General features: G+C 65.6%; 51 protein-coding genes and 3 pseudogenes (1 of these 54 only partly in view). 20 read left to right on the forward strand and 34 right to left on the reverse strand.

Going from position 1 to position 55,938, the window contains the following annotated elements:
• Positions 1 to 365: 365 nt before the first annotated feature.
• The 5 genes from AC3FOF_RS37440 to argS form a co-directional block, all read right to left on the reverse strand.
• On the reverse strand, positions 366 to 1,217 hold the full coding sequence (locus tag AC3FOF_RS37440; protein WP_488729486.1) for a helical backbone metal receptor: 852 nt from the start codon (positions 1,215 to 1,217) through the stop codon (positions 366 to 368).
• Positions 1,214 to 2,014, reverse strand: coding sequence for an SDR family oxidoreductase (locus AC3FOF_RS37445; RefSeq protein WP_276264832.1), 801 nt, complete (start codon positions 2,012 to 2,014; stop codon positions 1,214 to 1,216). Before AC3FOF_RS37445 ends, AC3FOF_RS37440 begins: the two co-directional genes overlap by 4 nt.
• A 161-nt stretch (positions 2,015 to 2,175) precedes the next feature.
• Positions 2,176 to 2,814: a thiol:disulfide interchange protein DsbA/DsbL gene (locus AC3FOF_RS37450; protein ID WP_017227269.1), complete on the reverse strand. Its 639-nt coding sequence runs from the start codon at positions 2,812 to 2,814 to the stop codon at positions 2,176 to 2,178.
• Between the two features lie 79 nt (positions 2,815 to 2,893).
• A complete protein-coding gene (locus tag AC3FOF_RS37455; RefSeq protein ID WP_488729487.1) occupies positions 2,894 to 3,721 on the reverse strand; it encodes an SPOR domain-containing protein in 828 nt (275 codons plus the stop codon).
• 125 nt (positions 3,722 to 3,846) lie between these two features.
• Positions 3,847 to 5,640, reverse strand: a complete 1,794-nt coding sequence (argS, locus tag AC3FOF_RS37460) for an arginine--tRNA ligase (protein WP_017227271.1) — start codon at positions 5,638 to 5,640, stop codon at positions 3,847 to 3,849.
• Between the two features lie 246 nt (positions 5,641 to 5,886).
• Between argS and AC3FOF_RS37465 the strand changes: the two genes are divergently transcribed.
• On the forward strand, positions 5,887 to 6,210 hold the full coding sequence (locus AC3FOF_RS37465; RefSeq protein WP_017227272.1) for a DUF1840 domain-containing protein: 324 nt from the start codon (positions 5,887 to 5,889) through the stop codon (positions 6,208 to 6,210).
• Between the two features lie 413 nt (positions 6,211 to 6,623).
• On the opposite strand, the gene AC3FOF_RS37470 is transcribed toward AC3FOF_RS37465, so the two are convergent.
• The gene (locus AC3FOF_RS37470) at positions 6,624 to 6,785 is read right to left on the reverse strand and encodes a DUF1328 domain-containing protein (RefSeq protein ID WP_035812171.1); all 162 of its coding nucleotides are present in this window, start codon (positions 6,783 to 6,785) and stop codon (positions 6,624 to 6,626) included.
• Positions 6,786 to 7,139: 354 nt separating this feature from the next.
• On the opposite strand from AC3FOF_RS37470, the gene AC3FOF_RS37475 reads away from it, so the two are divergent.
• A complete protein-coding gene (locus AC3FOF_RS37475; RefSeq protein ID WP_276268007.1) occupies positions 7,140 to 8,609 on the forward strand; it encodes a sensor histidine kinase in 1,470 nt (489 codons plus the stop codon).
• Positions 8,610 to 8,619: 10 nt separating this feature from the next.
• Here the strand turns inward: AC3FOF_RS37475 and AC3FOF_RS37480 are convergent, their stop codons facing one another.
• The 6 genes from AC3FOF_RS37480 to AC3FOF_RS37505 form a co-directional block, all read right to left on the reverse strand.
• Positions 8,620 to 8,763 (reverse strand): entericidin A/B family lipoprotein, encoded by a 144-nt coding sequence (locus AC3FOF_RS37480; protein WP_017227275.1) that lies wholly within the window; start codon positions 8,761 to 8,763, stop codon positions 8,620 to 8,622.
• 80 nt (positions 8,764 to 8,843) lie between these two features.
• Entirely contained in the window at positions 8,844 to 9,275 is a 432-nt protein-coding gene (locus AC3FOF_RS37485; protein WP_488729488.1) for a response regulator, read from the reverse strand.
• A gap of 89 nt (positions 9,276 to 9,364) precedes the next feature.
• A complete protein-coding gene (locus AC3FOF_RS37490; protein ID WP_017227277.1) occupies positions 9,365 to 9,997 on the reverse strand; it encodes a response regulator in 633 nt (210 codons plus the stop codon).
• A 220-nt stretch (positions 9,998 to 10,217) separates the two neighbouring features.
• Positions 10,218 to 10,541 (reverse strand): hypothetical protein, encoded by a 324-nt coding sequence (locus AC3FOF_RS37495; protein WP_276268009.1) that lies wholly within the window; start codon positions 10,539 to 10,541, stop codon positions 10,218 to 10,220.
• Positions 10,542 to 10,778: 237 nt separating this feature from the next.
• The gene (metH, locus tag AC3FOF_RS37500; protein WP_488729489.1) at positions 10,779 to 13,526 is read right to left on the reverse strand and encodes a methionine synthase; all 2,748 of its coding nucleotides are present in this window, start codon (positions 13,524 to 13,526) and stop codon (positions 10,779 to 10,781) included.
• A 35-nt stretch (positions 13,527 to 13,561) separates the two neighbouring features.
• On the reverse strand, positions 13,562 to 14,644 hold the full coding sequence (locus AC3FOF_RS37505; protein ID WP_488729490.1) for a homocysteine S-methyltransferase family protein: 1,083 nt from the start codon (positions 14,642 to 14,644) through the stop codon (positions 13,562 to 13,564).
• Between the two features lie 176 nt (positions 14,645 to 14,820).
• On the opposite strand from AC3FOF_RS37505, the gene AC3FOF_RS37510 reads away from it, so the two are divergent.
• The gene (locus tag AC3FOF_RS37510) at positions 14,821 to 15,213 is read left to right on the forward strand and encodes a rhodanese-like domain-containing protein (RefSeq protein WP_017227281.1); all 393 of its coding nucleotides are present in this window, start codon (positions 14,821 to 14,823) and stop codon (positions 15,211 to 15,213) included.
• A 151-nt stretch (positions 15,214 to 15,364) separates the two neighbouring features.
• Here the strand turns inward: AC3FOF_RS37510 and AC3FOF_RS37515 are convergent, their stop codons facing one another.
• The 4 genes from AC3FOF_RS37515 to AC3FOF_RS37530 all read right to left on the reverse strand — a co-directional run bounded on the left by AC3FOF_RS37515 (position 15,365) and on the right by AC3FOF_RS37530 (position 18,651).
• Positions 15,365 to 15,622: a BTH_I0359 family protein gene (locus AC3FOF_RS37515; RefSeq protein ID WP_017227282.1), complete on the reverse strand. Its 258-nt coding sequence runs from the start codon at positions 15,620 to 15,622 to the stop codon at positions 15,365 to 15,367.
• 243 nt (positions 15,623 to 15,865) lie between these two features.
• Entirely contained in the window at positions 15,866 to 16,708 is an 843-nt protein-coding gene (locus AC3FOF_RS37520) for an alpha/beta fold hydrolase (protein ID WP_488729491.1), read from the reverse strand.
• 70 nt (positions 16,709 to 16,778) lie between these two features.
• Positions 16,779 to 17,855 (reverse strand): DUF3108 domain-containing protein, encoded by a 1,077-nt coding sequence (locus tag AC3FOF_RS37525; RefSeq protein WP_346430289.1) that lies wholly within the window; start codon positions 17,853 to 17,855, stop codon positions 16,779 to 16,781.
• Complete coding sequence (locus tag AC3FOF_RS37530; protein WP_276266739.1) at positions 17,815 to 18,651, reverse strand: IclR family transcriptional regulator; 837 nt, start codon at positions 18,649 to 18,651, stop codon at positions 17,815 to 17,817. Before AC3FOF_RS37530 ends, AC3FOF_RS37525 begins: the two co-directional genes overlap by 41 nt.
• Before the next feature lie 271 nt (positions 18,652 to 18,922).
• Here AC3FOF_RS37530 and AC3FOF_RS37535 point away from each other — a divergent pair, with 271 nt between their 5' ends.
• From AC3FOF_RS37535 to rfaE2, 7 genes are all read left to right on the forward strand, one after another.
• The gene (locus tag AC3FOF_RS37535; RefSeq protein ID WP_488729492.1) at positions 18,923 to 19,936 is read left to right on the forward strand and encodes a Bug family tripartite tricarboxylate transporter substrate binding protein; all 1,014 of its coding nucleotides are present in this window, start codon (positions 18,923 to 18,925) and stop codon (positions 19,934 to 19,936) included.
• A gap of 107 nt (positions 19,937 to 20,043) precedes the next feature.
• A complete protein-coding gene (locus tag AC3FOF_RS37540; protein WP_488729493.1) occupies positions 20,044 to 21,027 on the forward strand; it encodes a fumarylacetoacetate hydrolase family protein in 984 nt (327 codons plus the stop codon).
• A gap of 204 nt (positions 21,028 to 21,231) precedes the next feature.
• Positions 21,232 to 22,101, forward strand: a complete 870-nt coding sequence (locus AC3FOF_RS37545; protein ID WP_017225980.1) for an enoyl-CoA hydratase/isomerase family protein — start codon at positions 21,232 to 21,234, stop codon at positions 22,099 to 22,101.
• Between the two features lie 199 nt (positions 22,102 to 22,300).
• A complete protein-coding gene (locus AC3FOF_RS37550) occupies positions 22,301 to 23,188 on the forward strand; it encodes a PhaM family polyhydroxyalkanoate granule multifunctional regulatory protein (RefSeq protein WP_276266736.1) in 888 nt (295 codons plus the stop codon).
• 45 nt (positions 23,189 to 23,233) lie between these two features.
• Complete coding sequence (locus tag AC3FOF_RS37555; RefSeq protein WP_488729494.1) at positions 23,234 to 24,478, forward strand: patatin-like phospholipase family protein; 1,245 nt, start codon at positions 23,234 to 23,236, stop codon at positions 24,476 to 24,478.
• A 220-nt stretch (positions 24,479 to 24,698) separates the two neighbouring features.
• The gene (locus AC3FOF_RS37560) at positions 24,699 to 25,562 is read left to right on the forward strand and encodes a ferritin family protein (RefSeq protein WP_017224020.1); all 864 of its coding nucleotides are present in this window, start codon (positions 24,699 to 24,701) and stop codon (positions 25,560 to 25,562) included.
• A 216-nt stretch (positions 25,563 to 25,778) separates the two neighbouring features.
• Entirely contained in the window at positions 25,779 to 26,273 is a 495-nt protein-coding gene (gene rfaE2, locus AC3FOF_RS37565) for a D-glycero-beta-D-manno-heptose 1-phosphate adenylyltransferase (RefSeq protein ID WP_017224021.1), read from the forward strand.
• Positions 26,274 to 26,348: 75 nt separating this feature from the next.
• Here rfaE2 and AC3FOF_RS37570 read toward each other — a convergent pair whose 3' ends face one another.
• The 3 genes from AC3FOF_RS37570 to AC3FOF_RS37580 are packed head-to-tail and all read right to left on the reverse strand — an operon-like array spanning position 26,349 to position 28,885.
• Positions 26,349 to 27,104 carry an SPOR domain-containing protein gene (locus AC3FOF_RS37570; RefSeq protein ID WP_488729495.1) on the reverse strand — a complete coding sequence of 252 codons (756 nt, stop codon included), beginning with the start codon at positions 27,102 to 27,104 and terminating at the stop codon, positions 26,349 to 26,351.
• Between the two features lie 60 nt (positions 27,105 to 27,164).
• Entirely contained in the window at positions 27,165 to 28,016 is an 852-nt protein-coding gene (locus tag AC3FOF_RS37575) for a type III pantothenate kinase (RefSeq protein ID WP_488729496.1), read from the reverse strand.
• Positions 28,013 to 28,885 carry a biotin--[acetyl-CoA-carboxylase] ligase gene (locus AC3FOF_RS37580; protein WP_488729497.1) on the reverse strand — a complete coding sequence of 291 codons (873 nt, stop codon included), beginning with the start codon at positions 28,883 to 28,885 and terminating at the stop codon, positions 28,013 to 28,015. Before AC3FOF_RS37580 ends, AC3FOF_RS37575 begins: the two co-directional genes overlap by 4 nt.
• Positions 28,886 to 29,181: 296 nt before the next feature.
• On the opposite strand from AC3FOF_RS37580, the gene AC3FOF_RS37585 reads away from it, so the two are divergent.
• The 5 genes from AC3FOF_RS37585 to AC3FOF_RS37605 all read left to right on the forward strand — a co-directional run bounded on the left by AC3FOF_RS37585 (position 29,182) and on the right by AC3FOF_RS37605 (position 34,125).
• Positions 29,182 to 30,303: an MlaE family ABC transporter permease gene (locus AC3FOF_RS37585; RefSeq protein ID WP_035809700.1), complete on the forward strand. Its 1,122-nt coding sequence runs from the start codon at positions 29,182 to 29,184 to the stop codon at positions 30,301 to 30,303.
• Positions 30,300 to 31,166, forward strand: a complete 867-nt coding sequence (locus AC3FOF_RS37590) for an ABC transporter ATP-binding protein (protein ID WP_488729498.1) — start codon at positions 30,300 to 30,302, stop codon at positions 31,164 to 31,166. The genes AC3FOF_RS37585 and AC3FOF_RS37590 overlap by 4 nt, the downstream gene beginning before the upstream one ends.
• Positions 31,163 to 32,107: an MlaD family protein gene (locus tag AC3FOF_RS37595; RefSeq protein ID WP_488729499.1), complete on the forward strand. Its 945-nt coding sequence runs from the start codon at positions 31,163 to 31,165 to the stop codon at positions 32,105 to 32,107. The genes AC3FOF_RS37590 and AC3FOF_RS37595 overlap by 4 nt, the downstream gene beginning before the upstream one ends.
• A 189-nt stretch (positions 32,108 to 32,296) precedes the next feature.
• The gene (locus AC3FOF_RS37600) at positions 32,297 to 32,857 is read left to right on the forward strand and encodes an ABC-type transport auxiliary lipoprotein family protein (RefSeq protein ID WP_276266115.1); all 561 of its coding nucleotides are present in this window, start codon (positions 32,297 to 32,299) and stop codon (positions 32,855 to 32,857) included.
• Between the two features lie 11 nt (positions 32,858 to 32,868).
• On the forward strand, positions 32,869 to 34,125 hold the full coding sequence (locus AC3FOF_RS37605) for a VanZ family protein (protein WP_488729500.1): 1,257 nt from the start codon (positions 32,869 to 32,871) through the stop codon (positions 34,123 to 34,125).
• A 5-nt stretch (positions 34,126 to 34,130) separates the two neighbouring features.
• On the opposite strand, the gene pcp is transcribed toward AC3FOF_RS37605, so the two are convergent.
• From pcp to pxpB, 6 genes are all read right to left on the reverse strand, one after another.
• Entirely contained in the window at positions 34,131 to 34,805 is a 675-nt protein-coding gene (pcp, locus tag AC3FOF_RS37610; protein WP_488729501.1) for a pyroglutamyl-peptidase I, read from the reverse strand.
• Between the two features lie 70 nt (positions 34,806 to 34,875).
• A complete protein-coding gene (locus AC3FOF_RS37615) occupies positions 34,876 to 35,826 on the reverse strand; it encodes a DUF979 domain-containing protein (RefSeq protein ID WP_017230202.1) in 951 nt (316 codons plus the stop codon).
• A 3-nt stretch (positions 35,827 to 35,829) separates the two neighbouring features.
• Positions 35,830 to 36,570: a DUF969 domain-containing protein gene (locus AC3FOF_RS37620; RefSeq protein WP_017230201.1), complete on the reverse strand. Its 741-nt coding sequence runs from the start codon at positions 36,568 to 36,570 to the stop codon at positions 35,830 to 35,832.
• A gap of 131 nt (positions 36,571 to 36,701) precedes the next feature.
• Positions 36,702 to 37,442: a 5-oxoprolinase subunit PxpA gene (pxpA, locus tag AC3FOF_RS37625; protein WP_276268388.1), complete on the reverse strand. Its 741-nt coding sequence runs from the start codon at positions 37,440 to 37,442 to the stop codon at positions 36,702 to 36,704.
• Between the two features lie 70 nt (positions 37,443 to 37,512).
• Entirely contained in the window at positions 37,513 to 38,535 is a 1,023-nt protein-coding gene (locus AC3FOF_RS37630) for a 5-oxoprolinase subunit C family protein (RefSeq protein ID WP_488729502.1), read from the reverse strand.
• 103 nt (positions 38,536 to 38,638) lie between these two features.
• Positions 38,639 to 39,289 (reverse strand): 5-oxoprolinase subunit PxpB, encoded by a 651-nt coding sequence (gene pxpB / locus AC3FOF_RS37635; protein WP_488729503.1) that lies wholly within the window; start codon positions 39,287 to 39,289, stop codon positions 38,639 to 38,641.
• A gap of 747 nt (positions 39,290 to 40,036) precedes the next feature.
• Between pxpB and AC3FOF_RS37640 the strand changes: the two genes are divergently transcribed.
• The gene (locus tag AC3FOF_RS37640) at positions 40,037 to 40,570 is read left to right on the forward strand and encodes a Tn7 transposase TnsA N-terminal domain-containing protein (RefSeq protein ID WP_488729504.1); all 534 of its coding nucleotides are present in this window, start codon (positions 40,037 to 40,039) and stop codon (positions 40,568 to 40,570) included.
• Between the two features lie 478 nt (positions 40,571 to 41,048).
• On the opposite strand, the pseudogene AC3FOF_RS37645 reads toward AC3FOF_RS37640, so the two are convergent.
• The 6 genes and pseudogenes from AC3FOF_RS37645 to AC3FOF_RS37670 all read right to left on the reverse strand — a co-directional run.
• A pseudogene (locus tag AC3FOF_RS37645) lies at positions 41,049 to 41,342 on the reverse strand (reverse transcriptase domain-containing protein); the annotation flags it as partial.
• A 742-nt stretch (positions 41,343 to 42,084) separates the two neighbouring features.
• Positions 42,085 to 42,272 (reverse strand): annotated as a pseudogene (locus tag AC3FOF_RS37650) (IS3 family transposase); the annotation flags it as partial.
• Entirely contained in the window at positions 42,269 to 43,450 is a 1,182-nt protein-coding gene (locus AC3FOF_RS37655; protein ID WP_488729505.1) for a hypothetical protein, read from the reverse strand. The pseudogene AC3FOF_RS37650 and the gene AC3FOF_RS37655, both read right to left, overlap by 4 nt.
• Before the next feature lies 1 nt (position 43,451).
• On the reverse strand, positions 43,452 to 44,144 hold the full coding sequence (locus AC3FOF_RS37660; protein ID WP_488729506.1) for a hypothetical protein: 693 nt from the start codon (positions 44,142 to 44,144) through the stop codon (positions 43,452 to 43,454).
• The gene (locus AC3FOF_RS37665) at positions 44,137 to 46,167 is read right to left on the reverse strand and encodes an AAA family ATPase (protein WP_488729507.1); all 2,031 of its coding nucleotides are present in this window, start codon (positions 46,165 to 46,167) and stop codon (positions 44,137 to 44,139) included. Before AC3FOF_RS37665 ends, AC3FOF_RS37660 begins: the two co-directional genes overlap by 8 nt.
• Before the next feature lie 338 nt (positions 46,168 to 46,505).
• Positions 46,506 to 47,840, reverse strand: coding sequence for an SAM-dependent methyltransferase (locus tag AC3FOF_RS37670; RefSeq protein WP_488729508.1), 1,335 nt, complete (start codon positions 47,838 to 47,840; stop codon positions 46,506 to 46,508).
• Positions 47,841 to 48,542: 702 nt separating this feature from the next.
• Between AC3FOF_RS37670 and AC3FOF_RS37675 the strand changes: the two genes are divergently transcribed.
• The 4 genes and pseudogenes from AC3FOF_RS37675 to AC3FOF_RS37690 form a co-directional block, all read left to right on the forward strand.
• Complete coding sequence (locus AC3FOF_RS37675; RefSeq protein ID WP_488729509.1) at positions 48,543 to 50,573, forward strand: AAA family ATPase; 2,031 nt, start codon at positions 48,543 to 48,545, stop codon at positions 50,571 to 50,573.
• 13 nt (positions 50,574 to 50,586) lie between these two features.
• Positions 50,587 to 51,222: a hypothetical protein gene (locus AC3FOF_RS37680; RefSeq protein WP_488729510.1), complete on the forward strand. Its 636-nt coding sequence runs from the start codon at positions 50,587 to 50,589 to the stop codon at positions 51,220 to 51,222.
• Positions 51,212 to 52,375, forward strand: coding sequence for a hypothetical protein (locus AC3FOF_RS37685; RefSeq protein WP_488729511.1), 1,164 nt, complete (start codon positions 51,212 to 51,214; stop codon positions 52,373 to 52,375). Before AC3FOF_RS37680 ends, AC3FOF_RS37685 begins: the two co-directional genes overlap by 11 nt.
• Before the next feature lie 4 nt (positions 52,376 to 52,379).
• Positions 52,380 to 52,514: pseudogene (locus AC3FOF_RS37690) on the forward strand (transposase); the annotation flags it as partial.
• Here the strand turns inward: AC3FOF_RS37690 and AC3FOF_RS37695 are convergent.
• The 3 genes from AC3FOF_RS37695 to lipB form a co-directional block, all read right to left on the reverse strand.
• Positions 52,505 to 54,253, reverse strand: a complete 1,749-nt coding sequence (locus tag AC3FOF_RS37695) for a hypothetical protein (protein ID WP_488729512.1) — start codon at positions 54,251 to 54,253, stop codon at positions 52,505 to 52,507. The pseudogene AC3FOF_RS37690 and the gene AC3FOF_RS37695 sit on opposite strands and share 10 nt — an antisense overlap.
• A 67-nt stretch (positions 54,254 to 54,320) precedes the next feature.
• Positions 54,321 to 55,316, reverse strand: a complete 996-nt coding sequence (gene lipA / locus AC3FOF_RS37700) for a lipoyl synthase (protein ID WP_017226381.1) — start codon at positions 55,314 to 55,316, stop codon at positions 54,321 to 54,323.
• A 43-nt stretch (positions 55,317 to 55,359) separates the two neighbouring features.
• Positions 55,360 to 55,938 carry the 3' portion of a lipoyl(octanoyl) transferase LipB gene (gene lipB, locus AC3FOF_RS37705; protein ID WP_276268393.1) on the reverse strand. Its footprint extends 153 nt past the window's final position, so only the last 579 of its 732 coding nucleotides appear in the window; its start codon lies off the right edge, out of view; it ends in the stop codon at positions 55,360 to 55,362.

Raw genomic sequence — 55,938 nt, forward strand, 5'->3', positions numbered from 1 at the left:
CGCCCACGACGAAACCAGTAAGGATCGGGAGACAGTGGCCATTCGTGCCGGTAACGGCAGATGCGTGAACTACCACGGATCATTGCCATCAGGGGCGCTACAATAAAACCAATGCCATCCGCAGCGGCAATGCCGTCCGTGCCGGTAGCGCCAGCAGTTTATTAGAACCGCCGCGACCACCACGAATCCGCAATGCAACCAAGCCCGACACGCCAGCCTCCTGCAAGGATCGCTTTCTTTTGGTTACTTTTCTTTACGAGTAAAGAAAAGTGACACCTACATGTGCCCATGAGCCCGACGCCACTCCGCCTTTAGGCCCTGCAGACCTGTCCCAACCCACCCAAGCCCAAGACCCCGACACCCCCCTATCCTCTATAACCCTCCCCAACAAACCCACCCAGATACCGAACCCCCTCAATCGCCCGACTCCCATACCAGGAAACCATCTCCCCATCGATCAGCAACACTTCCTTCCCGATCTGCCGCTCCAGCGCATCCACATGCGCCTCGGTGAACCGATACGGTTCACTGGACAGCAGCACCAGATCGATCTCCCGCACCAGCGCCTCGCTCCACCGGAAACTCGGATACCGGGTCCCAGCCGTATTGGGCCGGCTGCAATCCCCATCGACGCAGGCCTCGGGCATGGCGTCCGCCGACGGCCAGGTCTGCCAGTTGACCAGCGCCAGCATCCGGCTGATATAGGTATCCCGCGACACCGTCATCCACGGATCCTGCCAGATCGCGTACAGCACCTTGCGCGCCGGCCACTGCCTGGCACGTATCCGGGCCAGTTCGGACGCCAGCGCCGCGCACAGCGATTCCGCCTCGGTGGCGCGGCCAAAGATGCCGCCAAGCAGACGGTAGAGCGCCAGGTTGTCCTCCACAGCGCACGGGTGGGTGACGATCACATGCGGAGCGGGAACGAAGGCGTGAATCTGGTCGACCGTCTCGCGGCGGTTTTCGTCGATATTGACCACCACATGCGTGGGCGCCAGGGCGCGCAGGCGCTCGAGATTGACGTCCTTGGTGCCGCCCACCTTGGCAACGGCACGCACGGCAGGCTCCGGATGGATGCAGAACCCTGTGCGCGCCACCATCTGCGGCCCCAGCCCCAGCGCAAACAGCAGCTCGGTCACGGACGGCACCAGCGAGGCGATGCGGACCTCGCCCGCGGCGGGGTGATGGCGCACGCCGGCAGCGTCCTGCCAGGTCATGGCTGGCGCCCCGGGCTGCGCGGCTTGCGCGGGGCGCGCGAGAAGATCGCATCGTAGAGCCAGCGCGGCATCAGGTGCAGGATCGATGCCACCACCCCCATCTGCCACGGCACCACGGCAAAGCGCCGGCCAGCGGCGATGGCACGCACCGCCTTGCGGGCGAATACGTCGGCGTCCATCAGGAAGGGCATGCGGTAGGGATTGTGCTCGGTCATCGGGGTGCGGATGTAGCCGGGCGCGATGGTCACCACGCGGATCCGCTGGCTGCGCTCCTCCAGCCGCAGGCTTTCGAGCAGCTTGATCACGGCGGACTTGGAAGCGCTGTAGGCGCCACCGCCCGGCAGGCCGCGCACGCCGGCCACGCTGGCGATGCCGACCAGCGTGCCGCGCCAGCCGCCGGCGCCGGGTTCGCGCTCGCGCATGGGCTGCATGAAGGGCTGGAAGGTGGTGAGCACGCCGAACCAGTTGGTGTCCATCACCGTGCGGAATGCCTCGAGATCCTCGCGTTCGCTGGCAACGGTGCCGACCGACACGCCGGCATTGGCGATCACCACATCGGGGCAGCCGAAATGATCGAGGAAATCCTGGGCGGCAGCCCGCATGGCGGCAGCATCGCGCACGTCCGCGGCATAGACGCGCACCGCATTGGGGTTCGGCAGGCTTTGGGCAAACTGGCGCAGCGCCTCTTCACGCCTGCCAACCAGTCCCAGGATGGCGCCTTGCGCGGCATATTCGCGCGCCAGGGCGTGGCCGAGTCCGCTCGACGCGCCGGTAAGAAAGACTATCTGTGCTCGCATCGGGAGAGTCCGGGAGAAATCGCAACATGGTTCATGCCGACAGACTCGCCCTGGCGCGCGCCGGACGCCGCTGCGCCACGCCGGCGCCGGTGGCGCCGGTCGATCGCGGACAACCGCCTGCCTGGCATTGCACCAGAGGCCGGCGGCTGCCGCCTTGGGATTTACATCTTCTTGTCGCGCACCTGGCCGACCAGGTAATCCATGGCCTGGATGGCCGCACCCTTGGTGCCGGCGATGGACGGCGAGGTCTCATACTTGCCCTGCACCACGATGGTCGGGACGCCATCGATCTTGTAGGCGTCGGCAATCTTGTTGGCGCGCTGCGAGCTGGTGGTCACGGAGAACGAGTTGTAGGCATCGAGGAAGGCCTTGCGGTCGATGCCGTTCCTGGCCATGAAATCGGCGATCTCGTTCGGGTCCAGCATGCGCTTGCGGTCAACGTGGATGGCATTGAAGACCTTGGCGTGCATGGCGTCGAGCTTGCCGACGGCCTCCAGCGCATAGAAGATCTTGGTGTGCGGCAGCAGGTCGTCGCGGAAGGCGACCGGCACGCGCTTGAACACGACATCCTTGCCCTGCTTGCTCACCCAGGCTTCCAGCTCGGGCTCGAAGTCGAAGCAGTGCGGGCAGCCGTACCAGAAGAACTCGGTGACTTCGATCTTGCCCGGCGTGACGGGCTGCGGTGCTCTCAGCACCTGGTATTCCTTGCCGGCGGTGGGCGCGGCGGCCTGGGCAGGCGCGGTCATCAGGAAACCGGTCACGGCGACCAGCGTGGCGAACAAGGTGGCGAGTTTCTTCATGAGGCGCGGCTTTCGAGAATGGACGATGAGCGTATGACTGCGGCGGGGCGTTCGGGTTCAGCGAACGCCCCCGGGGTTGTTACTGCTTGGTAAAACGGATGACCGAGGCGTCGAAACCCGACGACTGCAGCCGGTCGCGCGCACGGTTCATGTCGTCGATCTTGTTGAACGGCCCCAGGCGCACGCGATAGAGCTTGACGCCGTTGACGTCGCGCTCGGTCACCTTGGCCTCGAAACCCTGCATGGCCAGGTTGGCCTTCTGCCGGTCGGCATCGTCCTGCGAGCGGAACGCGCCTACCTGCAGCAGATAACCCACCTTGTTGGCATCGGCCTGGGCGATCTCGGCGATCGGGTCGGAGACGGGTTTTTCGGGCGGCTTCTCCGCCGGCTTCTGCGCGGGTTTCTCGGCAGGCTTCTCGGCAGGCTTCTCGGCGGGTTTCTCTGTGGGCCGGTTGGCCGCCACCGGAGGCTGGCGTTCCGGCTGCTGGGGCTGCTGGGGCTGCTGGCGCTCTGGCTGCTGGCGCTCTGGCTGCTGGCGTTCCGGCTGATGGCGCTCCGGCGCCTTCACGGTCGGCGCCGGTCCGGCCGGCTGCTCCTGGCCGCCCGGCTGCTCCGGCTCGGCGGCAGGCCCGACGGGCTTGGCCGGCGTCTTGCTCCACAGCGGCTTGTTGGGATCGGTCGGGGCTTCCTGCGCCGGAGCGGGCAGGGTGCTGACGACATTGCCGGGCTCGCTCGGCTTCTGTCCGTTCTTTTGCTGGAATGGGGCCGGCGACTTGGTGATGTACAGGGCGACCACCACGGCGATGGCCAGGCCGACGATCAGGCCCAGCACCAGTCCCAGGAACGTACCTCCGCGCTGCGGGGCGCGGCTGGCATTGCGCGGGGCGCGCTTGCGTTGCTGTTGCATGAATTCCTCTAGCGTGATGGCGCGATTATAGAGCCTGCGCCGCTCCCGGCATCACTGTCTGTGGTCAATGCGACACGCCTCGCGCCGGGAACCTGTCCCCGGCACGGGGCCATGCCATATACCCGTTACATGCGCTGCGGCGCCGAGACGCCGATCACCGCCAGGCCGTTGCGCAGGACCTGCCGCGTCGCCGCCAGCATTGCCAGGCGGGCCAGCTTGACAGCTTCGTCATCCACCAGTACGCGGTCGGAGTTGTAGAAGGCATGGAAATCGCCCGCCAGGTCGCGCAGATAGAACGCAACCGCGTGCGGGGCCAGCTCCGCCGCCGCGGCCGCCAGCATATCCGGGAATTCGGCCAGGCGCTGGCCCAGCGCGAGCGCCTGCGGGGTAGCGCCGGGGCCGGTCACGGGCGCCAGGTCGGTGCCGGCCAGCGCGGGCAGCTTGGCTTCCCAGTCCGCGCCGCCCCAGGATTCGAAGATCGAGCAGATGCGGGCATGGGCGTATTGCACGTAATACACCGGGTTCTCGTCATTTTGCTTGAGCGCGAGGTCGATATCGAACACGAACTCCGTATCCGCCTTGCGCGAGAGCAGGAAGAAACGCACTGCATCGCGCCCGCGCGTGAAGTGCGCCGGCCAGTCGGCCACGCCCGCGTCCAGGCAGCCGCGGATGGTCTCGCCGCCTTCCGCGCCGTTGCTCCACTCGATCAGGTCGCGCACGGTCACGTAGGAGCCGGCGCGCTTGGATATCTTGACCTCCTCGCCGTTGCGCATCACGGTGACCATCTTGTGCAGCACGTAGTCGGGGTAGCCGACGGGAATGCCGATGTCCAGCCCTTGCAGGCCCGCGCGCACGCGCGCGATGGTGCCGTGATGGTCGCTGCCCTGCACGTTGATGACCTTGGCGAAGCCGCGCTCCCACTTGCTGGTGTGGTAGGCCACGTCCGGCACGAAGTAGGTATAGGTGCCATCGCCCTTGCGCATGACGCGGTCCTTGTCGTCGCCGTCGTCGGTGGTGCGCAGCCACAGCGCGCCCTCGGCCTCGTAGGTCTTGCCCTTGGCCACCAGCGATTGCACCGTGGACTCGACCTTGCCGTCGCTGTACAGGGACGACTCCAGGTAGTAGCGGTCGAACTTGACGCCGAAGGCCCGCAGGTCGATGTCCTGCTCGTTGCGCAGGTAGGCCACGGCAAACCTGCGGATCGAGTCGAGGTCGTCGACATTGCCGGACGCCGTTACGGCGTCGCCGTCGGACGCCCGCACGGTCTTGCCAGCCAGGAAATCGGCCGCAATGTCGGCGATATAGTCGCCGTTGTAGGCAGATTCCGGCCAGCCGGCATCGCCTGGCTTGACGCCGCGGGCACGCGCCTGCACCGACACCGCCAGGGTCTGGATCTGCACGCCGGCGTCGTTGTAGTAGAACTCGCGGTGCACCGCGAAGCCCTGCCAGTCCAGCAGGTTGGCAAGCGCATCGCCCAGCGCCGCCTGGCGGCCATGGCCAACGTGCAGGGGGCCGGTCGGGTTGGCCGAGACGAATTCGACCAGCACCTGGCCGTGCACGCCCTGCTCCTGGGCGCCGTAGCGGTTGCCCTGCGCCAGCACCGCGCGCAGCACGTCGGCCTTGGCCTCGGGCGTCAGGCGCAGGTTGATAAAGCCGGGACCCGCGATTTCCAGGCCCGCCACCAGCCCGGCGGTACGGGCGTCGGCCTTGACCGCGTCGACGATCTGCTGGGCCAGCTCGCGCGGGTTGCGCTTGAGCGCACGGGCCACCTGCATGGCAAGGTTGCAGGCCAGGTCGCCATGAGCGGCGACCTTCGGACGCTCGAAGGTGGCGGCAGGCAGGGCGGCGTCGGCGGGAGCGAGTGCGCGCACCGCGTCATTGAACGCAGCGGCAAGATTGGTGGTCTGAACTGGCAGCATGGATGTCGTGGCCCTGAGGCGGTTGTCCGGTGCCGTCGCGGCGGTCCTCCAGCGGCGGCACCGTCACGGGCGGCATGTGGAGACCGCGCCGCGTGGCAGGCAATGAATTGCAGAACGCGGAATTTTATCAGGTGCTATGCTGACATCATGCAGCGGGCCTGAAAGCGGCCGTTGCAGGGCCCCGCCCGATCTCCGGGCAAGCTCCGCGGCCTTGTACTTCGCTGTACGCCAAGGAAAGGAAATATCATGCTGATCACCTTCAAATCCCACGCGGCGCAGGACCTCATCATGATGAGGGATCTTGCTGTCACGCTCCTGGGGATTATTGGCAAACACCTGGGAGAGCGCGGGGTGATCACCACGGAAGAACTCCCGCGCGCCATCCATAGGCTGGAAGCCGCGGTGACGGACGCCAAGCGGGTTCACCCGGCCGAGTCGTCAGTGTCGCCCGGCAAGGACGACGATGACCATGAGGAAGAGCCGCTGCACCTGGGCCAGCGCGCCTACCCCTTCCTCGACATGCTGCGCGCTTCCCAGCGCGAGAACACCGAGGTCATGTGGGGTGTATGACGGGACGTATGGCGGCAAGGCCGCCGTCCTGCCCTCTGCCTTGCATGGATAGCAGATAGCGGTCGCCGGCGCCAGCCGGCGCTTTCCCCCTGCCCGGCCGCGAGACCGGATCGCCTGGTTGCGCACAAAAAATACCCGGCCGATATGGCTGGCCGTGCATGCCGGACCGTGCAGCCATGTCTAAAACGGCGCATAGAGCACCAATCAGCACTTTCCCACCCAGGGCCAGTCCACGCCCGCCCCTTGGCCTCCTTCAGCGCGCCGGCCTCCATGTATCCGGCGTGGCTACACGCCGACAGCCCGTCCGGCGAGGCATCCGGCGCGCGGGCGTCAGCCGTCGCGTCTGCGTCCGTTGAGCGCCCGCAGCAAGCCGATGCACGCCCCCCGTCCGGCCGTCCTGCCCCCCGCGGCGGCTATCGCCTGACCAGGCCGATCACGAAGGTCACCAGGGCAACCACCAGGAAGACAAAGAACAGGATCTTGGCGATCTCGACCGCGCCCGCGGCGATCCCCCCGAAGCCGAACACGGCGGCGATCAGGGCGATGACGAAGAAGACGACTGCGTAGTGCAACATGGCGATGGCTCCCTGAGTGGATTGGGCTGTGGCGCAGGCAAGCCTTCGCGCATCGGCATCCTCCTGCTTTCCAAGCGGGCTTGCGCAGGGTGCGCAGGCTCATGGCTACATGGTAGAAAGCGCGCGGCGGCGCAGGCACCGCTGCCCCTCCGATTCCCCTGTCAGTCGATGCCTACAGTGCAGGCACCGGCGCGGTCCGGCGGGCAGGCGCGCGCCGCCCCGCGCCGGTTGACCGGGGGCCTTCGATGTGCTTCCATCGACGCCAACAGGGTGCATGGCGCCACCGGGCCTTGCCCGCTCGTACCGCGTACGGGAATCCATCGCCATGCGGGCACCCGGCTCCGGGAAACGACTATGTTCAAGCAGTCAATGCTGCGCTCGACCTTGCTGCTGGCGGGCGGTATCGTGCTGACCGTGGTGGTGCTGATCGCCTCCGAGGCAGGCAACATCCGCTTGCGCCAGGGCTATACGGAGGTAATCCAGTCGCAGCAGGTGCAGGGCCAGATCACCTCCCTGCTGGGCGAGCTGGTCAATGCCGAAGCCGGTCAGCGCGGCTTCCTGCTGACCGGCAAGGAAAGCTACCTGCAGCCGTACTACCAGGCCCTGCCGCGCATCAATGCGCTGATGGGCGCGCTGCGCAACCGCTACGCCGACGACCCTGAAGCGCTCAAGCTGTTCACCGATGCGTCCACCGCCGTCAACCGCAAACTGACCGAGATGGACCTGACGCTGATCTACGGCAAGCGCGACGTGGAAGTGGCGCTCGACCTGGTGCGCACCGACTTCGGCAAACAGACCATGGAGAATGCAAGACGCGGGCTGCAAGCCTTGCTCCAGCGCGAGGCCGGATCGGTATCGCAAAGCCTCGTGTTCGCCGACCGCGACCTTGCGCTGTCGCGCTATGGCATCGGCCTGCTGACCGCGATCAATATCGTGCTGCTGGTCGTCGTCGGGCTGCAGCATTCGCGCCGCCTGGCGCTGTCGGAAGCCGCTCGCAGCGAACTGGAGGAAGAAAGCGCGCGCCTGGAGCGCATGGTGCGCGCGCGGACCCGCCAGCTGTCGGCGCTGGCGTCCCACCTGCAACGGGTCACAGAAGACGAGAAGACGCGGCTCGCGCGCGAACTGCATGACGAGCTGGGTGCCATCCTGACCGCCACCAAGCTCGACATGCACTGGGTGCGGGGGCGCGTACAGGACACGCATCCCGACGTGGCGGAAAAGCTGACCCGGGTGATGCGGCATGTGGACCAGGGCATCCAGATCAAGCGGCGCCTGATCGAAGACCTGCGCCCCACCGTGCTGCTCAACCTGGGCCTGAAGGAAGCCATCGGCCAGCTGGCCGAGGAAGTCGCCGCGCGCAACCAGTGGGAGGCGGACGTGCAGCTTGCCGAGGCGGCGCCCCCGCTGCGCGACGACGCCGCAATTGCGCTCTACCGCATCGTGCAGGAGTCGCTCACCAATGCAAGCAAGTACGCCGCAGCAAAGCGCGTGTCCATCGCGCTCGCCTGCGCCAATGGCGTGCTCACACTCAAGGTGAGCGACAACGGATGCGGCCTGCCGGCGGATTTCGAGTCGCGCCGGACCAGCGGCCATCACGGCCTGCTGGGCATGGAGCAGCGCGTGATCGCGCTCGGCGGCTCGCTGCATATCGATTCAGCCCCGGGGAAGGGCGTGACCATCCGGGTGGAGGTGCCGCTGACCGATGCCATCGTGGCGCCGCCGCGCAGCGACGAGGACGGATCCGGCGAAGCGCCACGTGAAGCTCCCGCAGCCGGACCGGAGAACATACAGGCTGCCGGCCCCGGCCATGGCGCCGCCGGCTGACGTCCGCTCCTTACATCTTCTGCTTGACGCTCTCGGCAGCGCCCTGGACTTTCTCGCCGCCCTTCTCGATATCCTTGCCCGCGCCAGCCATCGTGTTGCAACCGGCCACCAGGACGACACCTGCCAGGGCACACAGTGCCATCAGCTTTCTCATGATTCTCTCCTTGCCAGGTTGACGCGGCCCTTGCCGCGATGGAAACGGGGACTGCCCGCAGGTGCGCAGCCGCTCGCCACTCACGTGCCGGATTGCGCGTACTCCTCGATCACCCGGAACACCTGCTCGAGCTCGAGCGACTTGTCGAAAAAGTAATCCGCGCCGGCTTCGGCGCACTGCCGCCGGTAGGTGGGTACCTGGGCGTGGTTGGTATAGACGATGCGAATGCCGGGCTGCCCGGTATTCTTCCCGGCCTTGTTTCCCTTCTTCTGCAAGGCACGCAATACATTGATGCCGTTGCCACGCCGCAATTGCAGGTCGACGATGACGACCTCGTACTGGCCCGCCTCGCAGAGGCGCAGCGCCGCGCTTTCGGTATCCGCCCAGTCCACGACGTCGACAAACGGGAATGCGTTCAGGTATTCAAGCAGCATACCGCGCAGGACCGCCGAGTCCTCGATGAGCAGGACCCGCAGCGCTCGATACGAAGGGGCCGCAGCTTGATCCAGCATGGGTTAATGTTAGCAACAGGGTACGGACAGGGACTATCGGGGTCCGTCCTACAGAGCCACCGGCCAGCCGCGCCTTCCGTTTGCGCCGCCTACTCCACCAGGCCATTCTTGATCGCGTAATAGGTCAGGTCGGCGTTGGTCTTCATGCCCATCTTTTCCAGGATGCGCGAACGGTACGTGCTGACCGTCTTCACGCTCAGGAACAACTCGTCGGCGATCACCGACACCGACTGCCCGCGCGAAAGCTTGCAGAAGATCTGGAATTCGCGCTTGGACAGGGTCTGGTGCAGCGGCTGGCCGGTAGGCTTTTCCAGCCCTCCGATCAGCAGGTCCGCCACGGTCGCGCTGACATAGCGCCGCCCCTGGGCCACGGTGCGGATCGCCTTGACCATGTCGTCCGGCGCGCTTTCCTTGGTCAGGTAGCCCGAGGCGCCCGCGCGGATCAGGTTGATGGCGTACTGGTCTTCGGGATAGGTGGACAGGATCAGCACCGGGAGGTCGGGATGCCGCTGCCGAAGCAGCTTGAGCACATCGATGCCGTTGCGGTCGGGCATGGAGATATCAAGCACCACGACGTCGAACTCTCGTTCGCGCAGCCGCGTCATCACTTCGTCGCCGCTGGCCGCCTCCCCTTCCACCCGGATATCGGGCTCGTCGGCGATAAACTGGCGCAGACCGGCGCGCACGATCTGGTGATCGTCGGCGATCAGGACGCGGATCATGGATATCTCCCCTGAGCATGGATGCCCCGGCGCTCGGGAACGGCCGGGATAATGCATTGTAGTGCTTGCAAAGCACCACGAATGCCGGTGTGAGGCTGACATGGCCCCTGGCCGCGCACAAAGAAAAGGGACGGGCTGAACCCGTCCCTGCGCACCAGCATGTGCTTGCACCGGATGGCGGCAGGCGGTCTGCCTGCCACTCCGGGAAACGCGCCCAGGCTTACTGGGCCTTGGCCGCTGCGCCGGTATCGGCGGTAGCGCCGGTGTCGGTCGCGGCCTCGCCCTTCTTGGCCTTGGCGTGGGAGGTGTGCTTCTTGACCTTGGCGGTCGTCTTGGCGTGGGTATCGGCGTCCGCGCCGGCCTTTGCATCCGTCGCCTTGTCGGCGCCGGCAGCTGCACCCTTGTCGGCGGGCGCGCTCACCGCGGGCGCCGCCATGGCGCCGGTGGCGCCAGCCTTCGCATCAACACCGGTGCCTTGCGCCATGGCCAGCGAGGAAGCGGCAGCAATCGTGAGGGCGGAAAGGGAGATCAGCAGTTTGTTCATGGAGAGGCTCCTTGCAGTTTGCACCGCGGCGAAACATTCGCTGCGGTGTTCACTTGATGTGAGCCTTCAGTCTATGGATGCGGACCCGCGCGGTCTGTTAGGAGATGTAATGCCTTGTAAGGAGTGGTGAGGAACGCCCGACGCCACATCGGCGCCCCCGGAGACGCTTTTCCCTGCTTACCCAACGGCTTGCGGCGGCGCAGCAGCGAAAACCGCCGCTGCAACCGACGCACGCGGTTACAGGTTAGGCGCGAGCGCCCGCTCCAGCACGCTGCGTTCTTCGCCGCGGCGCGCCACCATGTCGTCGAGCTGGTCCTGGCCGATCTTGCCCACCGAGAAGTACGTGGACTCCGGATGCGCCAGGTAGAAGCCGCTCACCGAGGCGGCCGGCGTCATGGCCAGCGAGTCGGTGATGCCCATGCCGATCTCCGCCGTATTGAGATAGTCGAACATCGGGCCCTTGACCGTGTGCTCGGGGCAGGCCGGATAGCCAGGCGCGGGACGGATGCCGCGATAGCTCTCGGCGATCAGCTGCTCGTTGGTCAGCACCTCGCCGGCGTCGTAGCCCCACAAATCCTTGCGCACGCGTTCGTGCAGGCACTCGGCGAAAGCCTCGGCCAGGCGGTCGGCCAGCGACTTCAGCATGATCGCGCTGTAGTCGTCGTGGTCGGCCTCGAACTGAGCTTCCTTCTTGTCCACGCCGATGCCGGCCGTGACGGCGAACACGCCGACGTAATCGGCAATGCCGCTGTCCTTGGGCGCGACGAAATCGGCCAGGCAGCGGTTGGGCCGCATCACGCCATCGATCACCGGGCGCTCGCTCTGCTGGCGCAGGTTGTGCCAGGTGAGCGCGACCTTGGAACGGGTCTCATCGGTGTAGATCTCGATATCGTCGTCGTTGACGGTGTTGGCCGGCAGCAGGGCCAGCACGCCGTTGGCGCTCAGCCAGCGGCCCTGGATCAGGCGCGCCAGCATGGCCTTGCCGTCCGAGAACACGCGCCGGGCGGATTCGCCGACGATCTCGTCGTTGAGGATGTCGGGGAATTTGCCGGCCAGGTCCCAGGTCTGGAAGAACGGCGCCCAGTCGATGTAGTTGGCAAGCTCAGCCAGGTCGTAGTTGCGGAAGATGCGCCGGCCGATGAACTTCGGCTTGGGCGGCACGTAGGCGCTCCAGTCCACCGGCGTCTTGTTGGCGCGCGCCTGCGCCAGCGACACCATCGGCGTGGCCTTCTTGTTGGCGTGCTGGTGGCGGATGCGCTCGTAGTCGGTCTTCAGCTCGTCCAGGTATCTGGTTGCGCCTTCGTCCGACAGCAGGCTCGACGCCACGCTGACCGAGCGCGAAGCGTCCGGCACGTAGACCACCGGGCCTTCGTAGTGCGGCGCGATCTTGACCGCGGTGTGCACGCGCGAGGTGGTGGCGCCGCCGATCAGCAGCGGGATCTTCTTGATGCGGAAGTAATCGTCGCGCTGCATCTCGGAGGCAACGTAGGCCATTTCCTCCAGCGACGGCGTGATCAGGCCGGACAGCCCGACGATGTCCGCACCCTCGACCTTGGCACGCGCCAGGATCTCGTTGCACGGGACCATCACGCCCATGTTGACCACTTCGAAGTTATTGCACTGGAGCACCACCGAGACGATGTTCTTGCCGATGTCGTGCACATCGCCCTTGACCGTGGCGATGACGATCTTGCCGCGCGCCTTGACGTCGCCGCCGGCCTCGGCCAGCAGGCGCTTTTCTTCTTCGATGTAGGGCAGCAGGTGGGCCACGGCCTGCTTCATCACGCGGGCGCTCTTGACCACCTGCGGCAGGAACATCTTGCCGGCGCCGAACAGGTCGCCCACGATGTTCATGCCGTCCATCAGCGGGCCTTCGATCACCTCGATCGGGCGGCCGCCGCGGGCCTCCACCTGCTGGCGCACTTCCTCGGTGTCTTCGACGATAAAGGTGGTGATGCCGTGCACCAGCGCGTGCGACAGGCGGTCGCCCACCGGTACCGGGTTTTCCGGCGTGCCGCGCCACAGCAGGTTTTCTTCCTTCTTGGCGCCGCCGCCCTTGAAGCGGTCGGCGATCTCCAGCAGGCGGTCGGTGCTGTCCTCGCGGCGGTTGAGCACCACGTCTTCCACGCGCTCGCGCAGTTCGGGGTCGAGCTGGTCGTACACGCCGAGCTGGCCGGCGTTGACGATGCCCATGTCCATGCCGGCCTTGATGGCGTGGTACAGGAACACGGTATGGATGGCCTCGCGCACCGCGTCGTTGCCGCGGAAGGAGAACGATACGTTGGACACGCCGCCGCTGACCTTGGCGTACGGCAGGTTCTGCTTGATCCAGGCGGTAGCCTCGATAAAGTCCACCGCGTAGTTGTTGTGCTCCTCGATGCCGGTCGCAACAGCGAAGATGTTCGGGTCGAAGATGATGTCTTCCGGCGGGAAGCCGACTTCATTGACCAGGATGTCGTAGCTGCGCTTGCAGATCTCGGTCTTGCGGGCAAAGGTATCGGCCTGGCCCTGCTCGTCGAAGGCCATCACCACGGAGGCGGCGCCGTAGCGGCGGATCAGCTCGGCGTGATGGCGGAACTGCGCCTCGCCTTCCTTGAGCGAGATCGAGTTGACCACCGGCTTGCCCTGCACGCATTGCAGGCCGGCCTCGATCACTTCCCACTTGGACGAGTCCAGCATGATGGGCACGCGCGCGATATCGGGCTCGGAGGCGATCAGGTTGAGGAACCTCACCATGGCCGCCTTGGAGTCCAGCATGGCCTCGTCCATGTTGATGTCGATGATCTGCGCGCCGTTCTCGACCTGCTGGCGGGCCACCACCAGCGCCTCGTCGAACTGGCCGTTGAGGATCATGCGGGCAAAAGCCTTGGAGCCGGTGACGTTGGTGCGCTCGCCGACGTTGACGAAGAGCGTGTCCTCGTCGATGGTGAAAGGCTCGAGGCCGGACAGGCGCATCGGGCGCGGCGGCAGGGTGTCGTTGGTCATGGCTTGATCTTGTTCTGTGGGCTCGCGGTGCATGGTCAGGCGGCTGCGCTGTCGGCGCCGTCGCGGTACTGGCCGGGCCAGGTGCGCGGCTTCTTGCTGGCCACGCGCTGCGCGATGGCGGCGATATGCTCGGGCGTGGTGCCGCAGCAGCCGCCCACCAGGTTGACCAGGCCGGACGCGGCGAACTCCTCCACCAGCGACGAGGTCACCTCCGGGGTTTCGTCGAAGCCGGTATCGCTCATCGGGTTGGGCAGGCCGGCGTTGGGGTAGCACGACACGGCGGCGTCGCAGATCTTGGCCAGCTCGGCGATATACGGGCGCATCAGCGTGGCGCCGAGCGCGCAGTTCAGGCCGAAGGTGATCGGGCGGGCGTGGCGCAGGCTGTTCCAGAACGCTTCCACGGTCTGGCCCGACAGGATGCGCCCGGAGGCATCGGTCACGGTGCCGGAGATCATCACGGGCACGCGCTCGCCGGTGTCCTCGAACAGCTGGTCGATGGCGAACAGCGCGGCCTTGGCATTGAGCGTGTCGAAGATGGTTTCCACCAGGAACACGTCGGCACCGCCCTCCAGCAAGCCCTTGCCCTGCTCGTAGTACGAATGGCGCAACTCTTCGAAGGTCACGTTGCGCGCGCCCGGATCGTTGACGTCGGGCGAGATGCTGGCGGTCTTGGGCGTGGGGCCGAAGGCGCCGGCCACGAAACGCGGCTTGTCCGGCGTGCTGTACTTGTCGCAGGCTTCGCGCGCCAGCCTGGCCGCGACGACGTTCATCTCGTACGCCAGGTCCGCCATCTTGTAGTCTTCCTGCGCCACGGCGGTGGCACCGAAGGTGTTGGTCTCGATCAGGTCAGCGCCGGCGGCCAGGTACTTCTCGTGGATCTCGCCGATGACTTGCGGCCGGGTCAGCAGCAGCAGTTCGTTGTTGCCCTTGACGTCGACATGGTGCCCGGCGAAGCGTTCGCCGCGGTAATCCGCCTCGGTCAGCTTGTAGCGCTGGATCATGGTGCCCATGGCGCCGTCCAGGATCAGGATGCGCTCGCGCAGCAGGGCCGGCAGGTTGGCTGCCCGGGTATAGGGGCGCGCGGGGGGAAGCGAGGCGGGACGTGGGGCGGCGCTCATGTGGGGCTCGACAGCAAGGGAAAAGACAGCGATTTTATCAGTTATATCAATGGTTTGCGGAATGGCGGGCGCATCCGTCAAGTGCCTCCGGCTGCGCCGGGCGGGGCCGGGCGGTTGCCGGGCGGCACCGCCCGGCCCTACACTGGGAAACCATCCCCGGAACGCAAGCCCTGCCCATGCAACACCTCAGCCCCGCCGACGCGCAAACACTGCTCAGCGAGTCCCCCGACGCGCTCTTCATCGACTGCCGCAGTGAAATGGAATACCTGTTCGTCGGCCACCCCAAGGGCGCCCACAACGTGCCCTGGAACGACGGCCCGGACTGGGAGGTGAACCCGCATTTCGTGCAGGCCGTGAAGAAACTGGCGGGCCAGGCGTCGGCCCGGCCCGTGCTGCTGATCTGCCGCAGCGGCAACCGCTCGACAGCGGCCGCGCGCGCCCTGGAGGGCGCCGGCTTCACCACGGTATTCAATGTGCTGCATGGCTTCGAGGGTGACCTGGACGCCGAGCGTCATCGCAATACGCTCAACGGCTGGCGCCATGCCGGCCTGCCCTGGGAGCAGTACTGAGCCCGCATTGAAGCGGGACCGTGGCGGGACGGAACCAGCCGCCAACAAAGCAGAAGCCCGCGCGTGTGAACGGCGCGGGCTTCTGCTTTGTCCGGCGAGGCTCGCTTCCTCCGCCCCCCGGGGGGGCGGAGGTCGCCGCAGCCTTAGTGCCTTAGTGCATTACCAGCGGATGGGTCATCACCGTATCGAACTTGCCAAGGAAATCATCCACCTCTTCCACCGACGGCTCGCTCTCGATCAGACGCTTCACGTCCGCGCGAAAGCTCTCGGCCATCTGGCCGCCGAGGAATATCTCGCGTTTCAGGTTCTTGTCGACGATTTCATAGCCGCCAGAGGCAAGAGGCGCATGCTCGACATCCGCACCAAACTCGACAATGCAGTAATTGTCGCTGTTGTAGATCATTTGCATGGCATACCTCCTGGCTGTCATGGGTAAGCGGTGGGCAACGACTGATACTGGTTATTGCATATGCCGGCACGCTGGCCGGCTGCCCTCCGCGACTTCACCTCCAAGCTGAGGGTGTTCGCCAGGTTTTCAAGGTTTTGCTTCGGCGAACCGCTCGATACATCGCGCTGTTAAAGCGTTCCCTCACTATGTTGAGGCAACGGCGGCGACCGCAAGTTCTTGAGTTGCGCGGGAAAAGATATCGCCTCAGGGTGCCGCGCACTGTGCCCCGCAAGCCGCATTGCCGAGGAAGGCGTCGAGGGCGGCGTGAAAGCGGCCGGCCTGCTCCAGATGGGCCAGGTGCGCGGCCCGGGGCAGGATTTCGAGGCGGGCGCCCGGAATGGTGGCGGCTATCTCCCGCGCCATCGCCGGCGGCGCGCCCTCGTCCTCCTCGCCCACCACCACCAGCGTGGGGCAATGGATGCGCGCGATCGCCCCCGCCAGGTCGAACGCCATGATGGCCAGGGCAGTGCCCACATAGCCGTGCACCGGCGTGGACAGGATCATCTCGCGAACGCGCTCCACTTCCTCCGGATGCGCGCCGCGGTAGGGCGCGCTCAGCCAGCGCTGCAAGGTGCTGTCGGCCACGCCCGCCATGCCGTGCGCCTCCACATGGCCGATGCGCTCGTGCCACATCGCATGGGCGTTGAGCGGCGTACGGTTGACGGTGTCGACCAGGGTCAGCGACATCAGCCGCTCCGGATGCCGCACGGCCACGGTCTGCCCGACCATGCCGCCCACCGAGACGCCGGCGAAATGCGCCTCCGGCACTTCCAGCGCGTCCATCAGGCCGGCCACGTCGTCGGCCAGCCGGATCATCGAATAGGCGCCGATCGGCGCGTCGCTCTGGCCATGGCCGCGCAAGTCGTAGCGCAGCACGCGGTAGCGCGGCGCCAGATGCTGCGCGGTGGCGTCCCACAAGGCGTGGTTGGCGCCAAGCGCATGCGCGAGAATCACCCAGGGGCCGTCGCCCCCGTCGATGCGGACCTGCAGGCTGACATCGCCGACGCGCACGCGGCGGCTTTCGGATGGTGGCAGGATGGCGCTCATGACGGGTCTCCGGTAGTTGGGGCAAACACGATGAACCACCTCGGCGGCCGAGGCGCCGCGGGCTGATGACTCAGTGCAGCGCTTCGCTGTCGCGATGGACCAGGTCGATCTGGGTGCCGTCGGGCTCGGTCTGGCGCAGCTTCACCGGCAACCATTGCAGCGACGGCGCCAGCCACACCTCCACGCGCCGGCTGTCGCCCGCATGCCGCGGCAGGCGCACGAAATGCTTGGCGTGCACGGGGCCGTGGCCGGTATCGACATCTTCCTCCCCTACATACTGCACCTGCATCGGCTCCAGGTCACGCGTATCCGCCACCTCGAAGGTCTCCGTCACGCCGGGCGTGGCATAGCGCTGCGGATTGCCGCGCACCAGCCCCACCAGTTGCAGGAACACGCTGAAGCGGTCCTGCACGGCGGCCGGCAAGGGCACCTGCTTGTCGCGGCCCTCGAACACCAGGGTGCCGGCGCCGTGGTCGAAGCGGGCCGCTTCCTTGCGGTTGCGCCGGCTCTCCTCGTAGCGCTCCGGCGCCAGGCCGCGCTCGCCAAGGGCGCCGCTGCTGTAGAAGGCAAAGCGGAACCAGAGCACGCGCGTTTCCACGTCGAGCCGGTAGTGCGCGCCGTCATGCTGCCAGCGGATCAGGCCGTCCGGGTTTTGTACGCCGTTGACGAAGCTGGAGTAGTGCAGCATCGTCGATGGCGGCGCCGCGTAGCGAGCGCCGTCTTCGGGCGGTGCCTGCGGCGAACTGGCGGCCGCTGGCGCCGTCACGCCGTTGCCGGTCTCGCCCGCGGCGCTGGCCATCGCCGGGCCGGCGCCAGGCGCGGCAAGCAAGGGCGGCGCCTGCGGGGCGGCGGGCTCGGCCGGCACAGGCTCGGGACGCGCAGCGGGAGACGGAGCAGGAAGCGGCTTGCGCGCGGGCGACACGGGACGCGGCGGCACGGCCGCGACAGGTGGCCTGGGCGGCGGCAGCAGGATGGCTTCGATGGCCGGCATGGCGGTCGGATCGCTCGGCACGCCGGGCATATGCATCAGGCCCAGCACCGCCACCAGGTGAGCCGCCAGCACCAGCGCAAGCGCAACCGCCCAGCGCAGGCGGCGCGGGGCCGGCTTATCGGGAGGGGCCGATCGGCCCGTTCGTCGGGCTGACACCAGAATAACCAAGCTCCGAAGAAATCTGCCGTGCGATCTCGCGCACATGCCGGTCGACCGCACCGCCCCATTCTGCATCGAATACGCTCTGCGCGCCGAGCACGATCAGGGCCATCGCGACATGCCCGTTGGCATCGAACACCGGCATCGAGAACGCATTGATGCCCGGCAGCACACCACCCCGGGTGCGCGCCGCGCCGTGCGCGCGCACGTCCTCGCACACCGCTTCGTAGTCGGCCAGCGACCGTGGCAGCTCGGGCATATCGTCATGACCGCGCTCGGCCAGCTCCCGTTCGACCAGCGGCCGCGTCTGTTGTTTCGGCAGGTAGGCGCCATACAGGCGGCCGGTGGCGGAGTTGAGCATGGGCATCACATCGCCCAGGCGCAGGCTCACCGTGACCGGATGGCTGGATTCCTCCCAATGGACGATGGTCGGGCCGTGGTTGCCCCACACGGCAATGCCGATGGTCTGGTCCATCTCGTCGCGCAGCTGCGACAGGATCGGGCGGGCTTTCTTGACCGGATCGAGCCGGTTCAGGCCCGCCAGGCCCAGCTGCAGCGCAAAGGGGCCCAGATCGTAGCGCCCGCCGACCGGGTCCTGCACCACCATGCCCAGGCGCTGGAAACTGACCAGGTAGCGGTGCGCCTTGGCCGGATTCATGTCGGCGGCAGCGGCCAGGTCGCGCAGCATCATGGCACGCGGCGAGGCGGCCAGCGCCTGCAGCAGCTTGAAGCCGACCTCGATCGACTGGATGCCGGAGCGCAGCTTGGAATCGTCTTCTTCGAGTTCGGTCATGCGGGATCGCTATTTGGCGAAGCAGGGGAGAAAGCTTGGCAAACTGCACATCCCGGATGGGACGGGCAGGCCGGCTGGCGGGTAAATGGTACGTAAATTTACTATAGCGAAATCGATTTACCAATTTTTAAACCGCCGTTAGACTTTGAGCGCACAAATACAGGCCGGGCGCGTCGGTACCGACGGGCAGCACCGGCCAGATCCGGCGCGCGCATGCTGCCCCGCCACGCAAGGGGCGGCTGCGCAAGGCCGTTTTCTACAGGAGACAACGATGATCCGCCTTTCCCGGTTCCGCCGCCTTTGCATGCCGCGCGCCTGTGCCGCACCCCTGCTTGCCATGCTCGCCGTGGGCACCGCCCTGTGCCAGCCCGCCCGCGCCGCGGACAACTGGCCCACCCAGCCGATCCGCTGGGTGGTGCCCTACCCGGCCGGCGGCGGCACCGACGTGGTGGCGCGCACGCTGGGGCAGGCGCTCACGCCCGCGCTCGGCCAGCAGGTGGTGATCGACAACCGGCCCGGAGCGGCCACCATCGTCGGCGCCGATGCGGTAGCGCACAGCAAGCCCGACGGCTACACCCTGCTGACCGCCGATACCGCCACCCTGGCGGCCAACCCTTCGCTGTACAAGAAGCTGCCCTACAACCCCGACAAGGATTTCGTGCATGTGGGCATGGTGGCGCGCTTCCCGCTGATCCTGGTGACCACGCCGAACTTCCCCGCGCGTACGCTCAAGGAAGCGATCGAATACGTGCAGAAAAATCCCGGCAAGGTCAATTTTGCCTCGCCCGGGGCGGGCAGCCCGCACCACCTGGCCATGGAGCTGTTCATGGACCAGACCAGGACCAGGATGACGCACGTGCCATACAAGGGCGCGGCGCCGGCGGTGCAGGACCTGATCGCCGGCCAGGTCGAGCTGATGTTCCTGGACCTGGCAGCCGGCCAGCAGAACGTGGCGGCGGGCAAGCTGCGCGCGCTCGGCGTGGCCACGCCCAGACGGCTGACGGCCCTGCCCACCGTGCCGACCGTCGCCGAAGGCGGCGTGAGCGGCTTCGAGGCCTATGCCTGGCAAGGCGTGGTCGCGCCCGCCGGCACGCCCAAGGCGGTGGTGACGCGCCTGAACGCCGAGCTGGTGAAGGCGCTCAAGAGCCCGGAAGTGCAGAAGCGCTTCGAAGGCGTGGGCGTGGAACCGGTATCGGGCACGCCCGAGGAATTCGCGCAGTATGCGCGGGCGGAATCGGAGCGCTGGGGCAAACTGATCAAGGCCAAGGGCATCACGGTAGACTAGCGGGCCGCCGCGCCAGCGGCCCTGGCAGCCGCCCGGCGCACCGCGCCGGCCGCGCCCCTGGCCTGGCCTGCGCGCGGCGCCCCGCTTTTTCCTAACGCATTGCATACATGAAACTCGCCACCCTCAAGGACGGCTCGCGCGACGGCCAGCTCGTGGTTGTCTCGCGCGACCTGAAGACCGCCCATTACGTCAACGATGTCGCCGGCAAGCTGCAGACCGCGCTCGATGACTGGAACTTCTACGCACCGCAGCTGCAGGATGTCTACGATGCACTCAACGCCGGTCGCGCGCGCCATCCCTTCCCGTTCGATCCCGGGCTGTGCATGGCGCCGCTGCCGCGCGCCTACCAGTGGGCCGATGGCTCGGCCTACGTCAATCACGTGGAACTGGTGCGCCGCGCGCGCGGGGCCGAGATGCCGCCCGAATTCTGGACCGACCCGCTGATGTACCAGGGCGGCTCCGACGACTTCCTCGGCCCGCACGACGATATCGTGTGCGCCAGCGAAGCCTTCGGCATCGACTTCGAAGCCGAGGTGGCGGTCATCACCGGCGATGTGAAGATGGGCGCCACCCCCGAGCAGGCCGCCGACGGCATCCGCCTGCTGCTGCTGGCCAACGACGTGTCGCTGCGCAACCTGATCCCGGCCGAGCTGGGCAAGGGCTTCGGTTTCTTCCAGAGCAAGCCGGCCACGGCGTTCTCGCCGGTGGCGGTGACCCCGGACGAACTGGGCGAAGCCTGGCGCGAGCGCCGCGTGCACCTGCCGATGACGGTGCACTGGAACAGCAAGAAGGTGGGCGCGCCCGACTGCGGCACCGACATGGTGTTCGATTTCGGCCAGCTCATCGCCCATATCTGCAAGACGCGCAATGTACGCGCCGGCAGCATCGTAGGCTCGGGCACCATTTCCAATGTCGACCGCAGCAAGGGCTACTGCTGCATCGCCGAAAAACGCATGCTGGAAACCATCGATGGCGGCCAGCCGGTCACCGGCTTCATGAAATACGGCGACGCGGTCAAGATCGAGATGTTCGATGCGCAAGGGCGTTCGGTATTCGGCGCCATCGACCAGTTGGTCTCGCCGCGGGCCTGAGGCCGGGGTAAGCCGGGGGTAGCGGTCCCTGTCCCGGCCCGCCTGCCGCTGGCCGGGCCGGGACAGGAATGCTTATAATTGACCGACCGACCGGTTGGCTAATTACCATCGACTGCGCCATGCAGGCACCGGCGGCGCCCCGGACTGCCCAGCGCGGCCCGGCCCACATGCTCCAAGATGGAATGGCCCCGGCCATCGCTGCCCATGACCGCAATCCCTCCGCAATCTTCCCCGCCAGCCGACGCGCATCCTCAGGCCGACGCCGCGTCGCTGTCGCCACGCTACGACCGTTACCAGGCGCTGACGCTGCGCCGGCACGGCCCCATCCTCGAGATCGTGATGGGCGCCGGCCAGTCCGCCAACCGCAAGCTCGCCACCGCCGATGCCAATATGCACCGCGAACTGGCCGAGATCTGGCGCGACGTCTCGGCCGACCCGGAAGTCCGGGTGGCGCTGATCCGCGGCGAGGGCAAAGGCTTCTCGGCCGGTGGCGACCTGTCCCTGGTGGAAGACATGGCCAACGACTTCGCCACCCGCACCCGCGTGTGGCACGAGGCCCGCGACCTGGTCTACAACGTCATCAACTGCGACAAGCCCATCGTCTCGGCCATGCACGGCCCCGCGGTCGGCGCCGGCCTGGTGGCCGGCCTGCTGGCCGATATCTCGATCGCCGCCAGGACCGCGCGCATCGTCGACGGCCATACCCGGCTGGGCGTGGCGGCGGGCGACCATGCCGCCATCGTGTGGCCCCTGCTGTGCGGGATGGCCAAGGCGAAGTACTATCTGATGCTGTGCGAATCGGTGAGCGGCGAAGAGGCCGAGCGCATCGGGCTGGTGTCGCTGACGGTCGACGAGGATGAACTGGTCGAGCGCGCCTTCGAAGTCGCGCGCCGGCTGGCGGCCGGGTCGCAGACCGCGATCCGCTGGACCAAGTACGCGCTCAACAACTGGCTGCGCATGGCCGGCCCCGCGTTCGACACCTCGCTGGCGCTGGAATTCATGGGCTTTGCCGGTCCCGACGTGCAGGAAGGCGTAGCCAGCCTGCGGCAGAAACGGCCGCCGCAGTTCGAGTAGCAAGCCGCGCGGGGTGATGCGCGCGGCACGGGCCGCAAGACGGGAATACCCGGGGCACTGCGCCCGGGCGATTCTCCGGATTCGGCCCGACAATGTCATGCGTGCCATGCGGATTCCGTATTCGGACTCCGCACTTACGATCAATGCAGTTCGACCCCGCAGCCGGCGCCGCCGGTTGCCGACCCCGGAGGCGAGACCCATGTTCGGCCAGATTCCAGATTTCACCAACGGCTTCGAGTTCCTCCGCAAGATGTGGGGCAGTGCCGCCGGCATGCCGGGCGGGCTGATGCCTGGCCTGCAGGCCATGACCCCGCCGATGAACCTGGAAGAAGTCGACAAGCGCATCCACGACCTCAAGGCGGTGGAAGGCTGGCTGCAGCTCAACACCAACCTGCTGCGCACCACCATCCAGGGCCTGGAGGTCCAGCGCGCCACGCTGGTGGCGCTGCAGACCATCGGCAGCGCGCTGTCGCCGGAGACCATGCAGAACGCCATGGAAAACGTCGCGCGCGCAGCCAACTCGCCCGGCAGCGCAGCGCCGCGCCAGCCGGAACCGGCTGCGCCCAGGCGCGTCTGGCCCGAGCCTACGGTCGAGGAAAACGAGGACGAGGAAGACAACGGCCCCGATGCGCCGGAGGCATCCGATGCGCCCGCGCGCCATGCGCAAGAGCCGGCCGCGGCGGCCGGCCCGGCACCCGATGCCAACCTGTGGTGGGACGTGCTGCAGCAACAGTTCAACCAGATCGCCAGCAGCGCGGCCGCCGCCAGCCTGACGCCGTTCGGCAATCTCGGCGGCTTTGGCATGCCCGCGACCGCCGCGCCGGAAGTCCGGCCGGAAGCCGGCGCCACACCCGCGGACAAGTCGCCGGCCAGGCCGCCGAAGCCAGCCAGGAAGCCGGCGGCCAGCAAGCCAGCCGCCAAGACCGCGGCCAAGCCGGCCCCCAAGCCCGCGGCCAAGGCCGCAGCCAAGCGCCCGGCCGGCAAGAAGCCGGCGGCGGCCAAGAGCGCGCCGGCGAACGGCGCCGATGCAAGCGCCGATGCCGGCAGCCCGTCCGACAAAGCCGCGCCCGGCGAGCCGCGGCACTAAGCAGCGCGCGCCGGATCCAGCCGACCCGAGCCACCGATCGAGCCGATGCCAGCACCGAAGACCACCGCGCTGATCATGATGGGCGGCGGCGCGCGCGCCGCCTACCAGGCCGGGGTGCTTCACGGCCTCGCGCGCATCGCCGCGCGGCACGGCCTGGATCGCGGCCGCATTCCCTTCGGCATCATCTGCGGCACTTCGGCCGGCGCGATCAACGGCGCCGGCATGGCGATCCACGCCGCCAACTTCCGCGCCGCTGCCGATAGCCTGGCCGCGCTCTGGAGCGGCATCCATGCCGAGGATGTCTACCGCACGGGCCTGGTGGGCGTTGGCGCATCGGGAGCGCGCTGGCTCTCCGCGCTGGCCTTCGGCTGGGCCATCCGGCGCGCGCCGCGGGCGCTGTTCGACAACGCGCCGCTGGGCGGCATGCTCGCCGAGCTGTTCGACGCCGAACGGGTGCAGGCCAGCCTGGACGCCGGCGATTTCCAGGCCTTCGCGGTCACCGCGCTGTCCTATACCACCGGCCGGCACGTCACCTTCTACCAGTCGCACCGCCGCATCCATCCGTGGCGCCGCAGCCAGCGGCTGGCGGTGGAAGCCAGGATCGGCATCGACCACCTGCTTGCGTCGTCGTCCATCCCCTTCCTGTTCCCGGCGCTGCCGCTGGAGCTGGAAGGCCACCACGAGTGGTTCGGCGACGGCACCATGCGCCAGATGTCGCCGCTGTCGCCCGCGATCCATCTCGGCGCCTCGCGCATCCTGGCCGTGGGCGCCGCCTCGCGCCAGCGGCCGGGCTGGTTCGACACGGTGCCGGCCGGCGGCTATCCGTCGCTGGCGCAGGTTGGCGGGCAGGCCCTGGCCAGCATCTTCCTCGACGGCCTGTCGGCGGACCTGGAGCGGCTGCAGCACATCAACAGCCTGCTGTCGCGCATGCCCGAGATCGCCAACGACCGCGAGGGCTGGCGCCCGGTGCAGGTGATGACGATCTCGCCCAGCGAGCCCATCGAAGCCATTGCCGCCGAGCACGTGCAACGCCTGCCGCGCACCGTGCGCGCCTTGCTGACCCCGCTGGGCGGCACCGAGGCGCGCGGCGCCGCGTTTGCCAGCTACCTGCTGTTCGAACCGGAGTTCACCCAGGCCCTGATCGCCCTCGGCGAGCAAGACGCCATGGCGCAGGAGCACGAACTGGCTGCCTTCCTCTACGGCGTCATCCCGCCCGACGAGAGCGACGACACGGCTGCGGCGCGCCCGTCTACACTGGATGGCGAACCATCCGTCCGCGCGCTGGCCTGATCCCTGGGCACGCCAGCGGCATGGCACCGGGCCGGCCCGGCCGGAGCGGCGCATGCCGCGCTTTCCATCCGGCAAAAAAGTAGGGGAAAAGCCCGATATTCGCCCAAAAAACAGGCAGCATGCCGGTGCGAGCACATCCGCTTCCGTCTTTTCCACGTGAAAAGAACATTGGGAATAATTCGCATCTGGTAGAATCTGCCCGTAATTTCAAAGGCTTACCATGCTCTACCCCGAACTGTTCAAATCGCTGGAAGCGGTACGTTGGCACATGGACAAGGACATCCCCTGGGATTCCTTCGACCCGAGCCTGCTCACGGACGACCAGGCCAAGACGATCCGCATGAATGCCATCACGGAATGGTCGGCCCTGCCCGCCACCGAGATGTTCCTGCGCGACAACCGCCACGATTCCGACTTTTCGGCCTTCATGAGCATCTGGTTCTTTGAAGAGCAGAAGCATTCGCTGGTGCTGATGGAATACCTGCGCCGCTTCCGCCCGGACCTGGTGCCGACCGAGGAAGAGCTGCACGCCGTGCGCTTCGAGTTCGACCCGGCTCCGCCGCTGGAAACCCTGATGCTGCATTTCTGCGGCGAGATCCGCCTCAACCACTGGTATCGCCGTGCCGCCGAATGGCACACCGAGCCGGTGATCAAGCAGATCTACCGCACCCTGTCGCAGGACGAAGCCCGCCACGGCGGCGCCTACCTGCGCTACATGAAGAAATACCTGAACCAGTTCGGCGACAGCGCCCGCTCGGCCTTCGCCAAGATCGGCGTGCTGATGGCCTCCGCCCGCCGCACCGAAAAGCCGCTGCACCCGACCAACCTGCACGTCAACAAGGCGCTGTTCCCCAACGACACCGTGCAATCGCGCCTGCCGGATCCGGACTGGCTCGAGCACTGGCTGGACGAGCAGATCCGCTTCGACGAAGGCTGGGAGAAGAAGGTCATCGAACGCATCCTGCACAATATGTCGCTGCTGTTCGAACGCACGTTCGAGACGGTGCAGGACCTGAACCGTTACCGGAAAGAACTGAACGCACGGTTGCAGGCGGCAGGCGGGGCGCAGCCGGCGCAGGCATAGTCGTTTGCACTGCTTTGGCTGGCGGCGGTTTTTTTTGGCTTGCCGCCGGCGGGACAAGCCCCATCCTCCGATGGGGCTTTGTTTTTTTGGGAACAGGGCTGGAATGGGTGCGCGTGAAGCGGGCCTCAGTGGATTTGAAGTTAAGCTTTTGACCTGGAGGCTGCGCGCAGCAAACGCTCCCATACCGCCCAACCCGCCAACCAGCAACCCCACCCCATGTCCACCCCCGACTTCGAAGCCAAACTGGTCCCCCCCGACTCCCCCGAAGCGCTGGCCGAAAGACTGGCCGCGCTCCCGCGCCCCATCGTCTTCACCAACGGCGTCTTCGACATCCTCCACCGCGGTCACGCCAGCTACCTCGCGCAAGCCAGGGCGCTGGGCGCCAGCCTGGTGGTGGGCGTCAACAGCGACGCCTCCGTGCGCATGCTCGGCAAAGGCGACGACCGTCCCCTCAACCACGAGACTGACCGCATGGCGCTGATCGCGGCGCTGGCGTCGGTGGACCTGGTGGCGATGTTCCGCGAGAAGACACCGGTCGAGCTGATCCGCCTGGTGCGTCCGGACATCTACGTCAAAGGCGGCGATTACGATATCGATACGCTGGAAGAAACGCGCCTGGTGCGCAGCTGGGGCGGCCAGGCCCACGCCATCGCCTTCCTGCACGACCGTTCCACCACCAAGCTGCTGAACAAGGTCCGCCAGGGCGCCTGAGCTTGAACCGGCAGCGCTTCCGCCCGGGAAGCGCAGGCCGCGCACGCGGCATCGAAGGTGTGAATGCGCCGGCTATCAGGCGCAGCTCAGCATATCCTGCACGCCGTAGCGCCGGCGCATCTCGTCCAGCCGGGTGCGCAGCGCCTGGTCGGCATTGCGCACGCGCAGCCACTGGCGCGTCAGCGCATGCGGCGTATCGCTCAGCACCGCGGTGCGCACGCCATGTTCGCGCAGGTTGTCCAGGAAATGCTCGGCATGCTCGCGCTCCTCGAACAAGCCCAGCGAGACCGTATAGGTTTCAGGCGTCCCCGCGCTGACCACCGACACGTCGGTGATATTGCGCCGGCGCAGTTCGCCCAGCTTGCGCTGCAGGTTCTCGCGCGAGGGCTGCGGCGGCAGGTGGACCCACCAGCGCGCCTGCTCCCGCCGCTCGAACTGTTCCACGCGCCAGGCACCGGCCGGCGCGCCCGCCAGTTCATCCGCCACGCGGCGTACCAGCTCCCCGCTGAAGCCGCCGATCTCGACACAAGCCACGGCGGACGCCGCGGCCTGCGTTGCACTGGCGCCCTGAGCCGCCACTGCGGCCTCCGCCGCCGGCGCTGCCGCCACGCGCTGGATGCGTGCCGCGCCGGACGGCGATGCCGGCCGGGCGCCCTCTTGCTGCTTCATCTGGCGGAAGCGCTCGGGGCGTGCCTGCTGCGTGGCGCGTTCGGGCTCCCGCTCGCTTTCCATCCAGCCGGCCAGCGGCTGTGGACCGAACGCGCCCAGCACGGCCGCCAGCAGCAGTGCGTTGAGCAGGACCAGCAGGATGAACAGGCTTCGTTGGAGCATGGGGGCGATGCGGGGGGATCGTCGGGCTTGGGAACGGTTGCCGGAGGGCTTGCCGGAGAATCAGTCCGGGGTGCCGCTCCGGCTTTGCGAGGCCATCACATGGAGGCCCAGCAGCACGAGATTATCGTGCATCTCGAACGGCATGGAGAGCGCATTTGCCAGCACCTGGCGCGCGCCGCCGGACAGCAGGCAACGGACCGGGCCGCGTTCGCCCAGGGCACGCCAGGTGCGCTCCACCGCACCGGCCTGCGCCGCCAGGCAACCGGCGGCAATGGCATCGCGGGTGTTGTCGGCCCAGGGCGCGGCCAGCCCGGTATCGCCGACACCAAGCGCCGGCAGCTGGGCTGTATTGCGCGCCAGCGCGCCCAGCATCAGGTCCAGCCCCGGCAGGATCAGTCCGCCTTCGAAACGGTCCTGCGCGCTCACCACGTCGAGCGTGGTGGCGGTGCCGGCGGTCACGATCAGCAGCGCCCCCTGCGGCCGGTAGCAACGCGCGCCGATGCTGCCGATCCAGCGGTCGACGCCGAGCTGGGCGGGATCGCGGTAGCCGTTGGCCAGTCCGCCGAAGCGCGGGCCCGAGCGTACCCAGTTCACCCCGGTGCCAGCGCCGAACACGGTGCCCAGCGTGGCTTGCAGGCTGGCGGCGATGGCCGCGCCGGCCACATTGCTGACCCACACCAGCGGCTGCGCGCCGCCGGGATCGGCAGCCCGCAGCGAGGCCCATTGCGCCACCAGCGCGGCCAGCTGGTCGTGCGCCACTGCGCCGCCGTGCTGCCACGGCGTGGGCAGCGGCGCCTCGCGCAGCACGGCGCCGCGCCGCGCATCCTCGCACCACGCCCATTTCAGGCGGGTGTTGCCGATATCGATCAGCAGTTGCGGCACGCGCGGCATGCCCGCGGAAGACGCGCTCATACACCCGCTCCCGCACCCGTGGCGTCGTCCGCGGGGCGCAGCGAGACTTCGCCGCTGGCGATGCGCTCCAGGCCCGCTGGCGTTTCCAGCAGCAGGTGGCCCTCGCCGTCCACGCCGCGCGCCAGGCCCTCGGCCTGCACGCGGCCATCGTGCAGCAGGCGCACCGGCTGGTCGCGGTACGCGTCGCGCGCCGACCAGCGGGCCGCCATTGGCGCGAAGCCCTGCGCCAGGAATGCCTCGCGCATCGCCGCCAGCCGGTTCAGCACGGCGGCCAGCAGCGCGGTGGGATCGCAGTCCGGCAGGAATTCGGTCACACCGGCCAGGTCGCGCCCGAGCGCGGCCTCCATTTGCGCGTCGCGCACCAGGTTCAGGCCGATGCCGATCACCGCCCAGACCCGCTGCGGGCCGGCCGGCACCGATTCGATCAGGATACCGGCCAGTTTGCGGCCGTCGATCTGCAGGTCATTCGGCCACTTCAGCCCCACGGCCGCGCCCAACCGCGCATCGCAGGCGGCCAGCGCCTCGGCCAGCGCAAGCCCCACCGCCAGGCTCAGCCCGCTGAGCTGCGCCGGCGCCAGCGGCAAGGGCAGCGCCACCGAGAACGTCAGTCCGGCCTGGCCCTGCCAGGGACGGCCCTGGCGACCGCGCCCGGCGGTCTGGCGGTAGGCCAGGCGCAGCTTGCCGGCCTCGGTCCAGGGCGCGCTGCGGCTGGCCAGCGTCAGGTCGGCATTGGTCGAGCCGGTTTCGTCGACCACCTCGAGGGACCAGCCGCGCGCGGCGCCGGTAAGCGCGGCGCGCAAGCGGTCGGGATCGATGCGCCAGGCCTGGGCTGGCGAGGCGGGCGGCGGCGGAGAATGGTCAGTGGACATGCGGATCGGATCGGCAGTGGGCAACGCAAAAGGCACTAGAAAGCGCGGAAGGCACGCAAGGCTACGGAAAGAGCCTGAAACAGCACGGACAACACGCGGCGGCGGCGCAGGCACGCAAGATCTCGCAACGTCTCGCCAGCGCGGCCGGAACGGGGCCAGGCCTGCGCTGCCAGCGCCCGCGCGGGAAATCCAGCCCGCATTGTAGCTGCGCGAATCCACCGCGGAGGCGGTGCCGGCGCCCGTTGACCCTGCGGGTGGCATAGAATCGGGACTTGCCCATCACATCCCCCCATCCTTTGGACAGCATTACCACGCCAGCCATTGAAGTGACGCGCCTGGACGGAGCGGCCACAGTGCGGTTGCGCGGCGACTGGACCGCGCTTGCCCTCTCCGACTGCCACCATGCCCGCGCGCTACGCGGTGAGTTGCACGCCATTGCAGCGGACTCGCGCTGGTCGCTTGCCGGCCTCGGCCGGCTCGATCATATCGGCGCGCAGCTGATGTGGCAGGCATGGGGCGGCAAGCTGCCCGAGCGGATCGAGGCCAACGAGGCCCAGCGCCGCGTCTTCTCCCGCATTGCCGGCCTGCGCCGGGAGAACTGGAAAAAGCACATGGTGGACCGGTTCAACCCGGTGACGCTGCTGGGTGCTTCCCTGCTGTCGATGTTCTCGCAGCTCGGCAATGGCGTGACCATGCTGGGCCAGCTGACCTTCGACCTGCTGCGCCTGGCGCGCGCGCCGCAGCGCGGCCCCTGGCGCGAGATCTCGGCCAATATCTACAACGTCGGCTACAAGGCGCTCGGCATCACCGCGCTGGTGGGGTTCCTGATCGGCATCGTGCTGTCCTACCTGTCGGCCAACCAGTTGCGCATCTTTGGCGCCAGCATCTTTATCGTCAACATTCTCGGCATGGCGGTGATCCGCGAGCTGGGCCCGGTGCTGGCGGCCATCCTGATCGCCGGCCGCTCGGGCTCGGCGATCACGGCGCAGATCGGCGTGATGCGGGTCACCGAGGAACTCGACGCCATGCGCGTGATGGGCATTTCGCACGGTTTCCGGCTGATCATGCCGCGCGTGATCGCGCTGGCCATCGCCATGCCGCTGCTGGTGGCCTGGACCGATGTGCTGGCGCTGGCCGGCGGCATGCTGGCGGCCCACTTCCAGCTGGATATCAGCGCGGCCTTCTTCCTGCGCGCGCTGCCCGATGCGGTGCCGGTCGCCAACCTGTGGCTGGGACTGGGCAAGGGGGTGGTATTCGGCATCCTGATCGCGCTCACCGCCTGCCACTTCGGCTTGCGCATCCAGCCCAATACGCGCAGCCTGGGCGAAGGCACCACTGCGTCGGTGGTGACCTCGATCACCGTGGTGATCGTGGCCGATGCGATCTTCGCCATCCTGTTCAAGGATATCGGCCTATGACAACCGCTATCGATGCCACGCCCCCGGCTGCCGGCGCCCGGCCGCTGGCCGGACGGACCACCGTGATCGAGGTGCGCAACCTGGTCAAGCGCTTTGGCGAGGCGGTGGTGCACGACGACCTCAACCTCGAGGTCTACCGCGGCGAGGTCTTGTCCATCGTGGGCGGCTCGGGCACCGGCAAGACCGTGCTGCTACGCCAGATCGTGGGGCTGGACCGGCCCACCTCGGGCACCATCCGCGTGTTCGGCGAGGACCTGACGCGGCTCGACGCCGCCCGGCTGCAAGCCCTGCGCAACCGCTGGGGCCTGCAGTTCCAGCGCGGCGCGCTGTTTTCCGCGCTATCGGTGATCGACAATATCGCCCTGCCGCTGCGTGAACTTCGCAGCCTGCCCGACGATCTCATCTGCGCGGCTTCGCTGCTCAAGCTGCAACTGGTGGGGCTGTCGGCGCGCGACGCCGACAAGATGCCGTCCGACCTGTCCGGCGGCATGATCAAGCGCGTGGCGCTGGCGCGGGCCCTGGCCCTGGAACCCGAGCTGGTGTTCCTGGACGAACCTACCGCCGGGCTGGACCCGATGGCCTCGGACGACTACGTGGCGCTGATCCGCGAACTGCGCCGCGAGCTGGGCCTGACCGTGGTGATGGTGACCCATGACCTCGACACGCTGGTGGCGCTGTCGGACCGCGTCGCGGTGCTGGCCGACCGCAAGGTGCTGGCGGCGCTGCCGATCCGGGAGCTGGCCCGTATCGACCACCCGTTCATCCGCGAATATTTCCTGGGCGAGCGCGGGCAGCGTGCCATGCAGGCACTGCCCGCGGCGCCCATGGCGGCGCCCGCGGGCCCGCAATCTGGAGAAGCATGATGGAAAACAAGTCACACGCCTTCCTGGCCGGCGTGTTCACGATCGGCCTCGCCATCCTGGTGATGTTCGCTATCTTCTGGTTCAGCAGCGACCACGCCGTGCGCGTGCCCTACGACCTGATCACCCGCTCCACCGTCAACGGGCTGGGGCCGCAGGCCGACGTCAAATACCGTGGGCTGGACGTGGGCAAAGTCGTGTCGATCCGCTTCGATCCCGCCGTGCCCGGCCAGATCATCGTGCGCATCAGCGTCAACCAGGACACCCCCATTACCAGCACTACCTATGCCACGCTGGGCTTCCAGGGTGTGACCGGGATCGGCTACGTGCAGCTCGACGACACCACCGCGCAGGAGGGCGGCGGGGCGCCGTCGCCACGCCTGCAGACTTCCGCCAAGTCGGTGGCCCGCATCGCCATGCGGGCAGGTTTCTTCGAGGAACTGGAAAAGCGCGGCGACTCGCTGCTGACGCAGCTGGAAACGATCATGGGCTCGCTCAACGATATGTTCCAGGCCGACAACCGGCGCGACCTGATGGACGCGATCCGCTCGGTGCACAAGACCGCGGACGACTACTCGCGCCTGGCCAGCGCGATCGACCCTGCCGTGCGCCAGTTGCCGCAGGTCGCCGATAACCTGAACGCCACGCTGGCCTCGACGCGCCGCCTGACCCAGGAGCTGGCCAGCCCGAACGGCACCGTGATGCGCACCGTCGACCGCGTCGGCCGCGACCTCCAGGGCGCCGCCGATTCCGTGCAGTCCGCCGCCGGCGGCGTCACCCAGGACACGCTGCCGCAGGTCAACGGGCTCGCGCGCGACGCGCGCCAGACCATGCGCAGCATCGACCGCGCCGCCAGCCAGTTCAACGACAGCCCGCGCAGCGTGCTGTTTGGCGGCCCCGCGGCCACGCCGGGCCCGGGCGAGCCTGGCTTCCAGGCACCCTGAGCCGAAGCGGGAGCCACCATGCCGCACCCCCGCGCAATCGCTCCACGCCTGGCGCGCCAGGCTGGCGCGCCGCATCCTTCGAGCAATCCGAGCCCTACAGGCAAACCGAGGCAAGCCATGATGCATCACGTCCAACTCCGGCCGGATCTTTCCGGGACTGCCGGCCTGCCGCGCCGGCTGGCCGCCTGCATGGCACTGGCCGGCTTGCTGCTGGGCGGCTGCGCGCTCACGCCCTCCGCCCCCGTCATCACCTATGACCTGGGTCCGCCCGCCGGTGCAGCCCCCGGATCCACGCCGCTGCCCAAGATGCGCGTGGCGCAGACCGACGGCCCCGCCTGGCTGGACGGCAACTCGCTCTATTACCGCCTGCATTACACCCAGGCGGAGCGCCTGCAGCCCTATGCCACGCAGCGCTGGGTGATGTCGCCGGTACGCCTGTTCGACGATCGCCTGCGCGAGGCAGTGGCCTCGCGCGGCGCACTGACCTGGTTCGGCGATACCGCCGCGCCCGCGCTCAAGATTGACATGCTGGAGTTCGAGCAGGTGTTCGACAGCGCCAGCGCCAGCCGCGGCGTGATCCGGGTGCGCGCGACCGTGTTCCGCAACGGGCTGATCGGGCAGAAGACCTTCGTGGTGGCACAGCCCGCGGCCACCGCCGACGGCGCCGGCGGCGTCAAGGCGCTGGCCGCCGGCAGCGATGCCGCGATCGCGGCGATCCTCGACTGGGTGGCCACGCTGCCGCTGCGGTAAGCCGGTTTCGCATGGCATCGGCTCCCACGCCGCCTCCCGTACCGCAGCCCCCGCCGCGCCATTCCCCGCTGGCGCGGGTAGGGCTGCTGTGCTTCACGCTGCTGGTGATCTACGGCAGCCTGCACCCGTTCACCGGCTGGACCGACAACGGCATCTCGCCGCTGGCGTTCCTCACCGCGCCCAAGCCGCGCTACCTGACCCAGTTCGACCTCATCACCAATGTGCTTGGCTATTGCCCCTTCGGCGCGCTGGTGGTGCTGGCCCTGCACCCGCGCGTCTCCGGCTGGCGCGCCACGCTGCTGGCACTGGTCGCAGGCACGCTGCTGTCGGGCACCATGGAAGCGCTGCAGACCTGGCTGCCCAACCGCGTCTCGTCCAATATCGACCTGATGACCAATGCGCTGGGGGCCTTGCTGGGCGGCGCGGTGGTGGCACCCTTCGCCGCCGCGCTGATCGACCGCGGCTGGCTGCGCCAGCTGCGCCTGGCCTGGTTCGAGCCGCACGCCAGCTTTGCCATCATCCTGATCCTGTTGTGGCCGTTCGCGCAGATCTTCCCGCAGGACCACCTGTTCGGCATGGGCGCCATCGTGCGCGAGTGGCTGACCGACCCGGACTCCTGGCCCGTGCAGTGGCTGCAGAATGTGTTTCCGACGCTGCCCGACGTGATCGAGGGCATTGGCCTGCTGCGGCCCGACGACGTGCAGGGACAGCAGTTGCTGGAATCGCTGGTGACCGCTTGCGGATGGGTCGGCACCGGGCTGTTCGCCTCGATCGCCATGCGCCGCCATGCGCCGATGCTGCGCATCCTGGCCGCCCTGCTGGCCGGCACGCTGCTGCTCAAGGCCACCGTGGCCGAACTGCAGTTTCCCGACGACAATGCCTTCAACTGGCTGTCCGAGGGCGGGCGCTTCGCCCTGCTGACCGGCTCGCTGGCGCTGGTATTGCTGTTGCGGCTGCCACGCTGGCTGCGTGGCGCGATGGCGCTGGCCGTGCTACTGCTGCTGGTGGTGCTGGCCAACCTGCTGCCGGCCAACCCGTATTCGTGGATCTCCGAACAGGGCTGGCGGCTGGGCCGCTTCATCCACTTCAACAGCCTGTCGCAATGGCTGGGATGGATGTGGCCGTTCCTCGCGCTGTTCTACCTGATCTGGCGCTTCGAGCAATTCCAGCTGGACCGCCGCAGCCTGCGGCGCGCGCGGCGCAAGGCGCGACGGCAGGCGGCGGCGCAGGCTGCCGCCAACGACGACACGCCGCCGCCGCAGGCTTGAGCGCCTCAGTGCGTCTGGCCGCCCTGCTCGCGGATATCGTCTTGCGTCGACAGCGCGGTGGCCACCGCGCAGCGCAAGCCGTCGACCATCGTGGCCAGCGCCAGACTGGGCTGGCCCGGATGCCGCGCGGCCTGCTCTGGCAGATAGGGAATATGGATGAAGCCGCCGCGCACGCCCGCCGGCACGCTCTGCGTCGCCAGCAAGTGCATCAGCCCGTAAAACACGTGATTGCAGACGAAGGTGCCGGCGGTCTGCGACACCGAGGCCGGCACGCCGGCCGTGCGCATGCGGCGCACGATGGCCTTGATCGGCAGGCTGGAAAAATACGCCGCGGGTCCGTCCTCGGCAATACGGGTATCGATGGGCTGGGCGCCGGCGTTGTCGGCAATGCGCGCGTCGTCGACATTGATTGCCACGCGCTCGACCGACATGTCCGGGCGCCCGCCCGCCTGCCCCACCGCGACCACCAGCACGGGCTGCAGCGCATCGAGCAGGTCCGCCATGGCGTCGTTGGCCGCGCCGAATACGCAAGGCAACTGGCGCGCGACGATCACGGCCGCATCGGCGCCATCGGGCGTGCCGCCGATGCGCTCGCCGTCGAGCGCGCGCACGACCTCCCAGGAAGTATTGATGGGTTCGCTCTCGAACGGCTCGAAGCCGGTCAGCAGCACGGTACGCATGGCAGGGACTCCTGGCCGGAAGCCCGGTTGCCCGGGCCCCTGGCCAAACTTTCGCGGCGGGACCGCGTTCTTACATGAGGAAATACAGCAGTGCGATATTGGCCACCAGGATCATCAGCGCGGTTGGCACCTGCGCCCGGATCACGGCGTTCTTGTCGTCCAGCTCCAGCAGCGCGGCGGGCACGATGTTGAAGTTGGCCGCCATCGGCGTCATCAGCGTGCCGCAGTAGCCCGAGAACATGCCGATGGCCGCCATCACCGCCGGATTGCCGTGGAACATGTTCACCAGGATGGGCACGCCGATGCCGCCGGTCATCACCGGGAAGGCGGCAAAGCCATTGCCCATGATCACGGTGAACAGCGCCATGCCCACGCAGTACACCACCACGGCCACCAGCCTGTAGTCCATATTGATATAAGCCGTGGTCAGGTGCGCCACCGCCTTGCCCACGCCGGCATCCGCGAACACCAGGCCGAGCATGGCGAGCATCTGCGGCAGCACCAGCGCCCAGCCAAGCGACTCGGTCAGCCGGCGCGATTCGCGCACGCCCTGCACCACCGTGTCGCGGGTGAGCCAGCATGCCACGCCAAGCGCCACCAGGCAGCCGATGCCAAGCGAGACGAAGGTGACGTTCTTGGGATCGAGCAGCGCCAGGCCGGCGAGCTTCACGTCCTTGAACAGCAGCGTGCCGATCACGGTCACCAGCGGAATCAGCAGGGCCGGGATGAACAGCCTGTTGCCAAGGCGCTTGGCCGAAGTACGGCGCTCGGCTTCCGGCAGCGTGCTGTGCTTGCCGTGGCCAACGCCGCCAAAGCCGGCGATCAGCGCCATCACCACGGCGCCGATGCCGACGATGGCCGGCGGCAGCTTGTCGCCGATCAGGAAGACCAGCGCATACAGTGCCCAGAACAAACCCGTGCTGAGGCGGCGCGGATGCTCGCGGTCGGCGAAGGTCATCAGCGCGGTGATGGCCAGCACCAGGCCGGCGAGCCAGTAGAGATAGTCGATCGAGATAATCATGGCTTACTCCCCGCTCTTGGCCGTGGCGGCAGCGCCGGCCGTGGTGGCAGCCTTGCCGCCGCCCACCTCGCGTTCCAGCCACATGTCCAGGCGCTTGAGGCGCACTGCGTGGATCAGGAAGGCGCAGATCGCGGTGGGGATGCCCCACACGGCGATATGCAGCGGTTCCACGTCGATATTCGAGGACAGCAGGAAGGTGTGCATCAGCGCGATGGCGCCGAAGGCCACGAAGATGTCCTCGCCGAAGAACAGGCCAACGTTGTCGGTGGCCGCGCAGAAGGCCAGCACGCGCTGGCGCACCGGCTCGGGCAGCTTGCCGAAGCGGGTCTCGGCCGCGCCTTCGGCCATCGGCGCCAGCAGCGGACGCACCATCTGCGGATGGCCGCCGAGGCTGGTCAGGCCCACCGCGGCGGTCAGTTCGCGCACGCCGAGATAGACGATCAGCAAGCGCCCGACCGTGGCCGAGGCAATGCGCGAGATCCACGCCTGCGCATGTTCGCGCAGCCCGTGCCGCTCGAGCAGGCCGATCACCGCCAGCGGCAGCAGGATGATGAGCGGCAGGTTGCGCGTCTTGACAAAGGCGGTACCGATCGCCGTGAAAATCTGCATGACCGGCATGGGCGCCGCCAGCCCCGTGGCGATGGCGGCAAGCGCCACCACCATCATGGGATTGAAGCGCAGCACGAAGCCGAGGATGATGATGCCGACCCCGACTAGGGGCCAGAGATTGACTGCCTGTTCCATGAGAGACACCAATAGAGTGTGATGGAGGCGAGTGCCACGCGCCGCGTCATGCCGCTCGACGTCGCGCGGGTCACAGTGAATGCCGGAAGCCTGGGGGCGCGTCCGTTGCGATTAACGCGTGGTACGCCCCTTCAGCCGCCGGCGCGGATTGCGATGCCTTCGGCGCCGAGCCGCTCGCGGATGCGGCGCGCAAAGGCAAGCGCGTGTGCGCCGTCGCCGTGCAGACACACGGTTTCGGCGCGAATCGGTACATAGCTGCCGTCGATGGCGCGCACGCGCTGCTCGCGCACCATCTCCAGCGTCTGGCCCAGGGCCACGTCCTCGTCTTCGTGCAGCGCGCCGGGCGTGCCGCGCTTGACCAGCGAGCCGTCCGGGTTGTAGCCGCGGTCGGCGAAGACCTCTTCCTTCACCTTGAGGCCGGCTTCGCGCGCCACCTTCACCATCACGCTGCCGGCCAGGCCAAAGAAGACCAGGTCCGAATCGAAGTCGCGCACGGCGCGCACGATCGCATCGGCCAGCCTGGCATCCTTCGCGGCCTGGTTGTAGAGCGCGCCGTGCGGCTTGACGTGCGCCAGCTGCCCGCCCTGCGCGCGCACCATCGCCGCCAGCGCGCCGATCTGGTACAGCACGTCCGCGTACACCACCTCCGGATCCCGCTGCATCTCGGTCCGGCCGAAGTTCTCGCGGTCCGGATAGCTCGGATGCGCACCGATGGCCACGCCCTGCTCCAGCGCCCACTTCACGGTCTGCAGCATGGTGGCGGCGTCGCCGGCATGCCAGCCGCAGGCCACGTTGGCCGAGCTGATCAGTGCCAGCAGTTCGCGGTCGTTGCCGCAGCCCTCGCCGAGGTCGGCGTTCAGGTCGATATGCATTGCGTTACTCCTCTTCGGTCTTGCGGCCTGTGTTGATCTTGAATCCGGGGGAAGGGCGTCGTCTTGCGGCTCAGGCCACCGCCGCGCGGCTGCGCGTGCGCCGCCGCGATGCGATCACCATGCCGTCGCCCTGCCACCGCAGCGCCTGGTCCACCTGCTGCAGGTAGCGGTCCAGCCCGGCCTGCGCGGCGGCGGCCTCATCCAGCGAGACACGCACGAAGCGCACCGGCGCGCCCAGCGGCACCTGCGCCAGCCGCCACAGGTCGGCGCCGATCACCACGCCGATCTTGGGATAGCCACCGGTGGTCTGGGCATCGGCCATCAGCACGATGGGCTGGCCGGCCGGCGGCACCTGCACCACGCCCGGCAGCACGCCGTGCGAGAGCAGGTCGGCGCCCTGCCCGGGCTGGCGCGCCAGCGCCGGGCCTTGCAGGCGCAGGCCCATGCGGTTGCTGTTGGGCGTGACGATCCAGTCGGACTGCCACAGCGCCTCGCGCGCGGCGGCATCGAAGTCTTCGTATTCGATGCCGGGCAGCATGCGGACCGGCATCGCGTCGCCCAGCTTCTTCACCGGCAGCGCCCAGGCCGGGGCCTGCACGCCCAGCCAGTCGCTGTCGTCGGCCACGCCGGGACGGCCGGCGTCGAGCCGGTCGCCCTCGCGCAGGCCACGGCCGTCCAGGCCGCCGAAGCCGGCCTTCAGGTCGGTGCTGCGCGAGCCCATCACGGGCGCCACCGCAATCCCGCCCGCCACGCACAGATAGGTGCGGGTGCCGCCCTGCGCGGCCGACAGCGTCAGCGTCTCGCCGCGGCGCACGTCGAAGGCATGCCATGACCACACCGGCAGGCCGTCGAGGTTGGCCCGGCATTCGGCGCCGGTCAGCGCGACCCGCATGTCGGCGTGGAAGCGCACGGCGGCGCGGCCCAGCGTGAATTCGATGGCGGCGTCTGCCGCGGGGTTGCCGAGCAGCCGGTTGCCGATGGTGAGCGCGACCGTATCGAGTGCACCGGCGGTGCCGACGCCAAAGCGGCGAAAGCCGGGACGGCCGAGATCCTGGACCGAGGCCAGCGCGCCGGGACGAATGATCTCGATCACGCGAAGGCCCTCCGCGCCGCCCCGGCAAGACGGCAAGGCTGGCGACCGGGCGCGGGCGTGCAAGCGGCGCAGGGAACGGCGCAGGAGACGGCGGAAAGATGGCTCACGGCAGCACTTCCTCTACGACAAATCGCACGGTATCGCCCGGCGCCAACAAGGACGGCGGATCTCGGTCGGCCAGGAACAGTTCGCTGGCGGTGTGCCCGATCAGCTCCCAGCCGCCGGGCGCGGCGGCCGGGTAGATGCCGGTCTGCTCGCCGCCGATACCGACCGAGCCGGCCGGCACCGACAGCCGCGGCTCGCGCCGGCGCGGCGTGGCCAGCGACGGGGACATGCCGCCCAGATAGGCGAAGCCAGGCTGGAAGCCGAGGAAGTACACGACATACTCGCCCTCGCTGTGGCGGCGCACCACTTCCTGCACCGAGAGGCCGGTATGCGCGGCCACTTCGGCCAGGTCGGGCCCGTATTCGCCGCCATATCGCACGGGAATCTCAACCAGCTTGCCCGTGGCCGCGCGTGCCTCGCCCGAAGCCCAGGCGAGCTTCAGGTTGCGCTCCAGCGCCTCGGGATCGGCGTCGGGGCCGAACACCACGGTGAGGTTGTTCATGCCCGGCACCGCATCGACCACGCCCCGCCATTCCGCGGCACGCTGCGCCATGGCCCAGATACGTCGCTGCACATCGAGCGAGGCCGGCGGCGGCACGCTGCACAGCAGCGCGCGCTCGGCCAGGCGGTGAACGGAACATGGGGTCATGGAAGGCACGGGCAGGGGGACCTGTCTTGCAGTGTAGGCGGGCGCACTGGACTAGTCAGGCGCGACGCCGGCTGCGACCCGGTCCGTGAGCAGAATATTTTTTCATCGACAATTTGTCGATAAATTCATGATAACCAAACAATAAGATGCTGGGACTAGGTGTAGACCCTAGGGTTTCCCGCCCTCGTGTTTGCGGGCGGCCAATGCTGCGCCCTGTCCTGGTGCGGCTCGAAGGACGTGCGAATTCAACCGGTGCAAGGGTGCCCGGCGCGGCTCCCGCGACGAACCAGTCCGGTGCGATTCCGGCGCGCGCGGGCTCGCCGGCGCGGACTTGCGCAGGAGAAAAAAAATCGGGGGAAACAGGTCTGGCCGTGGCGCGCATGCAACGCCAGGTAGGTCTGCAGCGGGTGCCGCGGACAAAAAAACGGCCGGGTGGATACCGGCCGGTCTGCTGACAACGTTGGATCTGCGCTGGTGGCCTCCCCTCTCGCCGTGAGGAGGGGGAGTGACAGCCATCGTCATTGCCGATGGTTCTGGCGCATCCTGGCGGCTTCGCTTAGCGCCAGCGGTTCACACCGTCGTCATTGCGGACGGCTTTGGCTCGTCAGGCGAATGACAATTACATCGCTCTCTCGTACCGTAAGTGAAAAATTGCCAGAAATTACAATGATCTTCGCGACTGACCGCCCTTGGATCCCATAATTTCCTTGGAGCCAGGGAGCGTGTCGTGTAGCGCACGAGAGAAATATGCCCGTCCGGAAGATACCCAAGAACTATCAGAACGTAACCGGTATTGCCGCCCACCGCAAAGCCGAGGGTGCGGCCATGTTCGAGTCCACACTGGAGCGGGACTTCATTGCACTGCTGGAATTCGATCCCTCGGTCGAGCGCTTCGAGGTGCAGCCGATAACCCTCGATTGGTCTGACGACCAAGGTCGCCCTCGAAGCTACACGCCGGATGTGTTGGTGACGTTCAAGTCTCACGGCCTTCCGTGCCGAACTGTCCTGTACGAGGTGAAATACCGGGGTGACCAGCGTACTGACCGATCCGAACTGCGCCAGAAGTACAAGGCGGCGATCAAGTATGCCCGGGAGCACTGTTGGCGCTTCAAGATCGTGACCGAGGTCGAGATTCGCACGCCGTACCTCGACAACGCCGCTTTCCTGCTGCCGTTCGTACGAAGAGGGCCACATGGCGTTGCTTGTCGATCAGCTTGCCACCATGCGTCATACAACTCCGGCCGGCCTGTTGCCGAGATGAATGGCATCGCGCGGCTTTGATCCCGACACTGTGGTACTTGGTGGGAACGCGCCAAATCGGAGCGAGCCTAGACGAGAAATTGACCATGGCATCACCTATCTGGAGCCGGCCAGTATGAGCACCCCGGCCACGATGTCGCTCGTTCCGGGCGAGGAGGTGATGTTCCTCGGCCGCCCGCACCGCATCGCGCAAGCTGTGGATTTCGATGAAGTACTGCTGCGCGACCTTGAAACCAAGCAAGTGGTCCGCGCAAAGCTCGCCGACTTGCAGGTCGTCCAGCCCCTGCCCGAGGCACTCCGACCGGACTTGCTGTCGGTGCCAGAACCCGACTGGTCGGAAGCCGAACGCCGTCAGGCGATCATCCTGCCACTGCTCGGTCAGCGGGGACGGACGCGAGACCACGTTGTCGCACGCGCCGCCGAATTCGGGTTGCATGCAAACACCCTGTACAAGTGGCTCAAAGCGTACGAGTCCGCAGGGCTCGTGACCGCGTTGCTCCCAAAGCAGCAACGCAAGGACAAACCGGAGAACCCATGGGGTCTGGCAGTGCTTCTTGAGCGCGCGCATGAGCAGATCATGGTCGATATTGTCAACGAGACCCTTGATATCGAATTCCACAACCCAGTCGTACTCCCAGCTTCGCCGCCTCACCAAGACAATCGCGTCATGAGCAGAGCGCCCAGGTCGATAGCCATAGGAGTTTGGATGGAACATCGGGTCGATCTGCGGCTCCAGCAGGAGCTTGACCGCCGTCTGCGCCACCCGGTCAGCAACCGTGGACACGCCCAACATGCGCACACCACCTGACTTCTTCGGAATCGGGACCCCTTTGATCGGCGGCGGGAAGTAACTGCCGGAACAGAGTCGATTCCATAGCTTGTACAGGTTGTCGCCCAAGCGACTTTCGAATTGCTCGATCGATTCACGGTCGACGCCTGCGGCGCCGCCGTTCGCTTTGACACATTTGAATGCCTCCCAGATTAACACCTTGGGAATGTCATACGGCTTGGTCACGCGGTCGTGCTCCTCCTGCTTGCGCAGTTGACACGACCCCAGACCGGGATGACGCAGCCCCTTCGCTTCACCGCCATTACAGCGGCTTCAACACTACTACGAGCTGCTCCGCCCCTTGCTGGCGCATCACTACTTTCGGCCTCGCCTATCCGGCTTGTGCCTTTCGCTTGGCATCGCCACCGAAGGTTCCCGCAGTTCAACGTAAGAGCCCGGATCGGGCTGACGCTGCCTCTATACCGGACACCGCCGGGACCGTAAGCAGGTATCGTCCCGGCTGATCGCGGGGCAACATCACTCCCCGGTTTTGATGTCGTCTGAGTACTTTCGACACTTGAACGGCAGTTCACGGTTGTTCGTCTTCCTCGATCCATACCTGACGTCTTCACGACGCCTTTTCCATGACGCTCACGACCGGGGCTTTTGACCCAAGCCGCTCATGGTGGCTTGCCACCCGCTCCTGCAAGCCGATGGCGAGGGGCCATACCCTCATCTCCTACGCCGCTTGCTGCGGCACACTAGAATCCGATACCCAGAGCTGATTCGGCCGATCAGCCGTGAACTGCCGGCTGTCCCTGTCCAGTGGGCGCGGCGCAGTCACAACGGGAATCGTCGTGCGAACTCGCTTACCGCGAACTGCACCACGCAAGCCCGTAGCTTCGTCAAACGTCCGACCGAGCGGCGTGCCACTACAATGCCTTCCCGGTTCAGGGCTTCTTCGGTGCGCCTTTGGCAGCTGGTTGCTTCTTTGCCACCGAACCACTAGCAGCCTTCTTGGCAGTCGGGGTGGCGCGAGAGCCTTTGGGAGGCATCGTACTGGTGGCAGCCCCGTTCTTGCCTTTCTTCAGCGGCCTTGGGTCAGGTACTTCCATGGGCTGCACCTTGAGCAGGACATCCTTAGCGTTGGCATCGGGGTTCAGCGTGGGCATCTGGTCGGCCTTGCTTCTCCGAGCGTCATAGATACATGCAAACGCGGCTTCCGCGTAGTTGGTCTTCTTGTAGCCATGTGCTTGCTCAATCCCTTTGTGAGCCCACTCCAAGTTCTTTGGATCGCTGTTTTTGGGATCGAGAACCTTGAGCTCGATCATCGTGATAAATCGCTGTTTGGCCTGATCGAAGCGTACGATCCTGACATCTACGCGCCCTTCGGTCAGCGTCACTTCTTCGTCGACGGTAGCGACCTTGTTTCGATAGAGGCCGCGAAAATACGTCAGCAACCCGGACTGCACGTGGAGCTCGGGCTTGTGCCTGAGAACTGACAGGGTTGGCTCCTCTTCGATCTGCCACATTAGTCGAGCTATGGTGCCTCTGTGTGAGGCCAGTGCTTCGTTGTGGAACTCATCCAGCTGCTGCCCAATCAGTTCGGGTGTAATTGCAGCTTCGTCGAGCTGCTCGACTTTGATCGTTCGAGGCTTGTGCATCCATTCGTCGATCGGGACGCCTTTGTCATGCACCAGCATCCGGCTCTGGCCGAGCATCAACAATGCAAACGTCTGATCAGCCTTAAGGTGTTCGCGCACAAACTGGAAGGCCTCGGTTGCCCCGTTGTTGAATTGAGGTACGTGCTGAATCACCTCGCTAAGGCTCTCAACTGCAACTGCGACGCCGTCGTCCAGCGTGAGCAGTGCGGCAAAAACTTCGGTCGGATTCACACTGACGCCAGTCGGGATGCCAGGCTCAAGTTTGGGGGATTCCGAATACACCACCAAGAGCGCTCGATCGGGCTTGATGTGTCCGGCCGAAATCGAGGTCGCGTGGCACGCCGACCATTGAATGAAGTAGTCGACCAGCGCCTGGAAGAACCGCTCCTGCGCCGACCCTGAAACAAGCGACAGTCCTGCATCGAGACCAGCAATGTCCTGACGCTTGATCATGCTTTGCTGGCTCATATCAGGCTGCCTTCTTCCGAAGCAGCCGCTGGTAGACAGTCAGCACGTCACGACGGTTGACGAAGGCTTCTCCCTCGAGGTACTTCCTGATCTGCCGAAGGCCGGTGAGTGTCGGTGTCGTGTGGTCAAGGGACTCCTCAATAAAGAGCACATTCCCCGGACGATCCAACGCCTCCAGGTACGTGAGGTCCTGCTCGAATACTCGGTCAAGGCCACTGCGTTCTTGACGACCCCGGGTGCGCTCGTCGTGCCAAGCGCCTTCGACGACGCCAAGGCAGAGATCCAGCAGGAAGGCGTAGAGCGCTTCTCCGCGCTGCGTGCTTCGCAGATATCGGCCGACTTCCAGACCCGCGACGGTTGCACTGAAACTGCCCTCGAACTGCAAGTGCGTCGAAGATTGATGCGCGGAGAATTTCGACACCTCCACCAAACCCGATAAGGTCAATGCCCCTAGTGCAAAGTGTGCGGCACGGTAGTAGGGGCCCTGCTTGGTTCGTCGTGCCCGTTGACGCAGCGGCTCAATCCCGTAGAACCGGCATGAAGCAAACGACATGAACAGCAGAAGATGCAGTTGCATGCGAGTCAGTTGGCCAATGCCAGCTGCTTCTGCAGCATTGATCGTGAAAAGGACCCAGCGCGAAAACCGCAACCGTTCCTGTGCACTCTTAGGTATTGAGTAGGACATCTTAGCCATGGAACTTACCCAGTTCTTCTTCAAGCAAAGCCCTTGCCGCGCCTTCCTTCAATGTGTTCGATTTGGCGGTCACCTGTAGTAGATCGATGAGTTGCGCACCGGTGGTCTTGCTGCCGCGTCGCGGCTTTCCGTCCTTACCAACGCGGCCGAGGAGGGCCGGGATCATCGCAGTACCATTGAGATTCGACGTGGCAATCAGATTACGCACAGGACCAGAATCCGCTGGGGCGAACCGACGCATGAGCGCCGCTGCGCGGAGCATGAACCAGCTGTCCAGGCTGGCTTCTGGGGTCTCGATGACTAACGTTGTTGCGCCGTCCGCGCAGACCATTTCGAGGAGTGTCATGCGAAACGCGAGATCGAGAAATTCTTTCTGCGATTCAGAGACGTTATCGCTCGTCAAGCGCTCTTTCGGAACCTCGTGAGTGCTTGATGTCATGAGGATCGAGAACGATGGAATACCAACCCGGCCGGCGCCAGTGGCGATCTTCATTTTGTCTCTCGCATCAAATTGAACCGCCACTGTTTCTTGAAGAAACGCTTCGGCGTAGGCAGTCAGCTTTGTGCGCAGGGTCTCTTTGAAGATTTCAACCTGCTCACGCCCGCGTTTTATGAGTTCGCGGTACTGCTCGGTCAGTGCCTTGCGCTGACTATCCATCAGGTCTAGTTCAGCGCGCTCCGCGTTCAATTCAGCTTCCAATGCTCTGGATGCCTCTGGCGGGTCAGGTAGCTGCGCTTGCAGCATGCCGAGTGCCATCTCTGCCGCCAAATTCCTTGATGAGGATTGACGAAGCGCCTGAAGCGCTGGTGTGATCTGTTTTGATACAGCGTCGCGTTTGGTGTCGATTGCCGCGGCGATCGCCCTGATCTCTTCGACCTTTTTTTCCAGAGTGCGCACTTGCGCGGCGGCCAGGTGCTTAACATCAGCGCTCTTGCCACGGCCCGCGATTGGATGGTGGCAGACGAAGCAGTTACCCTCTTTGAGCTGTTTTGCGATGGTCTGTCGCTGACTTCGATTTCGGTTTCCGCAGACGAAACAACCCTGACCCGAACTGAGTCCGGCCATCAGGAACCTAGCCTTGTCGTCGATAGTTGGGAGGGCCTGTGCGATGAACGTCGCGTCGGCGTTTTCCAGTTCATCTTCGAGGTCAGCGAGCGTTGCTTCTGCTTGATTGAGTTCGATATCAAGATCGCGAGCTTGTGACTGCAGGCTTGCGACGAACTCTTGGTGCTTCAGGTGATCTTCGGCAGCAGTACTGCGCGCAACCTTCGCAGCTTCGATTCGGGTGAGGAGGTCATCGATATTTTGTACCGCCAAGGCTGCAGCATGGCTCTTTTTAAGCCGATCTTCACGAGCGTTCAGCTGGTGAGTACGATTGCGATAGATTGAATCCAGCCGCTGGATGGATGCGAAGGTCTTGTTCGTTTCTTCCGTTAGAGCTCGGTCAAGAAAAAGAATCTTAAAGAACTCGTACTGTATCGCCGCGGACCACAATATCGGCTGCCGCTCTTCGGTGAAAAACTGAAGATAGCGTATCACCACATGATAGTCGTAAGAGGACGCCAGCCCGCAGAGCCTCGCCATTTCCTCTGAAAACTGAAGCTCCGTCGTAACGGAGCGGCTCCTGCCGTTTACCTTGACGGACTTCAGTGCCATCGTCCCGAGGGAACGAGTCACCGTTATAGCCCGGTCCCCTACGGTAAAATCAAGCGTCGCCGTAGCGTTGTCATCGAGCATTTTAGGCACGCGGTCCGCGAAGAACGAGAAGCGCTTGTCCAGCACAAGCTCACGCTTGCTGATCCGGCTCAGGTCACGATCTGCTTTGGCTCGCTCCAGCGGCCCAAGCAACATCCGCATGAGCAGATTTAGCAACGTGGTCTTACCGACGCCATTGATACCGGCAAGGACTGTGATCCCTGAGGGGAATTCAAGGTCCAATCCGCGATTGTCGATTCCAGGGTAAAGCGAGTAGTTGCGAATACTAAGCCGGGCGACAATCGGCAGCCTGATTTTTGACTTCACATAACCCCCGGATCATTGTTTTCTCGATCAGCCATGCATTCATGGTCTCGCTTGGGCTCGCACTATCTTGTGTGCAATTTCTTGGAGATTTTAGCGCGGCCACGACCCGTATGGTCGTGAAGCCGCCCGATCCGTTATTCAGAAGGCGCAAGTTGTGGATTTAAACGTAGTGGCCGGCTGGTGGTTCCGAGCGTCACGACAATCAGGCCAGTCGACCGATCCTGTGAAATACAGAGCAGCCCGACCGGCTCAACCTAAGCCCTCTTTTCAACTGAGCCTCCCGCGTCGCGCCGCAATAGCGCTCTGGAAGGCGTTCGCATAACGCCATACCTACAAGCTCAGGCCGGGCGAAGACGCACCAGATCTTCGCTTAACGATGCCTGCCACCCCTGCTGCGCACTGGTCTTCATGGCCCGGATCGGCGTGACCGCCTCACAAACATAACCAGCACCCGCAGCCAGTTCGCGAAGGATATCGCCGACATCGATCAAAACGTCAGCGTAACGACTGTCGCCCACGGTCATCAGTACGGCACCCTCGGGATTCATCCTACCTCGCAAAGACGTCAAGATCTGCACTAGGTCGGCGAAGTACGCGCCGATCATGTCGGGCAGGTGCGGATCCCAAAGTTGATCACGCTTCTTCTTCAAGGCGTCAACCGTCTTGCGCAGTTTGCGCGAGTCCAGCCCCTCCCAACTCATGTCGCGGTGGACCTGCACGTGCGACCGCAAGGTGGAACTCCGCAGCTCGGTGTTATCAGCCCGGCTCTTCAGGTAGCCCAGCACCCACAATTCGACATTATAGATGTCAGTGTAATCAAAGCTGTTCGGGTACGGCGGCGAAAACAGCGCGACGTCGACCTGGTCGACCTTGTCGACTTCTACACGCGAGTCGCCGCGCAGCAGTCTGTAGCTCTCGCACGCGCGAGCGCCGTACGCGCTGATATCGAACAGCGCCGCTTGAAACGCTGCCTGGAACGCCACGCTGACGTCGTGTGGGCTCTTCTGGGTGGTCTGCCAGTTGGAGCGGTACCGACGCCCCTTACCGCTGATCACGACATTGCTCACGTCAACTAGGATACTCCCGAGCAGCACGCGCAGCAGGCGCTGATTGACGGGGTTGGTGACTTCATCGATTGCTTCACGGATCGTCAGGATGCGGCGGAACGTCTCCCGTGGGAAGATCCAGCGATCCTTGAGGCCGGGCTCGACCATGGTGGCCGGCCACGACTCGTAGCGAATCGATCGCAAGTTGGCAGAGCGGCTGTTCATCCTCTTGACGACGCCGGCGAAGTCATCAACCAACGACGCGTGGTCGTACTTCGACAGCTTCGCTTCAATCAGATCGGCCAAGAACGGGTTGACCTCGATGGACGTCGACTCGATGCCCAGAAATTGGCATGTGAGCGCAGTCGTCCCCGATCCCCCGAAGCAATCCAGGCAAGTCGATGGCCAGAATCCCAGGCAACTGAGCGATTCAGCCACCATCAGCGGCGAGAACGCCTCCTTGAATCGATACCAACGCTGGAACGGCAGGTTGTGACTAGGCATGTTCGATGATATCGGCACACCATCGACCAAGTTCTTGAGCCACGACGAGAAATTTCTGCGTTCGGCCGCACCAAGTTCTGGACAGTTCTCCTTAATGAATGTGCTGATGGTGGCTGCGTTCATGTCCCTAATTCCTCCGGTCTGCTGGACGACGGCGCGTCGAGATCGTCTTGCCGTGCGCTGACCATTTGAATATTATGAAACCTAACATTCATTCAAGCAAGCGCCAGTGCCGCTCAAAAAACCGCCATCCCCCACGCCCGAAGAAATGGCCGAGGTCATCCGCAGAGCTTGGCAACGGAAAGATATTTGCCAGAAGCAGGTGGAGCGTGATCTGGGCATCCATCAAAGCCAGTTCTCAAAGCTTGTGAACGGCCAATTCAAGGAGGCGAACGGACACGCTAGGCGGCTATTTGAATATTCAAAACGGCATGAAGGTGCGGCTCAGAGGCAGTCGGGCGCAGCAGACACTGAGGCGCTTCGGTCGGCCTTGACGGAGCGCCTCATGCGTGCATGGGACGGTACAACTGAAGGGGCTCGGGCACTCGAAGCCATCCTCGACGGCGTTGCACGCCTGCGGGGTAGCCCACCTCGAAGAGTTTGAAGACCACGCCGCTCGTTCCGCGGTCGCAGTGAGTCTTGGCAGGAGGGGGGGCCGTGTTCGATCGATGCTCGTTAGCTGTTTACCCCCTGGAGACTCCCTTATACTAACCAACCAATCCGGATTGATGACAAGCAACCAACGGGCCCAGGGAGAGAGTAGATGACGCCGAACCAAACTCGCGCCGGAAGCGCGATGGCTTTGCCTTTCGCAGGAACGCGAGCATGATGGATCTGCCCGTCCTTGAGCGCCTGCAGATCCGGAACTACGGCCTCTACCCTGGGCTGAAGCGCGATGGCGTATTCGACATCGATCTAGCGCCCGGCTTGACCGTCGTGCTCGGCGCCAACGGCTTGGGCAAGAGTACGCTCGTCAACATCCTATTTCGGATGCTCACGGGCCCCTGGAACGTAAGTTTGCCTGACGGCAATCTCGGCACGGCCAACCTTCTCGCTGTGCCGCTTAGCCCCAAGTTACGGTCGACGTTCAGCGCGCGGGTCAATGACGCTGCTCGTGACGCCCAGGCGACCATTGTGTTCACCATCGGTGTGCACAGGTTTTCGGTCACGCGATCGCTGCAGAAGCTAGACCTAGTGAGGTTTTCCGTTGACGGCGCGCCCGCCGGCACCGACGAGGGAGAACTCAAGAAAGCTGTGCTCGCCGCGTCGAGCATCGACAGCTATGGCGAGTGGATATTCGTTCTGCGCACGATGGTCTTCTTTTTCGAGGACCGCCGGATGCTCGTGTGGGATCCAACGGCTCAACGCCAGTTGCTGCGCTGCCTGTTTTTGGAGCCGGCCCAGGCGCGTGATTGGTGGCAAGCGGAGCGGGAGATCCTTGAACTCGATACGCGCATGCGCAACTTACACGCGGCGCTGTCTCGGGAGGAGAAGGAGGAGCGCAAGAACCAGAGCCTGTCTAAGGCGGCGCCGGAGGTTCGCGCCGAGCTCACCTCTAAGGAAACGCTCCTGCAGGGCACACTCGACCGCCAAGCCAATCTGGTTGAGAGTATCGCTGAACTGGACGAAGCCCGCCGGCGCCATCGTCTGGACGCGTTGCGCGCGGCGCAGACATTGCATGCCGCCCTCCATGAGTTGGAGCGCGCGCGCTTGGCCGCAGTTGAAGTGCGATATCCGTCCGCCGATGAGTCGATGCGCTATATCTTCTCGCGCTTGATGACCGATGACGTGTGCGGGGTCTGTCAAACGCCAGGCCGGCAAGAGAAGCGTCAGCAGATGCTGCACGCAATCGACACCAAGCACTGCGTCCTGTGCGACGCAAAGGTCGAACCTTTCGCAGGCGAACCGATCAACCTCACCGATGAACGCATAAGCGCGCTTCGCGCACGCGTGGAGGAAGCCAAGGTGACTGAGGCAGCGAGTCGACAGTCGCTCGATACCTCCGCGACTGACTACACCGTAGCTGCAAAGAGCCTGATCGAGTTAAATACGGAGGCCGCAGACTTGACGGCGGACATCGAGGCGCTCGTTCGTCAGCTCCCGCCTGATGAACAGGTGGCGCGTCGGCAAAGCGACGACATGATCAAGCTCAAGAAGCGTGTCGAGGCGATGAACGCGGAGCTCCAGGTCAAGCGCGAAGCCTTTGCGGGGAAGCTCGCGACGTACCGCCGTCAGATTGGCGAATTCGCCTCGCAAGTCAAAGCTGCGTTCGACGAGATCGCTCGTGGCTTCCTGATCGAGGACGTGTCACTGTCGTGGACACCCATGCGAGTGCAGCTAGGCCAGGCCGGCACCTCTGGCGTCGTCCTCACGCCGATTGAGTACCCCTCGTTCAGCATCGAGATGACCGGCGCCAATTTTTCGGCGGTCCAGCGGCGTGACAGCCCCGAGCAGGTCTCCGAGAGCCAGCGTGAGTTCATCGATCTCGCGTTCCGGATGGCTCTGGTGCGCGTGGGCTCCCAGAGCCAGACCTCGACCATCATCATCGACGCGCCGGAATCATCGCTCGATGCGGTCTTCGTTAATCGCGCGGCCAAGGTGCTGACCACGTTTGCCAATGCCAACAGCACGAACCGCCTGGTAGTAACCTCGAACTTGGCGGCTGGCAAGCTCATCCCGGCAATGCTCAACGCCGCGGAGAGCAACCCGAAGGCACGGTTCGACCGGATTGTCGACCTGTTTAACGCCGGCGTCCCGACCCGGGCTATGACCACTCTGCGGGCCGAATACGAAGAGCTCCGAGAGGAATTGTTTACGCAAATCGACGCGAGCCTCCAGCATGCCAGCCGCGCCTGAGTCGAGCGCCTCGTTGGAAGCACGCAAGCGCCCTATTCGAGTGCTTGCGTTGCTCGACGCACTGGCCGACGCCTCAATTTTCGACGCGCCGCTGCGGGTAGTGCACGAGCTAGCCTACCTGTCCAACGTGTTGGCCCCTGTCTTCGAGCTCGCCCCCTTCAGCGCGAGCCTACTCAAACGCCAGGGCGGTCCGTACTACCCTGAGCTGCAAGAGACGATTGACTTGCTGGTGGGGCGCGGTATGGTGTTCGCCTCGGGTATCCGCTACGAACCCGTGCCCGAGGAGAAGCGCTACCGCCTGCATGCGAACTACCGGATCAACCGCGTGCTGGCGGGCCCCGCGTTAGCCGCCTATCACGAGGTCTACGCCGACACCGGTGAGCCCTTTTTCATTAGCGAACTTTGCGCCGCCTACGGCATGCTGGCCGATCAGGAGTTGGGGCAGGCTTTCCGATTCGATGCGCGCTACGCGGACAAGGACGTCGACAACAACGAGGTGATCGACTTCGGTCAGTGGGTCAACGCTGCCAGCACGAATTTCTCGCGTAACGCGGCCATGTCGTTTCGGCCCGGTGAATCGCTGCAACCGGCCGAGCGCATCTTCATGTACATCGAGCACGTACAGAGGAAGGCTGCCCATGGCCGCTGAAGTGCAACCCACTACATCGCTCGATCTTGGCGCTTGGCAAGGCGACCGAGCCCAGCTCGCGACGGCGCGACGACCTTCATATGGGGACATCGACGACTTACCGCCTGAGCTGCGCTTCCAGGTGTATGTCTCGCGAACCGTCCAAGCGCGTGAACGCCAAGCGGACGCTGAAACTGCGGGCGCGGCCGCATTCATTTTGGTAACGCCGCGACAGCAGGAGGCGCTCAAGACGGGCCGATCGTTCGACCGGACTGTCCACACCGGGCGCGTCCGTCTCGCTGGCCGTGTGCACTTCATGACCCATCGTGCGGCGAGCAGTGCGTTTGAGGAGTACGCGGGCGACGCCAACGGCTTGTTCGGTCGTATTGCCGAACTCCAGTGCGATCGACTGCCCACTTTGGTCTACGACCCGAGCGCCGGCAAGTCGACCCTGACCTACTACCCGCAGGGTACGCATACGGACGACGGCCTCGTTGAGGTCCAGCTAGATGCAGGCCCCGTCACCGAAGCCGAGATTCTTTCCGTGATCGAGGCGGTCTACCGGGCCGAGCTGTGCACGCCGGACAACTCCGGCCCAACGAAGATCTGGCAAAACGCCAGTAAGGGCCATCCGATTGAGGAAGCCGAGCGCACCGTGCAGCAGTTCTTGCGTGTGGGTCTGGCCGCCCGCTTCCACTGGTGCACGATCCGTGCTGAGCAGTCGGGCAAGCTCGGCCGCACGGATCTCGAGGTCGTTGACGATCGCACCGGCGAGGTGGGCGCCATCACCCACCATGCGCTTCTTGAGCTGAAGGTGCTGCGCAGCTTCAGCCACTCCGGAACGGCGTACCCGGCAGCATCGACCGATGATGCCGTCTCCAAGGGCGTAAACCAGGCCCACTGCTATGGCGCCAACAACAACAGCCTGTTGCGCATGCTGTGTTGTTTCGACATGCGAACCCATGACGTTGGCGACACCACTACGTTCGCGCACGTTCAGACCGACGCCACCAACTTGTGCGTCAGCTTGAAGCGCTGGTACATGTACCGCTCTTCGGAGCACATGCGAGACGCCATGGCACAGCGCCAGATTGAGGCAGCCAACGACGCATCGGCCAGTGGACAGCAAACTGCTCGCCGCAACGCAGAGGGCGACAAGAGGGCCACCCCATAGAAGACAACGCTGGGTCGTCGAGCGCAGCTTTGCCTGGCTGGAGAAGAATTGCAGGCTATGGAAGAACTGCGAACGCAAGCGCAACACCAGCCTGCTGTTCGTTCATTTGGCCTTCTTGGCTCTGGCTGCTCAGGAGATCGTGAACGGGTTCCTGGGCGATGACTCGAGGGGCTCTGAGGTATGGCTCCTCATTCGCATGCACAAACTGCTGGCACAGTCGGCGGCGGTTGGCCAAGTATGTTTTAACGTTTGAACGTCTATCCCGTTCGGAATCTTGGCTTTCTCCCAGCATCCCTCGGCCTTTGCGAGTGAAAGCAAAATCTCGTGCAGTTCTGCGTTGCCGAGTCGAGTGGCGTCGGTCTTCCCTACCAAGCCAAGCCTGTAACTCTCACCTTTTCGCCACTCGAATTCGATCAGGCAGAAATTTGCAGTCTCGACACAAGCATCCGCGACGATGACCCGTCGCCGCGCTTTCGTTTTTGAGTCTAGATACGACCATTGCCTGGTACGCGCTGGCTTCAGCAGGGGAATGAACTCCGTGCCGTCGGCTGGCGAACGAACTGCTGCCGAAATATCGGAGAGTTTATTCAGCTCAGCGATGATGGAGATGAACGATTCGAAGCTTTGCGTCAGCCCACTGCGCCTCGCGATAGACCCTACCACCTTGGCTCGGGCGACGTTCTGCTCGGTACCCGTGCCGCCGCCAGTACTAAGCTCGTCTACTGCGGCCGGTCGAAAGGTTTTCATACCGCCGCTTTTGTACTGATTGTTCTCCTTGAGCCGCTTGCTTGGCACTTTTCCGGCTATGTCGGCGAAACGATCTGTCGGGAGCATTAGCTTGACAGGAAGGAAGATGTTGCTGCCCGCCCGCTGGCTTTGCAACTGCGCCTTCTCGCTTTCGGAATGTGAATTTTCAACCTGCATGAAAGCCGGTCGCTTCTGGTTTTCCGGTATATCAGTCGAGGGGTCTGCTTGGCGGTTGTCGTTGTCGCGGAGAATCGTAAGGTTCTTGAACGGGAAAGGCGCAGTGCAGCGGTCAATTGCGAACACCAGATGCCTCCATCTGCCCATCGACATGATGGGCTTGTAGTGCACGGCCAAGTTCGTCGCGCCGCTGAAGGGGAAGGTTGTTTCCATGTGAACCCTGCGGTGATTCGCGGATCCCTTCATGAGCGTGTCGTGCAAAAGCGTTGCACCATGCCATGCCTCTTCTGAGGTCAATATGCGCCCGATAATCCAGCCGTCTTCGTCCTCGAGATGCTGCCGCAGCTTTAATACGCAGTTATGTTCCGCCTGAACGTAACCGCTTTTCTCAGTGTTGATCAACGAGTGCAAGTCGTTCCGAAACGCGCCGGAGAACAGCGCGTGCGCGAGATCGGTGGAGGTGGCGTAATAGAAACGCACGATCTCGGCCATCGGTATGAGCACGCCGTATGGGTCTCCCTTCCACGAGATGGCGATGCACTTGCTTCCCATGCCGGCGCCGCCAATGCGGTACGCATTAAACGGGATGAGTTGCTGGCCTTCTACGACTAGGTTGGCCGCAACGACTCGGGTCGTATCATGCGAGACTCCGAGATCTTCGAACGTCGTCGTCTTCCCGGCCCGATCAGGTAAGCAGTGTCCTTCCTGCCACAGCGAGCCGATGGACAGCAGCTGGAGCTGCCCGACCCCGATCAGGATCGTCTTGCGGTCGTCGTGGACGACGGAGTTGTTGGAAGCATAGTCGGTTGCACCCTGGCGTAAGGGGCTAATGACGACCTGGACGTATGGTTCAGTGGGGATGTCGTAGTTCCGCTCGACGGCCCCAAACCAATCCACACGCCAGATCCGGCCGTCTTTCGGAAATTCCTTGATCGGTGGAATCGTCCGAGTCACTCCCTCTCCCAGTCGCTTTTATCGTTGTGTAGTCGCGCTGATCGTTGTCAAGTCGCGTTAAGGAATGTCAGGCGAAGCCAGCCTTGTGCGCCTGCTCGTCGGCGTGGTAGGAACTGCGCACCATGGCGCCCACGGCGGCATGGGTGAAGCCCATCTTGTAGGCTTCGGCCTCGAACATCTTGAAGGTGTCCGGATGCACGTAGCGCATCACCGGCAGGTGGTGGCCCGACGGCGCCAGGTACTGGCCGATGGTCAGCATGTCGATGTCGTGGGCGCGCATGTCGCGCATGACTTCGAGGATCTCCTCATCGGTCTCGCCCAGGCCCACCATCAGGCCGGACTTGGTGGCCACGGTGGGATTGCGGCGCTTGAACTCCTGCAGCAGCTTGAGCGAGTGCGCGTAATCGGCGCCCGGGCGCGCCTGCTTGTACAGGCGGGGCACGGTTTCCATATTGTGGTTCATCACGTCCGGCGGGCCGGATTGCAGGATGTCCAGCGCCTTGTCCAGGCGGCCGCGGAAGTCCGGCACCAGGACTTCGATGCGGGTGGCCGGCGACAGCTCGCGGGTCAGCGTGATGCAATCGACGAAATGCTGGGCGCCGCCGTCGCGCAGGTCGTCGCGGTCGACGCTGGTGATCACCACGTAGTTCAGCTTGAGCTGGGCGATGGTGCGGGCCAGGTTGCCCGGCTCATTGGCGTCGAGCGGATCGGGGCGGCCGTGGCCGACGTCGCAGAACGGGCAGCGGCGCGTGCACTTGTCGCCCATGATCATGAAGGTCGCGGTGCCCTTGCCGAAGCATTCGCCGATGTTCGGGCAGCTGGCTTCCTCGCATACCGTCACCAGGTTGTTGGCGCGCAGGATGTCCTTGATCTCGTAGAAGCGGGAGCTGCCGGTGGCCGCCTTGACGCGGATCCACTCGGGCTTCTTGAGCTTCTCGGCCGGCACGATCTTGATGGGAATGCGCGCGGTCTTGTCCGCCGACTTCTGCTTGCGGGTCGGGTCGTACTGTTCCGCCTGGGGTTGCGGGGCTTCGCTGGAAGTGGCGATCAGGGCGTCGCTCATAGTGTTCTCCGCACGCGCGGTGCGTGCATATTCGGCTGGATGACTAATTGGCCAGGGCCGCGGCGGTATTCCGGTCGGCTGCCAGGGCGCGTTCCTGCGCCACTGCCAGCACCTCGCACAGCGCCGCCGCAAGGCGCCGCGCGATATCGGCTTGTTGTGCCGCGGTCACGGGCAGGCGGGACGCGCCAGCCGCATCGGCCACCGCCAAGGTGGCGCCCGCCGTTGCCATGTCGACCGTTTCCAGGCCGGCATAGCCGCAGGGGTTGATGCGCAGGAAGGGCGCGAGGTCCATCTGCACGTTGAGGCTGACGCCGTGATAGCTGCAGCCGTTGCGGATCTTCAGGCCGAGCGCGGCGATCTTGGCGCCCTGGTGCGGACCTTCGCAAAGGTAGATACCAGGCGCGCCGGGCTTGCGTTCGGCTGCGAGATTATACGCTGCGAGCGTGTCCAGCACGGCCTGCTCGATCGCGTGGACCAGCTCGCGGACCATCAGGCGGCGCCGGCGCAGATCGAGCAGCAGGTAGGCCACCACCTGGCCAGGACCGTGATATGTGATCTGGCCGCCACGATCGATCCGCACTACGGGAATCGCCTCGTCGGGCGCCAGCAGGTGCGCGGGATC

Source organism: Cupriavidus sp. 96C5-1, assembly GCF_057798855.1.

Excerpts from the sequence above, each read along its gene's own strand:
- AC3FOF_RS37465 (WP_017227272.1), top strand. The coding sequence starts at position 5,887 with ATGCTGATCACCTTCAAATCCCACGCGGCGCAGGACCTCATCATGATG.
- AC3FOF_RS37520 (WP_488729491.1), bottom strand. The coding sequence starts at position 16,708 with ATGAGCGCCATCCTGCCACCATCCGAAAGCCGCCGCGTGCGCGTCGGC.
- AC3FOF_RS37470 (WP_035812171.1), bottom strand. The coding sequence starts at position 6,785 with ATGTTGCACTACGCAGTCGTCTTCTTCGTCATCGCCCTGATCGCCGCC.
- AC3FOF_RS37495 (WP_276268009.1), bottom strand. The coding sequence starts at position 10,541 with ATGAACAAACTGCTGATCTCCCTTTCCGCCCTCACGATTGCTGCCGCT.
- AC3FOF_RS37445 (WP_276264832.1), bottom strand. The coding sequence starts at position 2,014 with ATGCGAGCACAGATAGTCTTTCTTACCGGCGCGTCGAGCGGACTCGGC.
- AC3FOF_RS37685 (WP_488729511.1), top strand. The coding sequence starts at position 51,212 with ATGGCCGCTGAAGTGCAACCCACTACATCGCTCGATCTTGGCGCTTGG.
- pcp (WP_488729501.1), bottom strand. The coding sequence starts at position 34,805 with ATGCGTACCGTGCTGCTGACCGGCTTCGAGCCGTTCGAGAGCGAACCC.
- AC3FOF_RS37545 (WP_017225980.1), top strand. The coding sequence starts at position 21,232 with ATGACCGCAATCCCTCCGCAATCTTCCCCGCCAGCCGACGCGCATCCT.
- AC3FOF_RS37615 (WP_017230202.1), bottom strand. The coding sequence starts at position 35,826 with ATGATTATCTCGATCGACTATCTCTACTGGCTCGCCGGCCTGGTGCTG.
- AC3FOF_RS37595 (WP_488729499.1), top strand. The coding sequence starts at position 31,163 with ATGATGGAAAACAAGTCACACGCCTTCCTGGCCGGCGTGTTCACGATC.
- AC3FOF_RS37580 (WP_488729497.1), bottom strand. The coding sequence starts at position 28,885 with ATGTCCACTGACCATTCTCCGCCGCCGCCCGCCTCGCCAGCCCAGGCC.
- AC3FOF_RS37660 (WP_488729506.1), bottom strand. The coding sequence starts at position 44,144 with ATGGCTAAGATGTCCTACTCAATACCTAAGAGTGCACAGGAACGGTTG.
- AC3FOF_RS37575 (WP_488729496.1), bottom strand. The coding sequence starts at position 28,016 with ATGAGCGCGTCTTCCGCGGGCATGCCGCGCGTGCCGCAACTGCTGATC.
- AC3FOF_RS37485 (WP_488729488.1), bottom strand. The coding sequence starts at position 9,275 with ATGCTGGATCAAGCTGCGGCCCCTTCGTATCGAGCGCTGCGGGTCCTG.
- pxpA (WP_276268388.1), bottom strand. The coding sequence starts at position 37,442 with ATGCATATCGACCTGAACGCCGACCTCGGCGAGGGCTGCGGCAACGAC.
- AC3FOF_RS37560 (WP_017224020.1), top strand. The coding sequence starts at position 24,699 with ATGCTCTACCCCGAACTGTTCAAATCGCTGGAAGCGGTACGTTGGCAC.
- AC3FOF_RS37555 (WP_488729494.1), top strand. The coding sequence starts at position 23,234 with ATGCCAGCACCGAAGACCACCGCGCTGATCATGATGGGCGGCGGCGCG.
- rfaE2 (WP_017224021.1), top strand. The coding sequence starts at position 25,779 with ATGTCCACCCCCGACTTCGAAGCCAAACTGGTCCCCCCCGACTCCCCC.
- AC3FOF_RS37590 (WP_488729498.1), top strand. The coding sequence starts at position 30,300 with ATGACAACCGCTATCGATGCCACGCCCCCGGCTGCCGGCGCCCGGCCG.
- argS (WP_017227271.1), bottom strand. The coding sequence starts at position 5,640 with ATGCTGCCAGTTCAGACCACCAATCTTGCCGCTGCGTTCAATGACGCG.
- AC3FOF_RS37550 (WP_276266736.1), top strand. The coding sequence starts at position 22,301 with ATGTTCGGCCAGATTCCAGATTTCACCAACGGCTTCGAGTTCCTCCGC.
- AC3FOF_RS37490 (WP_017227277.1), bottom strand. The coding sequence starts at position 9,997 with ATGATCCGCGTCCTGATCGCCGACGATCACCAGATCGTGCGCGCCGGT.
- AC3FOF_RS37505 (WP_488729490.1), bottom strand. The coding sequence starts at position 14,644 with ATGAGCGCCGCCCCACGTCCCGCCTCGCTTCCCCCCGCGCGCCCCTAT.
- AC3FOF_RS37455 (WP_488729487.1), bottom strand. The coding sequence starts at position 3,721 with ATGCAACAGCAACGCAAGCGCGCCCCGCGCAATGCCAGCCGCGCCCCG.
- AC3FOF_RS37540 (WP_488729493.1), top strand. The coding sequence starts at position 20,044 with ATGAAACTCGCCACCCTCAAGGACGGCTCGCGCGACGGCCAGCTCGTG.
- pxpB (WP_488729503.1), bottom strand. The coding sequence starts at position 39,289 with ATGACCCCATGTTCCGTTCACCGCCTGGCCGAGCGCGCGCTGCTGTGC.
- AC3FOF_RS37530 (WP_276266739.1), bottom strand. The coding sequence starts at position 18,651 with ATGACCGAACTCGAAGAAGACGATTCCAAGCTGCGCTCCGGCATCCAG.
- lipA (WP_017226381.1), bottom strand. The coding sequence starts at position 55,316 with ATGAGCGACGCCCTGATCGCCACTTCCAGCGAAGCCCCGCAACCCCAG.
- AC3FOF_RS37655 (WP_488729505.1), bottom strand. The coding sequence starts at position 43,450 with ATGAGCCAGCAAAGCATGATCAAGCGTCAGGACATTGCTGGTCTCGAT.
- AC3FOF_RS37605 (WP_488729500.1), top strand. The coding sequence starts at position 32,869 with ATGGCATCGGCTCCCACGCCGCCTCCCGTACCGCAGCCCCCGCCGCGC.
- AC3FOF_RS37515 (WP_017227282.1), bottom strand. The coding sequence starts at position 15,622 with ATGCAAATGATCTACAACAGCGACAATTACTGCATTGTCGAGTTTGGT.
- AC3FOF_RS37475 (WP_276268007.1), top strand. The coding sequence starts at position 7,140 with ATGTTCAAGCAGTCAATGCTGCGCTCGACCTTGCTGCTGGCGGGCGGT.
- AC3FOF_RS37600 (WP_276266115.1), top strand. The coding sequence starts at position 32,297 with ATGGCACTGGCCGGCTTGCTGCTGGGCGGCTGCGCGCTCACGCCCTCC.
- metH (WP_488729489.1), bottom strand. The coding sequence starts at position 13,526 with ATGACCAACGACACCCTGCCGCCGCGCCCGATGCGCCTGTCCGGCCTC.
- AC3FOF_RS37570 (WP_488729495.1), bottom strand. The coding sequence starts at position 27,104 with ATGCTCCAACGAAGCCTGTTCATCCTGCTGGTCCTGCTCAACGCACTG.
- AC3FOF_RS37675 (WP_488729509.1), top strand. The coding sequence starts at position 48,543 with ATGATGGATCTGCCCGTCCTTGAGCGCCTGCAGATCCGGAACTACGGC.
- AC3FOF_RS37670 (WP_488729508.1), bottom strand. The coding sequence starts at position 47,840 with ATGAACGCAGCCACCATCAGCACATTCATTAAGGAGAACTGTCCAGAA.
- AC3FOF_RS37480 (WP_017227275.1), bottom strand. The coding sequence starts at position 8,763 with ATGAGAAAGCTGATGGCACTGTGTGCCCTGGCAGGTGTCGTCCTGGTG.
- AC3FOF_RS37620 (WP_017230201.1), bottom strand. The coding sequence starts at position 36,570 with ATGGAACAGGCAGTCAATCTCTGGCCCCTAGTCGGGGTCGGCATCATC.
- AC3FOF_RS37440 (WP_488729486.1), bottom strand. The coding sequence starts at position 1,217 with ATGACCTGGCAGGACGCTGCCGGCGTGCGCCATCACCCCGCCGCGGGC.
- AC3FOF_RS37640 (WP_488729504.1), top strand. The coding sequence starts at position 40,037 with ATGCCCGTCCGGAAGATACCCAAGAACTATCAGAACGTAACCGGTATT.
- AC3FOF_RS37450 (WP_017227269.1), bottom strand. The coding sequence starts at position 2,814 with ATGAAGAAACTCGCCACCTTGTTCGCCACGCTGGTCGCCGTGACCGGT.
- AC3FOF_RS37510 (WP_017227281.1), top strand. The coding sequence starts at position 14,821 with ATGCAACACCTCAGCCCCGCCGACGCGCAAACACTGCTCAGCGAGTCC.
- AC3FOF_RS37535 (WP_488729492.1), top strand. The coding sequence starts at position 18,923 with ATGATCCGCCTTTCCCGGTTCCGCCGCCTTTGCATGCCGCGCGCCTGT.